Genomic DNA, 50,629 nt, shown 5'->3' with positions numbered 1-50,629 from the left:
CCTCCCCGGAGCACGTAGAAGAGCCCGTTGACGATCTCCCGGAGCGGATGGGTGCGCGGCCGCCCGCCTCGTGATTTCGGCTTCTCGATGAGCGGGCGCAGCAGCTCCCACTGCGAATCGGTCAAGTCTGTCGGATATCTGCGGCTCGTCATGCCAGCCGCATACACCGTCTACTTGTGCATGTTCGTACTTTGTTCGGTTATCTCAACACCCTCTCAGGATGACATGCTTTTGCGCACCAATGACTTAAGGGCGCACCTGGCCTGGTGTGTTCCCCCTCTCCCACGCTGTTTGTGGGAGAGGGTGGACGCGTGTCAGCGCGGACGGGTGAGGGCCCCACGGCAGCCGAGGCCTCGGCCGTCGTGCCCGCTGCCGCGCCCCGACTGAAAGGCATCCGCGGTTAGATCCTTCGGCCCGCGTCGGTTGTGCCACGGGCAGGTTCGGCGCGCCTGGGCCTCAGGATGACAGGGCTCCGTGGCTCTCGATCAATCGCATCCGCACTTCCGCACTTCCGCACTTCCGCACTTCCGCACTTCCGCACTCACGCACTCACGCACTCACGCACTCACGCACTAAAAAACCGGCCGCCGGGGGCATCCCCGGCGGCCGGCTCTCGCATCCATCCCCGAAACGATCAGGGCCCGACCACGGTGGGGGGCTGCATCTCCTGGTCCTGCTGCTGCGGGCGCTGGCGAAGGCGCGGCGTCTGCCCGTAGTTGTAGCTGAACGTCAGGTACGCGGCGCGCCCGCCGAAGCGGCGCTCGCTGAACTGGTCGTACAGCGGCGCGTGGGTGCTCATCGAGAAGCCCATGCGGTTCAACGGGTCCTGCACGCGAAGCGACAGGCTGGCCCGCTCGCCCATCAGCTTCTGGCGCACCGAGAAGCTCGACATCACCATGCTCCCCATCCGCCCCTGCTCCACGTCCATGGGGGCGCGGTAGAAGAGCATCCCCTGCACGTCCAGCCGCGGCGTGACCTGGTAGGTGCCGCTCATGCGGGCCGACCAGCCGATGGCGTCGCTCGAAAGCTCCTCGCCCACGCTGCCCGCGTCCGTCACCGTGCGGAAGGCGCTGAAGCTGGCGAAGCCGTTCACCTTGCCGCGGCGCACCGAGGTGTTCAGGTCCAGCCCGTACGAGTCGTTGGTGTCCAGGTTGCGGAAGCTCACCAGCAGCGTGTCGCCGCGCACCTCGCGGATGCGGCGGATGACGTTCTCCGTACGGCGGAAGAACGGCGTCACCTGCACCGAGCCGGTGCCGAACGAGTGCTGGTAGCCCATCTCCAGCGCGTGCGTGTACTCCGGCTCCAGGTCGGGGTTGCCGGTGGAGCGGTTGCGCGGGTCTTCGCTGAACGAGAACGGGTTCAGCATGCGCGTGTCGGGGCGCTGGATGCGCCGCGAGTAGCTGAGCCGCACCTGCCGCTGGTCGTCCAGGTTCAGCGCCACCAGGCCGCTCGGGAACCAGCTCCAGTAGTCCCTGGGATAGCTTTCGCCCGTGCCCAGGCTGAAGTCGCGGCTGGTGTACTCGCCGCGCAGCCCCGCCTGCGTCTGCAGGCCGCCGAAGCCGCGGCTGAGCACGGCGTAGCCCGCGTTCACGTTCTCGTCGTAGTCGAACGCGCTGCGCCCAACCACCACCTCCCCGTCGGCGGGGCCGATGCCGAGGATCGCCTGCTCGTTGTCGAGCATGCGCAGGGTGCCCTTGTACCCCGTTTCCAGCTTGAAGCCCGCCAGCGGCCGCGTGTAGTCGGCCTGCAGCGTCAGGTTACGGGTGACCGCCTCGTTTTCCTGCCCCGTGAAGACGTCGCCGACCGTCCCGGCCGAGCCACCCAGCAGCCCTTCGGCCGTCCTGCTCGACAGCTCGTTCCGCGAGCGGTTGAAGCGCAGCTCGGCGCTGAGCTCGTTCTGCTGCGGCTGCACCGTGTGCTTGAACGAGAGCGAGCCGTCCGCCGTGAAGTCGCTGTTCTCGTTGTCCGTCAGCCCGCGCGTTTCCTGGACGAGCCCGCCCGCGGCGTCGCGGCGGACGTAGCGGTTGTCGGCCTCGGCGTCGAAGGCGCCGCGGCTCAGGAGCACGCTCGTCGACAGCACGTCGCGGGCGCCCAGGCGCAGGTCGGCGCTGCCGTTGAACAGGTGCGACTGCATGTTGAACTCGCCGCCGTTCCGCTGGTCGGTGACGTAGTCCAGCTGGCGGCTGATGGAGTCGGAGTACGCCGAAATGGTGTTGAAGCCGCGGTTCTGGCGCTCGTCGCGGCGCAGGCCGTAGTTGCCGAACAGCGTCAGCGCGCCGGCCTGGTATCCCACGTTCCCCGAGCCGTTGAACCGGCCGCCGGTGCCCACCCCCGCCTGCAGGCCGTAGCTGAGCCCCAGGTCGGCGTTCTGCTTGAGCACGATGTTCACGATCCCCGCCATCCCCTCGGGCTCGTACTTGGCCGAGGGGTTGGGGATCACCTCCACGTTCTCCACCACGTTCGCGGGAAGCTGCTGGAGGAAGGCCGCGAGCTGGTCGCCGCGCATGGGCGTCGGGCGGCCGTTCACCTGCACGGCCACGTTCTGGTTGCCGCGCAGGCTCACGCGGCCGTCCTGGTCCACCTCGACCGCGGGTATGTTGCGGAGCACGTCCACCGCGCTGCCGCCCGCCGTGGGCAGGTCCGCCGCGCGGTAGGTATTGCGGTCGGCGGCCATCCCCGTGGTCTGCCGCTCGGCCGACACGGTGACGCCTTCCAGCAGCAGCGCGCCCTCGTTCATGCGGATGGTGCCCAGGTTCGCCTCGCGGGCCTGCGGCGTCACGGCCACGACGGCGCTGGTCGCGGTGGCGAAGCCCAGCGAGCTCACCTTCACGAAGTACGATCCCGGCCGCAGCCCGTCGACGCGAAAGGCGCCGTTGCCGCGGGTGACCGCGCCGGTCACCAGCGTGCTGTCCGCCGCGCTCCACACGGCCACCTGCGCCGAGCCCAGGGGCTTGCCGGCGGGGTCGGTGACGGTGCCCAGGAGCACGCCCCCCTGCTGCTGGCCGGGGGCGCCTCCCGGCCGCATGCCTCCGGGAGCGCCGCCGGCGGGGGGCGGGCCGGCGGGCCGGGTCTGCGCGGCCGCGGGCACCGCGGCCGCCAGGGTCAGGGCCAGAAGGGATCTACCAAGCGCGTTCATATGTCCGTCGTCCGATGGCGAAGTTTTCCGGTCGTGCGTGCGTCCTACAGGTGAATAGACCCCCAAGCCGCCCAGATCGTTGGCTCCGCACGATCCGCATCCATCCTTTGTCCAATGCACGCAACCCGTTGCCACACAAGCACAAAGCTCCGGAATCGCGGGATTCCGGAGCATTAGGCTTTGATGAAGCCGCCCGGCTCCCCGCGCCCGCCGCGGGGAAACCGTGCGTCGGGGGATCACGCCGATCGCGTGCGGCGCTCCCAGATGTAGTAGACGGGAATGCCCAGCAGCACCAGGATCAGCCCCGAGAACGAGTACACGGGCTTGGCCACCAGCAGGATGGCCGCCACGGCGAACGCCGAGAACGCGTACAGCGCGGGCACCACCGGGTACCCGAACGCCTTGTAGGGCCGCGGCATGTCGGGCTGCTTCCGCCGCAGCGAGAACAGGGCGAACATCGTCAGCACGTAAAAGAGCAGCGCCGCGAAGATCACGTAGTCCAGCAGCTGCCCGTAGGTGCCGGTCAGCGTCAGCAGCGCCGTCCACACGCCCTGCGCCACCAGCGCCCACGCGGGGACGCCGTTGCGGTTCAGGTCGCCCGCGCGGGCAAAGAACAGCCCGTCGCGCGCCATGGCGAAGTACACGCGCGCCCCGGCCAGGATCAGCCCGTTGATGCAGCCGAAGGTGCTGACCAGGATGGCGCCCGCCATCAGGTACTGCCCCACGGGGCCGAACATGTGCTCCAGCGCCAGGGTGCCCACCCGCTCCTGCGGCGCCGTCTTGATCTCGTTCAGCGACAGCACCGACAGGTACGCCAGGTTGGCCAGCACGTACAGCACCGTCACCAGCCCCGTGCCCAGCGCCAGCGCCAGGGGAAGGTTGCGCTCCGGCTGCCGCACCTCGGCCGCCGCGAAGGTCACGTTGTTCCACGCGTCCGACGAGAAGAGCGACCCCACCATGGCGCTGCCGAACGCCGTCACGATCAGGGGGATGGCGATGCCCATCACCGACACCGGCGTGCCCCCCGGCGACCCCTGCCAGAAGTTGCCGAAGTTGGCGGCGATGGCGTCGGCGTTGCGGCCCAGGGTGATGCCCAGCAGGATCAGCGCGGCCAGGGCGCCGGTCTTGGCGATGGTGAACGAGGTCTGGATCCACTTGGCCTCGCGCAGCCCCCGCAGGTTCACCCAGGTGAGCAGCGCGATGATCACGATGCCCACCAGCCGCTGGTTGCTGAGCCCCAGGTCGATGGCGCCGCCCGGCATCTGGATTCCCCGGATCCCCGCGAACACGTCGGGAGACACCGCGGGGAAGAAGACGCCCAGGAACTTGCTGAAGGCCACCGCCACGGCGGCGATGGTCCCCGTCTGGATGACCATGAACAGCGTCCACCCGTACAGGAAGCCGGGCATGCGCCCCAGCCCCTCGCGCAGGAACACGTACTGCCCCCCCGCGTGGGGCATGGCCGCGGCGAGTTCGCCGTAGCTCAGCGCCGCGGCCAGCGTCATCAGCCCCGACGCCACCCACACCGCGATCAGCCCGCCGGCCGAGCCCATGTTGCGGGCGATGTCGGCCGAGACGATGAAGATGCCCGAGCCGATCATGGAGCCCGCCACCAGCATCACCGCGTCCAGCAGCGAAAGCCCCTGGCGCAGCCCCGCGTCTTCGGGCGCGCCCCTGGCCGGGGGCGCGGTGGATTCCGTCATCGGCATCGTGTGTCGGGTGGAGAGGGGGGAAAGGCGAGCAGCAGCAACTCTGGATTATACGCGCCGAGAGGGCCCAGGACAAAGGCCCGGCCGGGGATCGCTCCCCGGCCGGGCCTTTTTCGCCGACGCCCGACCGTTATCGGGCCAGCGTGACCGGCGTCTCGCCGACGGCCGCCACGGCCGGCGCCTCCACCGGGACGCGCACCTCGGCCTCGCCCTCCAGGCCGGCCGGCGCGCCCACGGCTATGTGCGGCGCGATGACCAGCGAGACGATGGACATCAGCTTGATCAGGATGTTCATCGACGGGCCGGAGGTGTCCTTGAAGGGGTCGCCCACGGTGTCGCCGGTGACGGCGGCCTTGTGCTCGTTGCTCCCCTTGTAGTACACCTTGCCGTCGATGGTGGCGCCCTTTTCGAACGACTTCTTGGCGTTGTCCCAGGCGCCGCCGGCGTTGGACTGGAACATCGCCATCAGCACGCCCGAGACGGTGACGCCCGCCAGCAGGCCGCCCAGCACCTCGGGCCCCATGGTGAAGCCCACGATCACCGGCACGATGAGCGCGATGGCGCCCGGCACGATCATCTCGCGGATGGCCGCCTGGGTGCTGATGGCCACGCAGCGGCCGTACTCCGGCTGGCCGGTGCCTTCCATGATGCCCGGGATCTCGCGGAACTGGCGGCGGACCTCCTGCACCATCGCCATGGCCGCGCGGCCCACCGCGGCGATGGCCAGCGACGAGAAGATGAACGGGATCATGGCGCCCACGAACAGGCCGGCCAGCACCCGGGCGTTGGAGATGTCGATGACGTCGATCCCCGAGATGCCCATGAAGGCGGCGAACAGCGCCAGCGACGTCAGCGCGGCCGAGGCGATGGCGAAGCCCTTGCCCGTGGCCGCCGTGGTGTTGCCCACCGCGTCCAGGATGTCGGTGCGCTCGCGCACCTCCTTGGGAAGCTCGCTCATCTCGGCGATGCCGCCCGCGTTGTCGGCGATGGGGCCGAAGGCGTCGATGGCCAGCTGCATGGCCGTCGTCGCCATCATCCCCGCGGCCGCGATGGCCACGCCGTACAGCCCCGCGAACTCGTAGCTGGCGATGATGCCGCCCGCCAGCACCAGGATGGGCAGGGTCGTCGACTCCATCCCCACCGCCAGCCCGCCGATCACGTTGGTCGCGTGGCCCGTGGACGACTGGTTGACGATGGACTGCACCGGGCGGCGGCCCATGGCCGTGTAGTACTCGGTGATCACGCTCATCAGCGCTCCCACCAGCAGCCCCACCGCCACCGCGCCGAACACGCCCATGGGGGTAAACGCCTCGGAGTTGGCGCGCTCCATCTGCATGCTCGCGGGAAGCATCCACCGGATCACGAAGAACGAGCCCACGCCGGTGAGCGCGATGGACGCCCAGTTGCCCAGGTTCAGCGCGCCCTGCACGCTGCCGTTCTCCTTCACCCGCACCAGCAGGATGCCCGCCAGCGAGAACAGGATGCCCAGCCCGGCGATGACCATCGGCAGCAGGATGGGGCTCATGCCGCCGAACTCGTCGCCCGTGGCGATCACCTCGCGGCCCAGCACCATGGTGGCCAGGATGGTGGCCACGTAGCTGCCGAACAGGTCGGCGCCCATCCCCGCCACGTCGCCCACGTTGTCGCCCACGTTGTCGGCGATGGTGGCCGGGTTGCGCGGGTCGTCCTCGGGAATGCCCGCCTCGACCTTGCCCACCAGGTCGGCGCCCACGTCGGCCGCCTTGGTGTAGATGCCGCCGCCCACCCGGGCGAAGAGCGCGATGCTCTCGGCGCCCAGCGAGAAGCCGGTGAGCACCTCCAGGGCGCGCTCCATCTCGGGCCCGTTGGCCGAAGCGCCGTCCACGAACAGCTTGTAGAACAGGATGAACAGGCCGCCCAGTCCCAGCACCGCCAGGCCGGCCACGCCCATGCCCATCACCGACCCGCCGGCGAACGACACGTCGAGGGCCTTGGAGAGGCTGGTGCGCGCGGCCTGGGCCGTCCGCACGTTGGCCTTGGTGGCGATGGTCATGCCGATCCAGCCGGCCAGCGCCGAGAACAGGGCGCCCACCAGGAAGGCGCCGATGATCAGCGGGTGCGACCGCTCGTCGGTCAGGCCCAGGTAGCCCAGGAACAGCGACGCGAGCACCGCGAAGATCACCAGCACGCGGTACTCCGCGAACAGGAATGCGCGCGCACCGTCGGCGATGTGGCCGGCGATGGTGCTCATGCGCTCGTTGCCCGCATCCTGCCGCGTCACCCAGGCGGAGCGCCAGAAGGTGTACAGCAGGGCCAGCAGCCCGAAGGCGGGGATGGCGTAAGCGATCGGTTGCATGCGAAAGGTGTTGAAAGCAATGACAAAAGGACGCGCCCGCGCCGTCCCGCCACGAGGGCGCCGACGCGAGCACGGGACCTACGGGCGCCGTCGCGCGCGATAGGATCGCGCAAAGCGCCCCGAAACGCAAGCGGCACGGACCGCGAGTTCCTTCCGTGCCACCCGCCATCCGTTCACCGGAGCGGCCCTCCGGCTCAGGCCGGGGCTGGCTCCGGGGGCCCGGCGATGGTGATCACCTCGTCGGCGCTCAGGTCGGGCGGCGGCGCCTCGGGGTGAAAGTCGTTCTCCCAGCGCGCCATCACCACCGTCGCCAGGCAGTTGCCCACCAGGTTCACCGTGGTGCGGGCCATGTCCATCAGCTCGTCGACCCCCAGGATCAGCGCCACCGCCTCCAGCGGCAGCCCGAAGCTGGCCAGCGTTCCCGACAGGATCACCAGCGAGGCGCGGGGAACGGCCGCCACGCCTTTGCTGGTGAGCATCAGGGTGAGCATCATCACCATCTGCTCGCCGAACGTCATGTCGATGCCGGCGGCCTGCGCGGCGAACACCGAGGCCATCGCCAGGTACAGCGTGGTGCCGTCCAGGTTGAACGAGTAGCCCGTGGGCATCACGAAGGCCACGATGCGCCGCGGCACCCCGATGGCTTCCATGGCCTGCATGGCGCGGGGGAGCGCGGCCTCCGACGACGTGGTGCTGAAGGCGATCAGCGCCGGGTCCTTCACCGCCCGCAGGAAGCGCTTGAGGGGCACCTTGGCGATCAGCGCCACGGGGAGCAGCACCACTAGGCCGAATACGACCAGGGCGCCGTACAGCGTAAGGATCAGCTTGCCCAGGTTCCACAAAATGCCCAGGCCGCTGTGCCCCACCGTCACCGCGATGGCCGCGCCGATGCCGATGGGCGCGTACTTCATGACGATGCCGGTGAACTTGAACATCACCTCCGACAGCCCCTCCAGCGTCCACAGCATCATCTCCTTGGGCCGCCCGCGCACCTGCGAGAGCGCCACCGCGAAGAGGATGGACCAGAACACGATCTGCAGCACCTCGTTCTTGGTCATCGCGTCCACGATGGACGTGGGGACCACGTGCTCCAGGAACCCGCCCACCGTGAGCCCCTGCGCCGTCTGCCCCATCTCCTGGGCCTTGCTGGCGTCGGCGCCGGCCAGCACCACGCCCACGCCCGGCTTGGTGAGGTTCACCGCGGCTAGGCCGATGAACAGCGCCAGGGTGGTGACGATCTCGAAGTAGATGAGCGACTTGAGCGCCAGGCGGCCCACGCGCTTCATGTCGTCGCCGTGCCCGGCGATGCCGATGACCAGCGTGGCGAAGATGATGGGCGCGATGATCGACTTGATCATGCGCAAGAAGATGTTCGACAGCGGCTTCAGCTGCTGCGAGGCTTCGGGGAAGGCCCACCCGACCAGCGTGCCGATGACCATCGACAGCAGGATCATCTGGGTGAGGGACGGACGCTTCAGTTTCGCCATCGGGGGTACGGCAGGGGTTGGCTTCGCGGGGGCGCCGCGGACGGATTCAGGAACTCTGGCCGGGCACGAAGGCGCCAAACATGCCGCCTTCGCCCCGTGCCGTCAACCGGCGGAGTTGTGGAAGCTCCGGCCCTGTTCGCTTCTGGGAGGACGACTCAAATGGGATGCGTGCACCTCGGCTCCGCTGGGGCCCTCACCCGGCCGCGCTGACACGCGTGCCACCCTCTCCCGCAAGCGGGAGAGGGTGTACACACCAGCGTCGCGCGCGGGGGGAGCCGAAGCGCACTTCAGGTTTGCCGACGACAGATGTGGCGCGCCACCATCGAGGTGACGCGCCACACTGGCTCCCTTCCCCCGCGCGGTTTGCGGGGGAAGGGCTGGGGATGGGGGCGCCGGTCGGGTGCGCCAGCTCCCGCCCATCCGGACCGAAGTGCTCCCCTCTCCGCACGTAGTTTGTGCGGGGAGGGGCCGGGGGTGGGGCCGCGTCAGTCCACGTCGGCCAGGGGCAGGGTGAGCGTGAAGGTGCTTCCCCGCCCCACCACGCTCTCCGCCGAAAGCTCGCCTCCCATTCCGCGCGCCAGGTCGCGGCTGATGGCCAGCCCCAGCCCCACCCCCTGCTGGCTGGTTTCCGTCCGCTCGCGCTCCACCTGCACGAACGGGTCGAAGATGGAGGCCAGCCGCTCCGCGGGAATCCCCCGCCCCGTGTCACGCACGAAGATGCGTACGCGCCGCCCGTCCGCCGCCGCGCCCACCCTCACCTGCCCGCCCCGCGGGGTGAACTTCACCGCGTTCGTCAGCAGGTTCACCAGCACCTGCTGCACCCGTTCGGGATCGCCGCGCGCCACCAGCCCCGGCGGACACGCCTCGCACGCGTAGTCCAGCGACCGCGCCTGCACCTGCGGCCCCACCAGCGCCTCCAGCCCCTGCAGCATGGGGCCGACGGGGACGGGCTCGTCGCGGTACTCGATGCGCCCCGCCTCGATGCGCGCGAAGTTCAGCACGTCGTTGATCAGGCCCAGCAGCACCTGCTGCGCGCGCTTGATGCGCCCCAGGTCCACCCGCTGCGCGTCGTTCACCTCGCCGCGGATGCCCAGATCCAGCAGGTCGACGTACCCCGCGATGGCGTTCAGCGGGGTGCGCAGCTCGTGGCTCATGGCCGCCAGGAACTCGCTCTTGGCGCGGTTGGCCGCCTCTGCCGCTTCGCGGGCACGGTGCTCGGCCTCGTACAGGCGGGCGCGCTCCAGCGCCTGCCCCGCGAGCTGCGCGATCGAGGTCAGGAGCGTGCGGTCGTCGGCGGGAAAGGCGTGCGGCTGGTAGTACGTCCACAGGAGGGAGCCGAACGGCTCGCCGCCGGCCTCCATCGGCAGGGCGGCCCAGGCCTGGCTGCGGCTGGCGGAGGCGGGCGGCCGGTATCCCCCCGTGTAGCGGTCTGCCCACGCCTGCGGCGAGCCCAGGTAGACGGCTTCGCCCGTGCGGCTGGCCTCGGCGATGGGAATGTTCATCGACGCGGGCCAGCGGCGCCCCGGCCCCATGCAGGCCTCCGGCGGATAGCCGACGGAGGCCAGGATCTCCAGTTCGTCCTCGCCGGGGACCCGCAGGGCCAGCACGCCGGCGTCTGCGCCCAGCGCGGAAACGCCCAGCCGCAGCACGCGCTCGCCCACCTCCCGCGGAGTGGCGGCGCCGGCCAGCGCGGCCGTCAATTCCTGCAGCCGGCGCATCCGCCGCTCGCTCGCCTCCGCCTCGCCCAGCAGCCGCCGTCGTTCGGCTTCCAGCTGCTCGCGCCCGTCCACCACCTCCATGGTGATGATCACCCCCTCCACCTCGCCGGATTCCGTCCGCAGGGGGGCGAGCGACAGGTCCAGGTAGTGGGGCTCGGCCCGGCCGTCGCCGTCCTCGTCCCACGCCGCCACCAGGCCGGCGCCGGAAAAGGGCTCCCCCGTCTGCAGCACCCGCCGCATCAGCGTGCAGAAGCCCTGGGCGTCCATCTGCGGAAAGAGCTCGGGAAGGGAGCGGCCGACGATGTCGCGCCGTCCGGCGATCTGCAGGTACCGCTCGCTCGCCGCGGCAAAGACCAGGTCGTCGCCCAGCACCACCGCCACCGCCGCGGGCGCCTGCGCGAGCACGCGCGCCAGCCACGCCGCGTCCCGTGTGGACGCGGGCGGTGCTTTCAGCGGGGATGCAGGGGCGTTGGCCACGGATGGACCAGGGGTGTCGGGAGGAGGCGGCGCGGAGACCGGCCGCATTCGGAAAGGTGGCGTGAGCCGCGCGCGCAAGCTTCGTGCTTCGAATCCGTCAGTTCCGGCCGGGCGGCGGGTCGGCGTGGCGCGCCACTTCGCGGGCACGCACCACGTCTACTTCGCCGCGGCCGGTGGAGCCGCCCGTGAGCGCCGCCACGGCCATGCCGTCGAAGGTGACCATCGCCACGCAGAGCGCCCCCGCGGCGCGCAACCGGCGCTCGGCCGGGCCGTGATAGGGGGCGACGACGTAGCTGCCGTGCAGGAGGAACACGCCCGAAACGGGAAGGGTGCCCTTGGCCCACGAGATGTCGTCGGCGCGGTCTTCGTAGTGGCTGGGAAACTCGTCCTGGTCCAGCAGGTCGCTTCGCATTCGGTGGATCTCGGGCGCATTTTCCGGTGCGCGCCCGGCTTGCGGCGCGCTCGCGGGTTGGTACGCCGCAGGCGGGCGGGTGTGCCCGGGCGGAGGTAGTGCGTGAGTGCGTGAGTGCGTAAGTGCGGGAGTGCGGGAGTGCGGGAGTGACCTGAGATGCAGGGCTCGCCGTTCCCGAAAGAGAACCCGGTGCACCCCGCCGGGGAGGAGCGACGCCCGCTGCACCGCGTTCCGCATGGTTTCGTGCACGTCGCAAGGGGCTTCTGATTCGGCGTCGCGGCGGCGGCGAGAACGTGGGTGCGGCGAAATTCCCATTTGGGAACGCGTTACGTTCCCGAATGGTAACAAAACCCCTCTCCCGGGGCTTGAAAAAACGCGTTAAGTCTTGTATTATCAAGCACCTGCACAACATGCGACCCTCGGCACGGGCGTTGCCCTTACACGGGCCAGCCAGTCACGAATCGACCGGCCGTGACTCATCGGACGACCAGAACGTCGCGGGACGCACTTTCAAACCTCTCAGGAGCCACAAATGAAGAAGCTCAGCCTGGCCGCGGCCGCTCTCCTTATCGCCGCCGCTCCCTCCATGGCCCATGCCCAGGCCGAAGGCCAGATCAACGCCAGCGCCACCATCGGCCAGGTGCTCGCCTTCGACAACACGACCGCCAAGGCCATCTCCTTCGGCAACCTGTCGCCCGACCAGACCGCCGCCGTGTCGGCCGCGGGATACATTCCGCTGAAGCACAACGTGGCCGTGCAGATCTGGTTCAACGCCCTGCCCAGCCTGAGCGACGGCACCGCCACGCTCACCACCACGTACGCGTGCTCGGTTTCGGCTACGACCACCGCCGGCACCTTCGGCACCTGCCCCACGGCGCAGGCCGACGTCTCGGCGATCTCGTCGCAGTTCTACCAGACCACCCCCGGCGGCGTGGCCACCAACTACGTCCACGTGCGCGCCACGCTGGGCCAGTCGGTGATCAACAACGCGGCGCCCGGCCTGTACTCGGCCACGGTCGAGGTGCGCGCCGCCAAGTCGAGCATCTGAAGCAGATGGCGCGGCGCCCCGGGCTGAGCATGCGTGCGCGGGGGGGCATCGCCCTCCTTGCGCTCGCGCTTGCCGCGGGGCTGCCGGGCACTGGTGCGGCGCAGGCTGCGGCGTCCCCGGAGGTCGTTCTCCTGCGGGGACGCCAGCTCGTTTTCGGATCCCTGATTCCCGGCGTCCCCGAGCGCGTTTCGGTGACGGACGCCGGCCGGCGGGCGGAGCTGGTGATCGAGGGCTCGGGGACGGTGGAGCTGATGCTGCTGCTTCCCCCCGAGCTGCAGTCGCCCGACGGCGGCCGCATTCCCCTGCGGTTCGCGCTGGGCGACGCCGCGGTGCTGGGCCCCGGCTCGGTCGAGGCCTCGCCCTTCGATCCCCACCGCGCCGTCACCATCACCCTGCACCCCGAGCGCGGGCCCACGCGCATCCTTCTCGGCGGCACGGCTGTCGCGGGAGACGGGCACCTGGGCGGCAGCTACTCGGCCACCATTTCGGTGGCCATCGTGCAGACGGTCAGTTGAGCGGGATCCCGGCAAGGTGGTACCCATGACGAACGGACAGGCGATGCGGAGCGGACGGATCGAGGGATGGGTGACGGCGCTGGTGCTTCTGCTGGCGGCGTGCTGGGCCACCCCGGCCGCGGCGGTGTCGGTGAGCCCCATCGCGCTGTACCTGGACCAGACCACCCGCACCGGCACGCTGACCCTGTACAACTCGGGGACGCTGCCGGAAGAGGTGGAGATCGGCTTCGCCTTCGGCTACCCCGTCTCGGACTCGGCGGGCAACGTGAGCGTGCCCCTGTTCGACACCGCCGCGGCCGGCGAGCCCTCGGCCGTGGAGTGGATGCGCGCCTTTCCCCGGCGCCTGCGCCTGGAGGCGGGGCAGCGGCAGGTGGTGCGCGTGATGGCGCAGCCCCCCGCCGGGCTCGCCAACGGCGAGTACTGGGCGCGGGTGCTGGTGCGCTCGCGCGGAGGGCAGCCGCCCATCGAGCAGACGCAGGGGGCGGTTACGCTTCAATTGAACGTGGAAACCGTCGTCGTCGCGGCCGCGGTGTACCGCAACGGACCCGTCACCACCGCCGTCGGCGTGCAGGCCCCCGTGGCCGTGCGCACCCCCGAGGGCGTGCGGCTGCAGCTGGACCTTGCCCGCCAGGGGAGCGCGGCGTACCTGGGACGCATTCGCGCCGAGCTGCTGGGCCCCGGCGGCGACGTCGTCGCCGAGGCGAGCGACGAGATCGCCATCTATCACCAGATGCGCCGCCGCCTGGTCATTCCCTTCACCGGGACGCTGGGCGCCGGATACCGGGTGCGCTACACGGTAGAAACGGAGCGGCCGGACCTGCCGCCTGGCGGCGTGCTGAAGGCGCCGAACGTGTCCGCAACCATCCCCGTGAGCTGACCGAACGAATGCGACTGCGTGCCGCCCTCCTGCTGCTGTGTGCAGCCGCCCTGGCCTTGACGGGGCGGCTATGCGCGCAGTCGACGGGGCAGCTGCAGGCCACCATGTACCTGCTGGAAAAGCCCCTTTCCGCCACGGGCACGCGGGCGCTTCAGTTCGGCGCCGTGGTTCCCGGGGTGGCGGCGGCGGTGCAGCCGCGCACGGCGCAGTCGGGCGAGTGGCGGCTGGCGGGCGTGCAGGGCAAGCGCTTCCTGGACATCAGCTTCGCGCTTCCCACGGCGCTGGTGAGCACCGACGGCGCCACGCTGCCCATCAGCTTCAACGGCGTGTACGCCGGGGCGTGCGAGATCTACAACGGGGCGTGCGACCCCACCACGTACGAAACGTGGAACCCCACGACCACCGTCTTTCCCACCGCGTACCGGCTGCTGGCCGAGCGCTTCCGGCCCGGCCGGGTGCGCTACAACACCGACCAGGTTTCCATCTACATCGGCGGGCGGGTGACGCCTGCCGCCACCCAGCGCCCAGGCGTGTACAGCGCCACGGTCACCGTCTACGCCGTCCCCTCCAAGAACTGAAGGCTCCATGCTCCCCCTGCGGTTCCGGGGCGGATGCCGGGGCCCGGTGCTTTCGCTCGTCCTCGCGTTCTCCCTTCTTCTTTCCGCGCGTGCAGCGGCCCAGGAACTCCCCTCCGGCTACGAGCAGGGGCTTTTCGAGGTGCGCCTGGGCAGCCTGCCGGCCGCCACCCTGACGGTGGTGGTCAACGACCAGGGCCGCCTGCTGCTGCCCCTGCGCCCCGTGCTGGAGCTGGGGGGCACGCCCATGGACCGTGACGCCTCCGGCAACACCATCCGCGTGAGCGCGCTGGCCGACGGGCCGCCCGCCGTGCTGGACGTGGCCGGCGCCCGCGTGCTGGCCGCCGACACGCTGGCGCTGGCGCCGGGCGACCTGGTGCAGGCCGGGGGCGAGGTGTACCTGGCCGTCCCCGCGCTGGCGCTGCTGCTGGGGGCGGAGGCGCAGGTGGACTGGGAGGCGCTGGCGGTTTCCATCACCCGGGGCGTTCCCTTCGCCGCCGAGACCCGTCGCGAGGTGGAAAGCCGCCGCGCCGTCGAGCTGCGCCACCAGGGGGGCGAGGTGGGGCTGTCGGGCGACACCGTGTCGTACCGGGCCGTGAGCGGAGCGGGGGTGGTGGACTGGGCCGTTTCCGGCCGGGTGGGGAGCGAGCCGTCTCCGCCTTCGCTGCGGCTGGGCTCGGGGTTCAGCCTGGTGGGCGGCATGCTCACCCTGCGCGGCACCCTGGCGGCGGACTCGGGCGCGGCGGGGCTGGTGGACCCGGCGGTGGCCTATCACCGCGTGTTTCCCCGGGGCCGCTTCGTCCGCCAGCTTCACCTAGGCGACCACCTGAGCGGGGGGCTGCGCGCGCGGTCGCTGCGGGGGATCACCATCGGCAACGCGCCGTTCCTGCGGCGCACCCGCTTCGACCAGGTGCTGCTTTCGCCCGAGCTTCCGCCCGGGTGGCAGTACGAGGTGTACCAGGGCGGCCGCCTGGTGGGGTTCTCCGACGCCACGGCCGAGCGGCCGGTGAGCGTGCCGCTGGAGTACGGCAGCACCCCCGTGCAGGTGAAGATGTACGGCCCGGCGGGCGAGATCCGCGAGTCGAGCGTGATCTACTCCGTTCCCGTGACGCAGCTGCCGCGCGGCGTCAACGAGTACGCCGCGGGGGTGGGCGCCTGTCCGCGCGGCGAGTGCACGCTGGCGGGATACCTGGACCTGCGCCGCGGGCTGACGCGCACCCTTACCGTGGCCGGCGGCTTCGAGTTCGAGCAGCCCGCGGACTCCGCCGGGCCCGCCCTGAGCCCGTTCGGCGCGGTGAGCGCGCTGCTGCGGCCGGGCACCAGCGCCGAGGTGCAGGCGCTGCTCGGCTCGTTCGTGCGCGGCTCGCTTCAGCACGTGGCGGCGGGCGGCGTGGCGCACGCGACGGCCGGCATCGTCTACCCGGGCTCGGGGCAGTTCTCCTTCGCGCCGCTGGCCAGCCCGCGCTGGCAGGCCGGCGGCGGGTTCAGCCGCTCGAACGTGCGTGCCGGCCCGGTGCGCGCCTTTGCGCTGAACGGCCGCGCGGAGGGAACGCAGGAGGCGGGGCTGGACCGGGTGCGCGTGTCGGCCCTGGCCGCGCTGCGGTCCGCGCGGCTGGAGGCGGGCTACGAGTCCGGGCTCCCGGGCTCGCCAGGCGTCATCTTCCTGGCGCCCAGCGTTTCCCTCCCGCGCTTCGTCCCGCCCTGGCTGCGCGGGTCGGGGCTCAGCGGCAGCCTGGCTTTCACCGGGGGCGAGCTGCGGCAGGCGGGGTTCAACACCTCGCTTCAGACCGGGCCCACCTCGTTCGCCACGCTGGCCGTGCAGTGGCTTCCCGATCCCAGCGGGATGGCGGTGTACCTGACCTTCGCCCGACGGCTGGGGTTCGCCAACGTGCAGACGCAGGCCGCCTCGCTGCGCAGCCAGGTGCAGGGCTCGTGGTCCGCCGAGGGGAGCGTGGCGTACGGCGGGCGCGGCGGCGTGCTCGCCCTCCCCTACCGCGGAACCGGGATGGCGGGGGTGGGCGGGCGGGTGTTCTACGACCTGGACGGCGACGGCGTGTTCAGCGCCGGCGACCGGCCGCTCCCCGGCGCCACGGTGCGGATCGGGTCCGTCAGCGTGAAGTCGGGAGTGGACGGCGCGTACCGCACCTGGTCGGTGCTGCCCTTCGAGGCGGCCCAGGTGGCGCTCGACACCCTTTCGCTGGACGAGGCCGGGTGGGTGCCGGTCGCCCGCAGTGTGGAGCTTCGGCCGGCGCCCCACGTCTTCGCGGCGGTGGACATTCCCCTGGTGCAGACGCGTGAGGTGGCGGGCCAACTGATTCCCGGCCGCGAGGTGCCCACCGTCGCGGGGGTGACGCTGGAAATCGTCAGCCGCGAAACGGGGGACGTGCAGCGCGTGGCCACGTTCAGCGACGGCGAGTTCTACGTGAGCCGCGTGCGGCCGGGCACGTACGAAATCCGCGTCGCCGAATCGTCGCTGCGGGCCCTGAACGCGATCGCCGATCCGAATCCGCTGGTGCTCGTGGTTCCCGCCTCCGGCGACGTGCTGGTGCAGGCGCCGCCCATCACGCTGCGCAAGATCCGCTAAGGACGTCCGCATCCGGTGCCCCGGCCCTGATAACAACAATCACGCAGAGGACGCGGAGGGGAACAGAGAGGACGCAGAGGGGCCGTAGCTTCCCTCTGCGTCCCCTCGGTTTCCTCTGCGTCCTCTGCGTGATGCTTTTTTGTTTCTGCCTTTAGCGGATCGCCCCGACGTTCGCCGCGGCGAGGACCGTCGCGGAGGACGAACTCGACCTCGTCGCCCTCGACGCCGTGCAGCACTGGCTGTACGAGAATCGGACGCTCACAGCCAAGTGGTTGCACGGAGGCCACTTAGGTTACAATCGTCCTCAAACCGCACACCCCGCAGGCCGCACAAACATCCGCTAAATATATCAGGGACAACAGCTTAGGGCAGGTGCCACCTCGGCTCGCGGCTCGCATTGGAGGGAAGGAGCAAAGCGCTTCTTTCTCCGTGGATGCCAGCCGTGAAGACCGCACTCGTCGCCGCCCTGATCTCGATGGCCCTGAGCGCCGCGCCCGCCCTGGCGCAGGGCACGATCCACGCGAGCGCGACCATCCTGCCGCGGCAGGGCGTGGAGATGGGCGCGGGTGTCGCGACGGAGGTTCGGAACGGCGCGCTCGGCGTCTCCGTGGGCATCGCGAACAAGGGAGCGAGCAGCTACGTCGTGCAGGTGGCGAGGGAGGACGATTCCGCCGCGCCGGACGCCAGCGTGGTCGTCCGCGGCGGCGAAAACCGCGAGTTCCGCTTCCGCCGCCCAGCGGCGGAAGCGTCGGGGCGCATCACGTACGTCATCTCCCCCATGATCTGAGAAAAGAGAGTCCCACACGGAGCGTGCCGGGACTCTCGGACGACTGACCGCCTGTTACTGTCCCGAGCTCTCACCCAGGGCCACGAGAAGCTCGTCCAGCTGGTCGAACGTCTCGACCATTGCGTCGGCTGCTCCGGTGCCGGCAGCGTCGAGCGCTTCCTTCGTAGGATAGCTCTCGTGCAGGACCACCAGCGTCTTGCCGCCCGTTTCCTCGAAGGTCACCGTGGTGACAGACCCACCCTCGCCGCCTTCTTCATTGGTCCACGCGAGGCGCGAATACGGCTCCACTTCGACATAGGTGCCGAAGAACGCGGCGGGCTCCGCGCCACCGACGTCGAATTCCAATCGGTACTTGCCTCCGACACGAGCATCCACCTCGCAGGACAGCAGGGTCATTCCCATCGACCTGGGCACCCACCAGCGCCTGAGCAGCTCGGCCTTTGTAAATGCCTCGAACACGATGGGCGCCGGGCCGTCGATGGTGCGCGTGACGACCACCTCGCGGTCCGACTTCCGTTCCACCGTGGTGCGATTCTTCACGGGGCCGGGGCTACTCTCGATTCCTGCGTTCATCGCTCTTCTCCTTTCGTGTGAGTTCCTCGACAACCCTGTCCAGCTCGTCGAAGCGTTCGTCCCAGCGCTGGCGGTAGCTCTCGAGCCACGCCGTCTCTTCCTCCAATCGGCGCGGGCCCAGCTGGCACGTCCGCACGCGCCCGATCTTCTTCGTGGTGACGAGCCCCGCCTGCTCCAGAACGCCGACGTGCTTCTTCATCCCCGTGAGCGTCATGTGGAACTTCTCGGCGAGCTCCGTGATCGAAGCGTCGGCTCGTCCGAGCTGCTCCAGGATGCCGCGCCGCGTGGCGTCCGAGAGCGCGGCGAACGAAGTGTCGAGTCGGGTCGTCATACGGTGAACCACATGGTTCAGTATCGTAGTGCAATCGTTCGCGGCATGCAAGGGGTGGCCGCGAAGAACGATGGGTCCTGCGAGGATGAACGAAAGCGGGCGGAACCCCGAAAGGTCCCGCCCGCTTCGCCGTCCCGAGAGGACGTGCCGGGTTCAGCGATACTCGATGGCGCTGTGCGACGCGTCGGAGTAGATGTGCCGCGACAGCCAGTCGGCCAGCTTCACGAACATCCGCTCGTCCTTGCGGATGAAGTGGCACGCCCCGCTCACCACCTCGTCGGGAACGTTGTTGGGCGTCGCCGCGCTCACGAACACCGTGGGCACCTCGGCGAAGCTGGGGATCGCGCGCACCTCCCGGCAGCTCTGAAAGCCGTCGCGGCCGGGCATGTCGACGTCCAGCAGCAGCCCCTGGACGCCGCTGCCGCCCCCGGCGGCCCAGGACACCAGCTCGTCACCGGAGGCAAAGCGCAGCACGCGGAAGCCCTGGTGCTCCAGCCAGGCGGACATCAGCTCCGCGTGGAGCTCGTCGTCGTCGGCGAGCGCGAGGGTCGGTTGGTCTTGCATCATAGCAGGATACGGCGAGTTCATGGGCCGCATGGAGAGCAAGGATCGTCCCAGACGCGTCACATCTGGGCAAACGCACCTCCGTCAACCACTTAGGCCAACCAAACGTCTGTGTCCGCTCCGTTCGGGCGTTCCCGGTGGGGAACATGCGCGCCCGAATGGGAACGCCCGCTCCGGAACGGAAACCTCATCCGTCACCGCGCGGACACTTCTTCGCGCAGCCGGGCCAGCAGCGCGTCCACCTCGGGACCGCCCCCGCGGGTGCGCACCGCCTCTTCGGCCGCGTCGCCCAGCCGCGACAATTCGGCGAACCCGTACCCCGCCGCGGCCCCGCGCAGCTTGTGGAGCTCGCGGCGCAGGGCCTCCTGGTCCCCCGCCGCGGCGTGGCGCTCGATGGCCGCCAGGCGGTCGTGCAGCCCCGTACGGAACCGGGCGCGCAGGGGAGCCAGGAAATCGTCCTCGTCCGCCGGGGCCTCGGCCGGGGCGGGGGCGCGCGACAGCGCCTCGTCCACGTAGGCCACCAGCACGTCGGCTTCCACCGGCTTCACCACCTTGCCGTCGAACCCCGCGGGGTTGGGGTCGGCCAGGGCGCCCGCGGTGAACGCCAGGACGGGAATCGATTCGAGCGCGGTGAACCCCCGCATCTCCGCCAGGGCCTCGGCACCGCCGCGGCCCACCAGGTGAAGGTCCAGCAGCACCAGGCGTGGATGCGCCTGCGCCAGGCGGGCGCCCACGCCGGGGGAGCCGTCATCCGCCACGGCGCGGTAGCCGGCGCGGCGCAGGACGATGGTGGCGTACGCGCGGATGTCGGCGTCGTCGTCCACCACGGCCACCATCTCGCCGCGGGTGCGCGCGACGGCGGGCGCGGGCACGCCCGCCTCCGCGGCCGCTTCACCCGCGGCGGCGGCGGGGAGCGAGATCCAGAAGGTGCTTCCGTGGCCGGGGATGGAGCTCACCCCCACGCTGCCCCCCATGGCCTCGGTGAGCATGCGCGAAAGCGCCAGCCCCAGCCCGGCGCCGCGCACCCGCAGCCCCGGCGGGTTCACGCGCGAAAACTCCTTGAACAGCCGCAGCTGGTTGGTCCTGGAGATTCCCGGGCCGCGGTCGCTCACCTCCACCCGCACCTCGCCGGCGCCGTCCGTCACCCGGACCGCCACCTCGCCCCCCTCGGGCGAGTACTTCACGGCGTTCTCCAGCAGGTTGAAGAGCACCTGCCGCAGCCGCCCCACGTCGGCCAGGGCCGCGCGCCCGGCGCGATCGTCCATGCGAAAGACGATGCCGCGCGCGAAGGCCTGCGGCTCCAGCGCGGTGATCACCGCCTCGGCCACCTCGGCGGCGCGCACGGGGGCCAGCGTAACCTCCAGCGCCCCCGCCTCGACCTTGCTGATGTTCAGCAGGTCGTCGACCACGTGCAGCAGGTGGCGCGCGTTGCGAAGGACCACCGCCAGGTATTCGGCGCGCACGGCGGGGTCCATCTCCTCGCCCTCGCTTTCCAGCAGCGACGCGAAGCCGATGATGGAGCTGAGGGGGGTGCGGAACTCGTGGCTGACGTGGCGGATGAAGCGGCTCTTGTGCACGCTGGAGCGCTCCGCCTCGTCCAGCCGGGCGCGCAGGGCGGCGGCCTCCGCCTGGCTGGCGGCCAGCTCCTGGCGAAGGCGCGCGGCGCTCTCGGCCGGCGGCTTCCGCGGTGGCGCCACTACTCCCTCCCGGCCAGCAGGCCGTGCTGCTTGCGGCGCTGCCACAGCACCTTGCGCGACACGCCCAGCCGGTCGGCGGCCTCCTGCACGTTGCCGCCCACCTCCCGCAGCGTCTCCTCGATGTACCGCGCCTCCACCTCGTCCAGCGTCAGCCCGCGGGGCATCACCACGCCCTCCACCGGCGCGGCCACGGCCACCGGCGTGTTGGCCAGCTCCACGATGCGCAGCGCGGGGCCCGACGAAAAGATCATCGAGCGCTCGATGATGTTGCGGAGCTCGCGCGCGTTCCCCGGCCAGTCGTAGCGCGTAAGCCGGTCTACCCCGTCGGCGTCGATCTCGGGAACCGGCTTGGCGAAGTACTCGGCCGCGCGCTTGACGAAGTGGTTGGCGATCTCGGGGATGTCGGAGCGGATGGCGCGCAGCGGGGGCAGCATCTGCGACGCCACGTTCAGCCGGTAGTACAGGTCTTCGCGAAAGGTCCCCCGCCCCACCTCGGCGCTCAGGTCGGCGTTAGTGGCGGCGACCACGCGAAGGGTCACCGTCTGCTCGCGGGTGCTGCCGATGCGGCGGAACGAGCGGCTTTCCAGGAACGAGAGCAGCTTGGTCTGCAGCTCGGGCGCCATGGTGCCGATTTCGTCCAGGAACAGCGTCCCCCCGTCCGCCACCTCCACCAGCCCCTTCTTAGCCTGCTTGGCGTCGGTGAACGCGCCCTTCTCGTAGCCGAACAGCTCCGCCTCCAGCAGCCCGGCCGGCAGCGCCGCGCAGTTCACCTCCACGAAGCGGTAGCCGGCCGCCTTGCTGGCCGCGTGGATGCCGCGGGCCACCAGGTTCTTGCCCGTGCCGGACTCGCCCAACAGCAGCGCCGACACCTGCGGCACACCCCCCACGCTGGCGATGAACTCGCGCACCTGCTGCATCAGCGGGTGCCGGCCGATGATGGCGTGCGGGTCGAACTTGGCCTGCGTGAAGCTTTGGAGCAGCTGCTCCTTGGGCGCCTGCTCCATCGCCCGGGCGATGCGCGTTTCCAGCGAGCGCGGGTCGATGGGCTTGGTGGTGAAGTCCGAGGCTCCCGCCTGCAGCGCGCGCTCGGCGTCGCCTTCCGTGCCCCGCGCGGTGGCGATGATCACGGGCAGCCCGCGGTTCAGCTCGCGCACACGGCGGACGAAGGTGATGCCGTCCATCCCGGGCATCACCAGGTCGCACACCACCGCGTCGGGGGGATCGGAGCGGATTTCCTCCAGCGCGCTCTCCGCCCGCGTGAAGCCCTTGGTGACGAAGCGGCGCCCGCGCTCGATCTGCGCCGTGACCAGCGCCACCTGGTCGGGGTCGTCGTCGATGATGAAGACGGTGGGATTCATGGGGGAGTGCGTTAGTGCGTTAGTGCGTTAGTGCGTGAGTGCGGAAGTGCGCTGATCGCGGCATGCTACTCCGCGTCCTTCCGCTCCCAGCGGTCGGCGTCGCGCACCTGGTACTTCGACAGGGTGCGGCGGGCGGCTTCGCTCAGGTCGATGTCCAGCTGGTTGGCCAGGACCACGACCACGAACAGGATGTCGCCCAGCTCCAGCGCGATGTCGCCCTCTGGCTCGTCGTGCTTCTTGGTCTTGGGGCCGAACTGGTGGTTGATCTCCCGCGCCAGCTCGCCCACCTCTTCCGTCAGACGCGCCAGGTTCACCAGTGGCGGAAAGTACCCCTCCTTGAACTGCGAGATGTACGCGTCTACCTGCTGCTGGATTTCGCGGAGATCCATGCGCTTTCGCCATCCGGTGTCGGGAGATGCACCCAACCTAGGCGTGTTCCCAAATGGAAACAAGCCCACCGGCTCCGGCACGGAGTCGAAACGGCGATCCAAGCTCTCCCCTCTCGCGGCGTCGTTTGCCGGGGGAGGGGCCCAGCGGCGCGTTGTATCCGATCGGGACAAGCCGTACATTCCTGTTCATATGGGCCAAACGAGCCGCATAGAACAGTTCTGGACAAGGGCGCGACGGGCATGCAGCCAATCGTTGGGATCATCATGGGAAGCCGCTCGGACCGCGAGACCATGCAGGAGGCCGCGCGCGTCCTGGACGAGCTGGGGATCGCGTACGAGATGCAGGTCGTTTCCGCGCACCGCACCCCCGACCTGATGTTCCGCTACGCCGATCAGGCCGAGGGCCGCGGCATCCAGGTGATCATCGCCGGGGCCGGCGGCGCCGCGCACCTCCCCGGGATGACGGCCGCCAAGACCGTGCTCCCCGTCATCGGCGTCCCCGTGCTCTCGTCCACCCTCAACGGGCTGGACTCGCTGCTTTCCATCGTCCAGATGCCCAAGGGGGTGCCCGTTGCCACGACCGCCATCGGCAAGGCGGGCGCGGCGAACGCGGGGCTGCTGGCGGCGCGCATCCTGGGCAGCCACGACCCGAAGATCCGCGACCGGCTCAGGGCGTACGCGGAGCGGATGGCAGAAGACGCGTTGCGCGATCCGGAGGCGGCGCAGTGACGGCCGACGCCGCGGCCCCATTCCTCCCCGGCGCCACGCTGGGGATGGTGGGCGGGGGCCAGCTCGGCCGGATGTTCGCGCTCGAGGCGCGGCGGATGGGGTATCGCGTCGTGGTTCTGGACCCCGGCGAGGATACGCCCGCGGCCCAGTTCTGCGACCGGCACGTCCGCGCGCCCTTCGAGGACCTGGACGCCTGCCTGGAGCTGGCCCGCCTCTCCGACGTGGTGACGCTGGAGTGGGAGAACGCCGACGTGGCCACGCTGCGCGAGATGGAGCGCATCGTCCCCGTGCGCCCCGGGCCGGGCGTGCTCGAGGTGGCGCAGCACCGCGTCCGGGAAAAGGACGCCGCGCGCCGGCTGGGCGTGCTGACCGCGGACTACCGCGCCGTCGGTACGAGGGAGGAGCTGGACGAGGCGCTGCGTGAGATCGGCGCGCCGGCCATCCTGAAGACGGCGCGGATGGGATACGACGGCAAGGGCCAGGCGGTGATCCGTGGCGCCGGCGACGTGGACAATGCGTGGACCGCCGTGTCGGCGATGGGGAGCGAGTTCATCCTGGAAGCTATGGTGAACTTCCGGATGGAGGTGTCCGTCATCTGCGCCCGCTCCGCCACGGGTGAAACGGCGTGCTTTCCCGTGGCCGAGAACGAGCACCGCGGCGGCATCCTTCACCTCACCCGCTGCCCCGCCCGCGTGTCTGACGAGATGGCATCGGAGGCCATGCGCGTCGCCACGGCCCTGGCCGAGGGGCTGGGCGTCGTGGGCCTGCTGGCGGTGGAGATGTTCGTGGATGCGGACGGGCGGATCCTGGTGAACGAGATCGCTCCGCGCCCCCACAACTCCGGCCACCACACGATCGAGGCGTGCGGGGTGTCGCAGTTCGAGCAGCAGCTGCGCGCCGTCTGCGGGCTGCCGCTGGGGTCCCCCGCCCTGCTGCGCCCCGCGGCCATGGTGAACCTGATGGGCGAGGACGCCGGCACCGGGCTGGGCCGCGCGGGCGTCGCCGACGCGCTGCGGATCCCCGAAACGTCGCTTCACCTGTACGGCAAGGGTGCGGCGCGCACGGGCCGCAAGATGGGACACCTGACGTCCCTGGCCGGCGACGTGGACGAGGCGGCCGGGCGGGTGCTGCGGGCGTGGGAAGCCGCCACCCGCCACGGCTGAACATGCGGCCCTTGCGCCCCGGCCTCAAAGGTCGCAATTGTAGGGAACGGCTCCGTCATCTGGTTACGCGTAACCCACCCTCCACCGCCGGCAGGGTGTTCCCACCCGGGGACACGGTTGCCGAAGCTGTCGCCGGAACGGCACGGTTTGCCGCGCCCGGCACCCTGAAACAAATACGCCGCAGCGGCGTAAAGACATACATCGGAACGGCTTGCTGACGCGAGGCCCATCTGGCCCGCCGCTTGCCCTGTTTCGAGGTGGGAAACGACCTGGGGAGGAGCCCATGATCCTTCACTGCAACTTCGAAGAGCTGCGTGCGCTGTCCTCGGGAGGCGAGGCCATCGTCACGGCGGCCGAGGCCTCCTCCACGAGCCCGGTCTCCGCGCCGGCCGAAGGCGTCGCCCACGTGGAGCTGCTGCTCCCCCGGCTGACGGGCGACTTCAGCATCGACACGCTCGACGAGCAGCGCCGGGTGCGCAGCGCGGTGGGCCTGATCTGCGACGACCTGCGCACGCGCATGGACCAGAAGGTCATCGAGTTCAACCCGGCGCACGAGGAAGCCGTGGCCCTGTACTTCGACTACGCCCACAGCCGCTCCGTGCTCCACCGCGTAGACGTGATCGGCGCCGAAATGACGGGCATCGTCGACCTGATCACCGGCGGGCACCCGGAGCTGGGCGGAAGCATCACCTTCCCCGACTGACGGCTGCCCTCGCACGAAAAGCCCCGCGCCTCGAGAGATGAGGCGCGGGGCTTTCGCTTGTCCACGGCGGTGCGGGAGCGGATCGGCGGTGCACGGCACTGGAGCCTGTCAGGGCACGCCCAGCACCGCCCGTCCGCTGCTCATCTCGTAGATCCCGAAGCCGATGTGCTCCCACGGCCCCGCCTCGCGGGCCAGGAAGTACACGGCGGGGTCCGCGCCCAGGCGAAAGAAGGTCACCGGCTGCACCGCCCGCACCAGCGAGGGATCCACGGGCCCCCACTCGGGATGTCCGAAAAGGCCGCGCACCACCTGCCGCTGCACCGGATCGTAGACGAAGAAGAGCGACGCCCGCCGGTCTCGCCCGGTGCCGTACGCCAGCTGCGCCGGCCACTGCACCACCAGGCTCGACTCGCCCTCGACGCCCAGCACCAGCGGCGTGCCCAACTCCATCGCCTCGGCACGGTCGCCGGGGGCACGCTGCTGCTCCGCGGTCGCGTACAGCCGCAACGCCTCGGCGCGCAGCAGGGCCGTCGCGGCCGAGTCCAGCGAGACGGGCGCGGACGCCAGGGCGTGCAGCGGCGGGCCGGGGCGCCAGAAGAGCACGGGACCGGCGGCCGCGGCGCCGGACGGCACCAGTTCGGCGACGTACGCCGCCTCGTACTGGCCCGCGGCGCGCACCCGCGACAGGCGCACCCGCGCCGGGCGGCCGGCCGAATCCACGCCCGGCAGCTCCTCGCCCGCCGCGAGCGTGTCGGCAAGGCGCGCGCAGTCGCCGGCGACGAAGCCGCGCCCGTCGTGGCAGCCCGCGAACCGCTCGGCGTCGCCTTCAACGAACGAGTCCGGGTCGTACACGCCCAGGACGCCGGCGCGCGCGCCGGGGGCGCACGCGGCCAGCGGCAGCAGGGCCGTCAGGAGCAGGCGGCGGAACTTCATATTGATGGATGCGCGATGAAAGCCGCCGCCCCGGCGCCGGGCCGGGGCGGCGGGGCGTCCTAGAGGATGTACTTGCGCAGGTCCTCGTCCTCGACGATGTCCTTCAGGCGATTGCGAACGCGATCGGCATCCACCACGATGTGCTTTTCGGCCATGTCGGGAAGGTCGAACATCACGTCTTCCAGCAGCGTGGTGAGCACGGTGTGCAGCCGCCGCGCACCGATGTTCTCCATCCGCTCGTTCAGCTGCGCCGCGGTGCGCGCCACCTCGCGCACGCCGTCGTCGGTGAACACCAGCTCCGCCCCGTCGGCCGCGGCCAGCGCGCGGTACTGCGACACCAGCGCGTTCTTGGGCTCCTGCAGGATGCGGACGAAATCGTCCTGCGTGAGGCTGCTCAGCTCCACGCGGATGGGAAAGCGGCCCTGCAGCTCGGGGATCAGGTCCGACGGCTTGCTGACGTGAAAGGCGCCCGCGGCGATGAACAGCACGTGGTCGGTGCGCACCATCCCGTACTTGGTCTGCACCGTGGAGCCCTCGACGATGGGGAGCAGGTCGCGCTGCACCCCTTCGCGCGACACGTCCGGCCCGCCCGCCGCGCCGCGCTCGCCGGCGATCTTGTCGATCTCGTCCAGGAAGATGATCCCCATGTCTTCCACGCGGTCGAGCGACTCGTTCACCACCTCGTCCATGTTCACGAGCTTGTCGAGCTCGTCCTGCAGCAGAATGCGGCGCGCCTCGGCCACGCTCACCCGGCGGCGCTTGGTCTTCTTGGGAAGCCAGTCCTGCAGCATGTCCATCAGGTTGCCGTCCATGCCGCCGCCGTCCATGCCGCCGCCCATGGGAATCATCATGTTCTCCACGGGCATGCTCTGGCTGACCTCCACCTCCACCTCACGCTCCTCCAGCTTGCCGTCGCGCAGCAGCTGGCGGAACTTCTCGCGGGTGCGCTCGCGCCGCTCACGCCCGGCCACGTCCTCCACCGGCTCGGCCTGCCCGGTGGGCGAGGCGAACCACACGCGCTCCTTCTTGTCGCCGTCAGCGGCGGGCGCGCCGGCGGCGGGGGTGGGCTGCGACTCGGCGGGGGGAATCAGCAGGTCCAGAAGGCGGTCCTCCACCCGCTTCTCGGCCTCGTCCTGCACCTCGTCCTCTCGCTCCGTCCGGACCATGTTCACGGCCACGTCCACCAGGTCGCGCACCATCGACTCCACGTCGCGGCCCACGTAGCCCACCTCGGTGAACTTCGATGCCTCGACCTTCACGAAGGGCGCGCCGGCCAGCCGGGCCAGCCGGCGGGCGATCTCGGTCTTTCCCACGCCCGTGGGGCCGATCATGATGATGTTGTTGGGGGCGATCTCCTCGCGCAGGTCCTCGGCCACGCGCTGGCGGCGCCAGCGGTTGCGCAGCGCGATGGCCACCGACTTCTTGGCCGCGTTCTGCCCCACGATGTACTTGTCGAGCTCGGCGACGATCTGGCGGGGCGTCATTTCGTCCAGCCAGAGAGGCTCCTGGGCCTCGCCCTCCGCGGGCTTCACCTCGGTTTCGTTCGTCGACATTCGCTTCAATTCCCACTTCGTGCGTGAGCGCGCCGTCAGTCCAGCTCCAGCACGGTGATGTTGGTGTTGGTATAGATGCAGATTTCGCCCGCGATCTCCAGCGCCCGGCGCACGATCTCCGGTGCGGGGAGCGACGAGTGCTCCTTGAGCGCGCGCGCCGCGGCCAGGGCGTAGCTCCCGCCCGAGCCGATGGCCACGATGTCGTCGTCGGGGGCGATGACGTCGCCGGTGCCGCTGAGCATGTACAGGTTCTCGCGGTCGGCCACGGCGAGCAGCGCCTCGAGCCGGCGCAGGTAGCGGTCGCTGCGCCAGTCCTTGGCCAGCTCCACCGCGGCGCGCGACAGGTTGCCGGGGTAGCGCTCCAGCTTTTCCTCGAACTTCTCGAAGAGCGTGAACGCGTCGGCGACGGAGCCGGCGAAGCCCGCCAGCACCTTGCCGTCCTTGAGCTTGCGCACCTTGGTGGCCGACGACTTGGCGATGACGTCGCCCATGGTCACCTGGCCGTCGCCGCCCAGCGCGATCTTGCCGTCGCGGCGGACGGCCAGGATGGTGGTGGCGTGGAACGTGGGGATTGCCATATCTCCAAAAACCGGTACGAAAGTACGGAGTACGTGCCGTGAACGTCGTTTCGGGGCGGACCGGCTGCGTCCGCCCGCACAAGGTCGCGCGGTTTCAGGGGTTACGCAACCGTTGGGGCCCCTCCCCCGGCAAACTGCGCCGGGAGAGGGGAGAACGTCGGTCGGGGTTCGAATGGCTGTCGCTCATGCCACAGCAGCCCCCTCTCCCGGCCTCTCCCCCGCGAACTGCGCGGGAGAGAGGAGCACTTCGGGCGGGGTTCGACCGGCCGCCGGTGCATGCCTTGGGAGCCCCCTCCCCCCGGCCCCCGTCCCCCGCTGCGCAGGGGAGGGGGAGACCTGAACTGCGCTTCCGCCGGCCTCGTGCACGACACTGGCTCCCTTCCCCCGCGCAGTTTGCGGGGGAAGGGGTGGGGATGGGGGGCGCCCCCCCGAGCACCGGACTGTCCCCAATGCACCCAGGCCCGAAGTGTACCCCCTCTCCCACGCTGTTTGTGGGAGAGGGTGGCACGCGTGTCAGCGCGGCCGGGTGAGGGCACCACGGCAGCTGGGGACTCGGCTACGGTGACCGCTGCCGCGCCCCGGCTTGTACGTGTCCGCGGCTAGATCCTTCGCCCCGCGAGGTCTGGTCTGCGGGCTGGCCCGGCGCGCTTGGGGCTCAGGATGACAGGCTCCGGAGCGCTCCTCCGAACATGGAGTCTCACGCAGGGCCGGGCCTCCGTCACGCTCGCGGGTGCGCCTTCCGGTACACCGCCTTCAGCCGCTCCTTGGACGTGTGCGTGTAGATCTGCGTGGTGCTCAGGCTGGCGTGCCCCAGCAGCTCCTTCACCGCCATCAGGTCCGCCCCCGCGTCCAGCAGGTGCGTGGCGAAGCTGTGCCGCAGCGAGTGCGTGGAAAGGCCCGTCTCGCCCGCGACGCCGCGCAGAAACTCGCCCACGATGTTCTGGATCTGCCGCACCGACAGGCGCTTGCCCGTCTGCCCCACGAACACCGCGCGTACGTCCGGCCGCGTCGCCCCGGCGATCACCACCTCGCGCGCGTCGAAGTACCCGCGAATCGCACGCAGCGCCACGCGTCCTACGGGAACCATGCGCTGCTTACGGCCCTTGCCCATCACGGTCACACGGTCCGTCATCAACTCCAGGTCTAGCATGTTCAGCCCCTGCAGCTCCGACAGGCGCAGCCCCGCCGAGTAGAACAGTTCCACGATCGCCAGGTTGCGCAGCCCGTGGAACCCGCCCGCCTCGGCGCGCATCTGCGCGGTCTCGAAGAGCCCGTCCATCTGCTCGCGCGTCAGGAACCCCGGAAGGTGCCGCTCGCGCTTGGGGGTGCGGACCGCGCGGGCGGGGTTGGCGTCCACCCGCCCCTCCACGTGAAGAAAGCGGTACAGCGAGCGGACCGACGAAACCTTTCGCGCGATGCTGGTGCGCGACAGGCCCCGGCGGGTGGCGCAGTCGCCCATCCACGAGCGGATCGCCAGGCGGTCCACCCCGCCCCACGACCACTCGGGGGCGCCGTAGTAGCGGTCCAGGAACTCGCCGAACTCGCGCAGGTCGTCCGCGTACGCCCGCACCGTCTGCGGCGACAGGCCGCGCTCGTGCGCCACGTAGCGAAGGAACTCGTCGAGCTCGCCCCCGCGGCGGGCCTCGGCATCCGCGCCGTTCGTCATCGCGCCGCCGCTGCCTCTACCCCGCCCGTGATGCCGTTCGTCTCCATCCACGCGGCGAAGTCGGCGCGGGCGCGCTCCACCAGCTTTTCGCGCTTCAGCTCTTTCTTCTTCACCACCACGTCCAGCGGATCCAGCAGGCCGAAGTTGCTGTTCATCGGCGCGAAGTGCTTGGGATCGCTCTCGCGCAGGTAGCGCATCAGCCCGCCCATCATCGTCGTCGGGGGCGGCACCGCCGGCTCCAGCCCGCGCACCACGCGGTCCAGGTTGGCCGCCGCCAGGATGCCGACCGCGGTGGACTCGGTGTAGCCCTCCACCCCGGTGATCTGCCCCGCGAAGATCAGCTCCGGCCGGTCGCGCAGCGAGCCGTGCGGCGACAGGCACGCGGGCGAGTTCAGGTACGTGTTGCGGTGGATGGAGCCCCAGCGCAGGAATTCGGCGTTCTCCAGCCCCGGGATCGTGTGGAAGATGCGCTTCTGCTCCGGGATCTTCAGCCGGGTCTGGAAGCCCACCAGGTTCCACATGTTCCCCGCCCGGTCCTCGCGCCGCAGCTGGATGACGGCGTGCGCCCACTTGCCATCGTTCCAGGGCACCGGCAGACCCACGGGCTTCATGGGCCCGAACCGCAGCGTGTCGACCCCGCGGCCGGCCATCACCTCGATGGGCAGGCAGCCCTCGAAGTAGGGCACGTTCTCCCAGTCGTGCCCGGCGTACGGCTCGCCGGTGTTCAGCGCCTGGATGAACGCCTCGTACTGCTCGCGGTCCATCGGGGCGTTCAGGTAGTCCTCGTCGCCGCCCTTCCCCCAGCGCGAGGCGTAGAAGAGCTTGTTCATGTCCAGCGACTCGGCGCTGACCACCGGGGCGATGGCGTCGAAGAAGGCGAGCCCCTGGTCGCCCAGCGAGCCGCGGATGGACTGCGACAGCGCGTCGGAGGTCAGCGGGCCCGTGGCGACGATGGCGGGACCGTCGGGAAGCGCCTGCATCTCTTCGCGCACCACGCGGATGCGGGGATGCGCGTCGATGGCGGCCGTCATCCGCCCGGCGAACTCCGTGCGGTCCACGGTGAGCGCGGTGCCGCCGGGGATGCGCGATTCGCGGGCGCAGGCCAGCAGCAGCGAGCCGCCGATGCCCAGCGCGTCCATCTCCAGCTTCAGCAGCCCGTGCGCGTTCTGCGGGTCTTCGGACTTGAAGGTGTTGGAGCAGACGATTTCGCCCAGCAGCTCGGTGTTGTGCGCGGGAGTGCCGCGCACCGGGCGCATCTCGTACAGGGTGACGTCGTGCCCGCGCTCGGCCAGTTGGTACGCCGCCTCCGACCCCGAAAGCCCTCCGCCGACTACCGTTACCTCCGCCATCGTATATCCCCTCAACGTTGAAAGAACTGCAGAACCTGACGAGCCAGGCTGTGGCGCATGCCGCGGCGCCCCCCATCCCCAACCGTTCCCCCACAAACTGCGTGGGGGAAGGGAGCCAGTCCGGCGCGCTTCTCCAAGGACTCGCGCATACCTCCGCCCACACACCGCGCCACGGGGCTGTCATCCTGAGGCCCAGGCGCACCGCACTCGCCCGCACACCATTCCACGCGGGCCGAAGGATCTAGCCTGGCGCCACTTCTCAGTCTGGGCGCGACAGCGGCACGGAGCCATGGACCTCGGCTTCCCCGGGGGACCTTGGGGCCCGGCGCATTCCTCGGGCGGGCCCCTCCCCCGGCCCCTCCCCCGGCAAACTGCGCCGGGAGAGGGGGGAACTTTGTGCCGCCCAGGCTGGCTCGCGCTCATGCCGCGGCTGCCCCCTCTCCCGGCCTCTCCCCCGCAAACTGCGCGGGAGAGAGGAGAACGTCGATCGGGGTTCGAATGGCTGCCGGTGCATGCCCGGGAGCCCCCTTCCCCCGAGCCCCGTCCCCCTGCTGCGCAGCGCAGGGGGAGACCTGAACCGCACGGCGGCTGGCCTCGCGCACCCATCTGGCTCCCTTCCCCCGCGCAGTTTGCGGGGGAAGGGTTGGGGATGGGGGGCGCCCGCCCGAGCACCGGGCCTGCCTGCCCACACTCAACCCCGAAGTGTACCCCCTCTCCCACGCTGTTTGTGGGAGAGGGTGGCACGCGTGTCAGCGCGGCCGGGTGAGGGCCCCACGGCAGCCGAGGCCTCGGCTTAGATGACCGCTGCCGGGCCCAAGCTCGTTCGCGTCCTCGGCGAGATCGTTCGGCCCGCGAAGTTCGGCGTACGGGCCAGTCCGGCGCCCCTGGGCCTCAGGATGACAGGGCTGCGTGGCTCTCGCAAAACGCATCCGCCCTCCCCCGCGCGCGGACGCGGGGGAGGGCGGACCGCGCGGCGCCGAAATCCGGCGCGACCGCCTCTACTTCCCGGTCCCGGGCTTCTTCGCCCCCGTGCGCCCGGCCGACTTGGCCGCCGTACGCGCGGTGCTCTTGGCCGCCGCACTGCGCGCCGACTTGGCGGTCTTGGACGCCGCCGTCTTCCGCCCCGTCTCCGCCGCCTTGGCCGACTTCGCCGCCGGCCTGGATGCCGACTTCGCGGCCGTCTTGGTCGCGGTCTTCCCGGCCGTCTTCCGCGCCGGGGCCCCGCGGCGCGCGCCCTTCTTGGCCGGCGGACCGGCCGCGGCGCGCTCCGCCAGCAGGGTGACGGCCTGCTCCACCGTCAGCTCATCCGGTCCTACCCCCTTGGGCAGCGACGCGTTCACGCCGCCGTGCTTCACGTACGGGCCGTAGCGCCCCTCGAAGAGCAGGATCGGCTCGCCGTCCTTGGGGTGCGCACCCACGGTCTTGAGCGGCTCCACCGCCGCTCGCTGCCCGCGCCCGCCCTTGGGCTGGCTCAGCAGCTCCACCGCGCGATGCAGATCGACCGTGTAGACGTCGTCCTGTTTTGCCAGCGAGCGAAAGTCGCCCTCGTGCACCACGAACGGCCCGAAGCGGCCCACGCTGGCCTGGATCTCCTTGCCCGTCTCCGGGTGCAGCCCCAAGGTCCGCGGCAGGGACAGGAGCTTCAGCGCGAAGTCCAGCGACAGGTCCGCGGGATTCAATCCCTTGGGCAGAGACGCGCGCTTGGGCTTGTCCTTGCTCCCCTCCGCCGCCTCGCCCAGCTGCACGTACGGGCCAAAGCGCCCCTGCAGCATCATCACCGGCTTGCCGCTGGCCGGGTCCACGCCCAGCACGTCGGGCCCCTCGGCCTTGGCGCGAACCAGCTGCTCCATCTGCTCGTCGGTCAGGTCCGCCGGGGCGATGCCGTCCGGGAGCGACGCCGTCATCGTGTCGCCCTCCGCGCCCATCTCCACGAACGGGCCGAAGCGGCCGATGCGCACGCGCCCCGGCGCGCCCTCCAGGATCACCGTCGAGGCCTCGCGCGGGTCGATCGCCTCCTGGCCCCGCTTCACCGTCTCGTTCAGCCCCTCTTCGCCCAAAAAGAAGTGCTGAAGATAGGGAAGCCACTCGGCCGAGCCCTCGGCGATCTCGTCGAGCTCCTCTTCCATCCGCGCGGTGAAGCGCGTGTCGACCAGCGAGGGGAAATTCCGCTCCAGCAGCCCCGTCACCGCGAACGCCGTGAAGGTGGGCACCAGCTGGTTGGTCACCCGGTCCACGTAGCCCCGGTCGATGATGGTGCCGATGATGCTGGCGTAGGTGCTGGGCCGGCCGATGCCCTCGGCCTCCAGCTGCTTCACCAGCGACGCCTCCGTGTAGCGCGCCGGCGGCTGCGTCGCGTGGCTCAGCGACTCCAGGGTGCGCAGCCCCAGCGCGTCGCCGCGCGCCAGCGGCGGCAGGGGCTCGTCGCGGTCTTCCAGCGCCGCGTCGGGATCGTCGGACCCCTCCACGTAGGCGCGGAAGAAGCCGGGAAAGTCGATGCGCTTCCCCGATGCGCGGAAGGTGGCGCCGTCGGCCTCGATCTGCGCCGTCAGGTAGGTCAGCCGCGCGTCGGCCATCTGGCTGGCGACGGTGCGCTTCCAGATCAGCTCGTACAGCGCGCCCTCCACCCCGCTCAGCCGCAGCTCCTCGACCGTCTTCATCTCCGTGCCGGCCGGGCGAATGGCCTCGTGGGCCTCCTGCGCGCCCTTGCTCTTGGTCGTGAACTGGCGCGGCTGCGGGCTCAGGTAGTTGTCGCCGTACAATTGGGCGATGCGGCTGCGCGAGGCCTTCATCGCCTGGTCGGACAGGTGCACCGAGTCCGTCCGCATGTACGTGATGTAGCCTTCCTCGTACAGCCGCTGCGCGATCCGCATGGTGTCGCGCGCGGAAAGGCGCAGCTTGCGGTTGGCCTCCTGCTGCAGCGTCGAGGTGGTGAACGGCGGATAGGGCCGGCGGATGGACGGCTTCTCGTCCGTTTCCGCCACCCGCCAGTCCGACGTCCGCAGCCGCTCCTGCAGCGCGCGCGCCTCGTCCCCGCCCAGCAGCACGACGTCGGCGGTCTTCAGCCGGCCGGTGTTCTCGTCGAAGTCGCGCCCCGACGCCACCCGCTTGCCGCCCACCGCCGCCAGGACGGCGGTGAACGGGGTGATGCCGCGCAGCAGCGTGGCCTTCAGGTCCCAGTACGTCGCCGACCGGAAGGCGCGCCGCTCGCGCTCGCGCTGCACGAGAAGACGCACGGCCACGGACTGCACGCGCCCGGCGCTGAGCCCGCTGGAGATCTTCTTCCACAGCAGCGGGCTGACGGTGTAGCCCACCAGACGGTCCAGGATGCGCCGCGTTTCCTGCGCGCGCACCAGGTGCTCGTCGATCTGCCGGGGCTTGCGGATGGCTTCGCGGATGGCCTCGGGGGTGATCTCGTGGAAGACGATCCGCGAGACGGGCACCTTGGGGTCCAGCACCTGCACCAGGTGCCAGCCGATGCTCTCGCCCTCGCGGTCTTCGTCGGTCGCGACGATCAGCTCGCCCGCGTCCTTCAGCAGCGCCTTGAGCTCCGCGACGATCTTCCGCTTCCCGGCGGGGACCACGTACAGCGGCTCGAAGCCGTCGTCGACGTTCACCCCCAGGCGCGCCCACTCCTGGCCCTTGAACCTGGCGGGGATCTCCGCGGCCGACTCGGGAAGGTCGCGGACGTGGCCCATCGACGCCGCCACCACGTACCCCGAGGGGAGGAAGTTGCGGATCGTCTTCGCCTTGGTGGGCGACTCGACCACCACCAGCCGTTTGTCTTTCTTGACCGCCATGATCTAACGAGAAGGAGGTCCGCTCGCCTGGAGGGAGCGGATGTGCCGTTCGATGTCGTCCACGATGGAGCCGACGCCGCGCGCGTCGGTGTCGAGATGCAGGTCTGCCCGGGCGTAGAGCGCTTCCCGCGCGGCCAGGAGCCGCCGTACGGCCCCCAGCGGGTCCATCCCGGCGAGCAAGGGGCGTTCCCCCGGCGCCCCGGCCGCGCGCCGCACCGCCTCTTCGGGCGAGACGCGAAGCCAGACGCAAAGCGTCCCGGGGCCCAGCGCGTCCAGCAGCGCGGGCTGGGTGACCCACCCGCCGCCGGGGGAGAGGACGATGGAGTCGCGCCCGGCGACCCGCCCCGTCGCCTGGGCCTCCATCGCCCGGAACGCCGCCTCGCCTTCGGACGCGAAGATGCCGGGGATGCGCCTGCCGGCAAACGCCTCGATCTCGCGGTCCAGGTCCACGTGCGCCCAGCCCAGCCGCCGCGCCAGCTCCGCCCCCACCGCCGACTTGCCCGACGCCATCATCCCCACCAGGACGACGCGCCGGACGGGACCGTCAGCCAAACGCGCCCCGCGCGGCGATGCGCTGCACGTACCCGTCGAAATTTCGCCGCAGGTCGGCCATGGTGTCGCCCCCGAACTGCTCCAGCACGGCGCCCGCCAGGACGATGCAGACCATCGCCTCGGCCACCACGCCCGCGGCGGGGACGGCGACGACGTCCGAGCGCTCGCGCACCGCCTCGGCGATCTCGCCGGTGCGCAGGTTCACCGTGGCCAGCGGCTGCATGAGCGTGGAGATGGGCTTCATCGCCGCACGGACGACGAGGGGCTGGCCCGTGGTGATGCCGCCCTCCAACCCCCCCGCGTTGTTGCTCGCGCGTCCGAATCCCCCGCCCCGCGGGTTGCCGGGATCGGCCACGATGGCGTCGTGCACGCGCGACCCCGGCCGCATCGACCCCTCGAATCCCAGGCCGATCTCCACGCCCTTGATGGCCTGGATGGACATCAGCGCGTGCGCCAGCCGCCCGTCGAGCTTGCGGTCCCACGACACGTGCGATCCCAGCCCCGCCGGCACCCCCCGCGCGACCACCTCGACGACCCCGCCCAGCGTGTCGCCCGCGCGCTTGGCGGCGTCGATGGCGTCGATCATGGCGCCTTCCGCCTCCGGGTCCAGGCAGCGGACGGGGGAGGGATCGGACGCGGCGTTCAGGTCGTCCGGCAGCTCCAGCGGCACCGCGGCGACGATGCCGCCCAGCGAGGCCACGTGGCTGCCGACGGCGATGCCCAGCTCGGCCAGCATCCGCCGGGCGACGGTTCCCGCGGCCACGCGCGCCGCCGTCTCGCGGGCGCTGGCCCGCTCCAGGATGTCGCGGGCGTCGGTGCGGTCGTACTTCAGCGCGCCCACCAGGTCCGCGTGGCCGGGGCGCGGAAAGAAGACGCGCCGCATGGCCTCGTCGTCTCCCTCGGCATCGGAAGGGGCCGGCGACATGGCGTCCGTCCAGTTGGCCCAGTCGCGGTTCCTCACCAGCAGCGTGATGGGAGAGCCCAGCGTCTGCCCGTGGCGCACCCCGGAGAGGATCTCGGCGCGGTCGGACTCGATGCGCATGCGCCCGCCGCGGCCGTACCCGCCCTGGCGGCGGCGAAGCTCGCGGTCGAGGTCGTCGGCGGAAAGGGCGAGGCCGGCGGGCGCGCCCTCGACCACCGCCGTGAGCGAGGGGCCGTGCGACTCGCCGGCCGTAACGAAGCGAAAGGTCGGCATGCGCTAAATAAAGCGCCGGGGCCGGGCGGGCGCCAGTGGGAACGACGGTGCACGAGCGCGTGAGTGCCGGAACGACGAAGGGCCCGGCACGTGGCCGGGCCCTCCATTCATCCCGCCCCGCCGCCCGTCAGGGCTGGGGCTGTCCCAGGTCGGCGTAGGTGAGCGTCAGCCCCAGCACGCCGCCCGAGGTAAGGGCGTACAGGCGCAGGCTGACCTCGGCCGGGTCGCCGGCCGCCCGGGGCGCCACCACCAGGGCACCCACCACCGGGTCGCGCGTGTATACCCGCTTGACCAGGCGGAAGTGGTACGCGTCGATCACGTCCACGTAGGGCCGGCCCGCCCCGTCCAGGCCAGAGACGAAGCTCAGGGCACTCCTGGCGTTCACGTAGTCGGCACTTTGCGGGTGCATGGCTACGCCGCCGGTCGGAGATCCGCTGGCCACCGCGCCCTGCCTGCGCAGGTCGGGGGTGAAGTAGTACGCCTCGTCGCCACGCGCCACGCCCAGCGAACCGTCACGGTTCAGCCCCAGCCCGATCACCCGCTCGGCCGAGTTGGCGATCAGGTCGCGGACGTCACCCCGCAGCAGCAGCGAGTCGCCCGAGGCCTCGAACATGGGGATCCGCGCGTTCTCGCGCGCGCCCTCGCCCACCGCCACGTAGCGGCGGTCGGTGCTGGCCGCCACGAAGGTGGTGTCGGCGAAGCCCACGTCGGCCACGTTCGCGCCGATGTCCAGCCGCGTGTCGTACCGGTCCCCGGATGCGTTCGGGGGCTCCGAACGCTGGGCCGTCAACGCGGCCGACACGGCGCTGAGCCGCCCGCCGATGCACGGCGGGTCCGTGGTGTCGCCCACGCGGCGCCGCGGGCAGACGATGATCTCGTCGGGCGGCGAGTAGAACGCCGAGTCGGCGTTCACCACCAGGGCCTTGCCGCTCGTGTGCCGGTCTACGTACCCGGTGAACACGTCGGACCTGCCGGTACGCGGCTGATAGATGCGGACCGTGCCGTCCCGCGCGGCCGCGGTGGGCTTGGTGCTGTACACCAGCAGCCCGTTGGACGCCTGGGCCAGGAACTGCGGCCGGTCGCTGTAGTCGTGGATGGCGACCTGGGTCACGTCCCCGGTCTGCACCGAGAAGTCCACTCCGAACAGGCGCTCGTTGCGGGTGAGGATGCGCCGGTCCTCGAACGGCGACCCGTCCAGCCCCACCACCGAGATGTTGGTGCCACCGCTGTTCGCCACGAAGAGCGAGTCGCCGGTGCGCCCCAGGGCCACGCCCCACGGCTGCGAGCCGACGTTCACCGACGAGGTGTACGCCGTGCCTCCCAGGGGCAGCAGGTCCACGCGGTTGCGCGTGTAGTTGGCCAGGTACACGAAGTTGGCGTCGGCCACCAGGTCGGGAACGACGTCCGTTCCGTTGGGCCGGCGGATGGTGGCGCCGCGGGCGATGAAGACCGGCACCAGCCGCCCGCTGATCGTGGTGAGCACCACCCCACCCGGCCCCGGCACGCAGTCCAGCTGCTGCGGCGTGTTGGGCGTGACCGCCGCGCCGCAGTTGCCGCTGGAGTCCTTGGACCAGGCGGTCACCTCCAGGTCCACGCTGGCCGTGTCGAGCGGGCTCAGCCCCAGGTCGGAGATCTGGAAGCGGAAGGTGCCCGTGGAAACCGGTCCGGCGCCGCGGTACACCCGCAGCGTGTCGGGACTCCCCCCGCTGCGCCGGATGGCCAGCACGGTGACGCCCACCGAATCGATCCGCGTTTCGTCCACACCCGTCACCGTCACCTCGAACGAGTCGCGCTGCTCGACGGTGGGGCGGACGTTGGTCTGAAAGCTGGTCCGCGGACGGATGCGGTCTACCTCGGCCGCGCGCACCTGCACCTGCACGGGAACGGCGGTCCCCGGCTGCAGCGCCCCCGAAACGGTGCTGGCGTCGATCTGCAGCGTGCCGTCCGCGGCCAGCAGCGGGATGTCGATCACCAGGAGGGTGTCGACGGTGGGCCGGGGCGTGGGGAGCGAGAACGTGGTGTCGAAGGCGAAGGCGCCGGACCCGCGCACCCGCACCGAGGTGATCAGGTCGCGGGAATCCTCGGCCAGCACCCGGATGCGCAGCTCGGCCCCGCCGCGCGGGTCCTGCCCGGCGGGGATGGACACCTGCACCCGCGGCCCGCCGATGGAAACGAGCGTGGTGTCGGAGGTGGAAAGCCCCATCGAGTCCACCGCCGTGACCACGATGAACACGCCGCTTTCCCGCGCCGTGTCGGCCGTGGCCACCAGGAAGCGGTCGAGCACGGTGTCGGTGACCACCCGCGACCCCCCGGCCAGCTCCACCGTCTTGCTGGCGTACCGCTCCACCGTGGTGTCGGTGCCCAGCGCCACGCTGCCCCGTACGGAAAAGCCCTCGAACACCACCCGCGCCAGGCGGCGGTCGTCACGGACGCGCGCCCGTACGAACACCGAGTCGCCCACGGCGATGGTGCCGGTGCGCGAGTCCGGGAGAACGATCTCTACCGACGGCGCCGCGGACGGGCCGGCGATGTTGATCCGCACCGTGTCGGAACGGGAGTAGCCCGTGCTGTCCACGGCGGTCACCACCACGTACACGCCGGACTCGCGCGCCGTGTCGGAGGTGGCCACCAGCACCCGCTCGACGGTGGTGTCGGTCACCGCCCGCCCCGTGGCCGAAAGGTCCGCCTCGCGCGAAACGTAGCGCGGCACCACCGTCGCCGTGCCCTGCGCCGCGTTCCCCCGGATGGAGAAGGCCGAGAAGGTCACCCGTGCCAGCCGCCGGTCGTCGCGCACGCGGGCGCGCACCACGAGCGAGTCGTGAAGGAGAACCGTTGCCCCCGGGGCCGGCGAAAGCACGTCGACCAGAGGCGCGGCCCCGTTGCCGGCGATGGTGAACCTCACCGTGTCGGTACTCGCGTAGCCGGAGGTGTCCACCGCCGTAACCACCACCAGCACCCCCGATTCGCGGGCGGTGTCGGGGGTGGCGGGCAGCAGCCGCTCGACGGTGGTGTCGGTCACCACGCGGCCGCCCTCGAGCAGGTCGGCCTCGCGCGACTCGTACCGGGGAACGACCGTGGCCGTGCCCTGGGCCGCGTTGCCGCGCAGCGAGAACGCCTGGAAGCTCACCCGCGCCAGGCGCCGTTCGTCGCGCACGCGGGCGCGCACCAGCAGCGGCTCGCCCAGGTTCACCGTTCCGTTCTCCGCCGGGGCCAGCACGGTGACCAGGGGTGCCGCCCCCTGCCCGCCGATGGAAATGCGAACCGTATCGGCGGTGGTGTAGCCCGACGAGTCGGCGGCGGTCACCACCACGTACACGCCCGTTTCACGCGCGGTGTCGGGAGTGGCGCGCAGGTAGCGGCTCAGGGTGGTGTCGCGAACGGCCGGGCCGGTGCCCGGCATGCTCACCTCCGTCGCCAGGTACCGGGGCACCACCACCGCCGTGCCCAGCGCCGGGTCGCCCCGCACCGAGAAGGCGGAGAAGGTCACCCGCGCCAGCCGCCGGTCGTCACCCACCCGGGCCGTGACCAGGAGCGAGTCGCCCAGGTTCACGGTGGCCGAGGCAGCCGTCGGCGACAGGATGTCCACCGTGGGCGCCACCACCTGACGGGTGATGTTGATCCGCGTGGTGTCGGCCGACTTGTTGCCCGCCGAGTCCGTGGCGGTCACCACCACGAAGACCCCGTTCTCCCGGGCGGTGTCGGAGGTGGCCAGGAGGAAGCGGTCGATGGTGGTGTCGGTCACCGCCCCGGCCGTCTTGCCAAAGTCCACGTCCTTGCTGACGAACCGCGCCACGGCGGTGTCGGTGCCCAGCTCGGGGCGCCCCCGCACGGCGTACGCTTCGAAGGTCACCTTCACCACGGACCGGTCGTCGCGCACGCGCGCCCGCACGAACAGCGAGTCGCCCGCGTTCACCGCCGGCGTCTGCGCGTCGGGCAGGAGCACGTCCACGGTGGGCGCGGCCTTGTCCTGGGTCGTCTGTCCGGGGCCGGGGCCGGTGCCGCCGTTCCAGGGGTTGTCGCCCGTGCACGCCGAAAGCAGCGCGGCCAGGGCCAGGGCCGCCGCGACGGCGGCCCTGCTGCGGAGGAATTTCATGGTAGGTACTGCGTTGTTGGAAACGAAAAACCCGTCCGTCAGCGATCCTGGCGAACGATGTGCGGGGTGACGAGGATCAGCAGGTCCTGCTTGCGCTCGGACCGGTTGGTGACGCGGAACAGCCCGCCCACCACGGGGAGGTCCATCAGGAACGGAATGCCGCGGCGGGTGTCGGTGACGCGCGTCACCGTCAGCCCGCCGATGACGACGGTTTCGCCGTCGCCCACCAGCACCTCGTTCTCGGCCTGCTGCCGCGACACGTTCAGCAGGTTGTTGGAGGTCTCGGTCGGGTTGGAGTTCTCGGCCCGCAGCGACATCCGCACCCGGCCGTCGGCCGTGATGTGCGGCGTCACCTCGAGCTCGATCCCCGCCTCTACCTGCACCGGCTGCAGGGTGATGCCCCCGCCCCCGGCGCCCGCCCCCGCCGACGCGGTGAGGAAGGTGATCTCCTCGCCCACGAAGATGCGGGCGGTGCGGTTGTTCAGCGTGGTGATCTGCGGCATGGCCTCGACGTCGGCGATGCGCGTTTCCTGCAGCGCGCTCACCAGCGCCACCAGCGAGAAGCGGTTGGCCAGCAGCAGCGAGATCGCCACGTCCAGGGTGGCGTCCTCCACCTCCGAGGCCGCGTTGCCCACGGCGCCGATGGACGGCCCCCCCAGGACGAAGCGGTCGTTGGGGGTGCTTTCACCCGTCGGCTGGCCGGTCACGGGGTCGTACAGCGGGCTCTCGATGATGCCGCCGAAGCTGTTGCCCTGGAAGTCCTTGAGGTCGTAGCGGATTCCCAGCGCCTCCAGCTGCGTGCGGTCGACGAAGATGATCTTGGCCTCGATGGCCACCTGGGCCACCGGCACGTCGAGCGTGGCGAGCAGCGCCTCGATGTCGGCCACCACCCGCGCGACGTCCGTGACGATCAGCGTGTTGGTGGCCGTGTCGGCCGAAAGGCTGCCGCGGTCCGTCTGCAGGTTCTCGAACGTTCCCGCCAGGTCGCCCGCGTTCACGTAGTTCACGCGGAAGGGGCGGGTGACCAGGGGCTCCTGCCCCGCGCGCGCCGCCAGGTTCGCCACCTGGTCCACGCGGATGATGCCGCCCGACAGGTCCTCGGCCGCCAGCCCGTAGGCCTGCAGCAGCGTGCGAAGCGCGACGTCCCACGGCTGGCTGTTGAACGACACGCCGTCTACCACGATTCCCGACACGTCGGTGCCCGCGATGATGGAGCGCCCCGAGAACTCGGCGAAGTAGGCCAGCACGTCGCGCATCTCGGCGTTCTGGAAGCTCACCGTGATCCGGCGTGCCTGCACGGGCTGCTGCGGGGCGGGGCGCGGCGCCGTCGCCGTCGCCGTGCGCGGTGCCGCCGGGCGCGAGGCCGCGGGCGCGCCGCTGCTCCACGGCTGGAAGGCCGCGGCGCCGGACTGCAGCGACACGCGCAGCCCGCCGGCCACCTGCTCTACCGTGTACCGGGTTTCGCGGTCCAGGTCCAGCACCAGCCGCACCACGTCTTCCGCGTGCTGGCTGGTGCGCACACCCCGCACGCCGCCCCGGTCCAGCCCCTCGTAGCGGTTGGAGGGAAGCCCCAGCCGCGCGTTCTGGATGTCGACCACCACCCGGGGGGGCCCCGAGAGGGCGAAGTCGGTCCACGTGACCGTGCCGCCCGCGATGTCCACGGTCAGCTCGGTGCGCCCCTCGCGCCCTTCCAGGCGCAGGGCCGCCACGCTGCCGTCCGCGGCCGGGGGCGCGGGAAGGGGGGCAAGGGCCAGCAGCGCCGGCACCAGCAGCAGCGCCATCCACGCTTTGCGCACGATCATTGGTCGCCTCATGGTCGGATTCTCCTTTTACCTCGGCCGGCGTGCGGCCGGGGCGGGCGCCGGGGGCGCGGGTGCCGCCTGCTGCGGGGGAGCCGGCTGGGCCGCCGGCGCCTGCTGAACCGCGGGCGGCGGCGCCGGCCGGCCGGCGCGCGGTACCTGCAGCGAGAAGACGCGGCTCACGCCCATTTCGTCCTCACGCAGATCCACCCGGCGCGGATGGATCGCCACCACGGTCACCGCGCCCAGCCGCTGCCCCACGCGCAGGCGCACCCGCTGCGTGGTGTCGGGAAGGGCGAAGGTCGCCACCGACTGCCCCGCGTTGGAGCTGTACAGGATTCCCAGCAGGCGCAGGTCCTGGGCGCGGACGCCCATCTCGTCGCCGCTCAGCAGCGGCAGGAACGGGTCGGGGCGTCCCGCCCCCGCGTAGCGGAACACCTCGCGGCGGTACACCTCGGCCTCGGGAAGCGACACCATGGCCGTGCTGTCGCCGGGCGCCACCGCCGCCTGCTGGGCGGCGACGCCCGCGGCGGCGAGCACCAGGGCGGCCAGCGCCGCGCGGAAGGCTCGTTCAGGCGCTCGCGTCATCGTCGGCCGCGGCAGTGGGGATCACGTAGGTCTCGATGGAAAAACGGGCTTCCAGCTGCGCCGCGCGTCCCGCCGGCACCGCGCCGGCCGCGTCGCCGGCCTCGGCCACCGGGGCCACCGTCAGGTTGGTGGGCGTCACGATGCGCGGAAGCGAGGCCACCCGCGTCAGGAACTCGCCGATCTGGTGGTAGCCGCCGGTCACCGCCATGTCGTACACCCGGCGGGTGAAGAAATTTTCCTCGGTGGCGCTCACCGGCTGGATCAGGTGAATGCGCACCCCCGCCCGCTGCGCCTCGGCCGAGATGGCGTCGAGCAGGTTGGGCACCTCTTCGGCGGAGGGGATCAGCCCCTCGGCCAGCTCCAGCTGCTGCCGGTACAGCACGAGCTGCTGGTCGATCTGCCCCTCGGCGCCGCGCGTGAGGGCGCGGCTGCGCGAGTTGACCGTTTCCAGCGCCTCGAGCCGGGCCTCCATCTGGCCGATGCGGGCGCTGCGCGGCGTGTACAGCCGGTCGTAGAACCCGAAGGCGACCAGGGCCAGCAACACCCCGCCATAGATCAGGTTCTTCTTCTGCTGGGGGTCCAGCGGGGGAAGCGCCATGCGCGTCACCGGGCGTTGAGAAGGGGTACCGTCTCGATCAGCGACGGGTCGGGCTGCTCCCAGCGGGCCTCGAGCGAAAACTTGAGCACGCTGCGCCCCTGGAAGTCGATCTGCTCGCTGGTGATCAGCGCCACGTCGCGGATCATGGGCGACGCCTCGAGGTTGCGCATGAACCGCGTGAGCGCCTGGGTGGAGCCGGCGTTCCCCTCGACGTTGAACGAGGGCCCCGCGGCCACCGCCGCCTGCGCCGCCTCCCTGGCCAGCGAGTCCGCGCGCGCCTTGGCGGTGTCGGCCGGGGCCGCGGCCGCCCCGGCTGCCGGCGCCGGCGCGGGCGCGGCGTCGGCGCCCTCGTCCTCCAGCACGGCCATCTTGGTCAGCCACATGAAGGGCGGCGTGGCGCGGCTCACCTCGTCCATCAGGTGCGGCCACACGTAGCGGCGCACGTCGACCTCGCGGATCACCTCGATCTTCTGGTCGATGGTGTCCTTGCGGGTGTCGAGCGTCTTCATCAGGGCGATCGAGCGCTCCAGCCGCACCGAGTCCTGCACCTCGCGGTTCACCTGGGCCTCGAGCGAGGCGATCTTCTGCCCCGAGGTCCAGAACCAGAAGGTGGAAAGGGCCAGCAGCAGGACGGCCGCGCCGCCCAGCCCCGCGATCCGCGGGTCGCCCCCCAGCCGGGGCAGCGCCACGCCGGCACCCGGGCGGCGGGCCGCCGCCGGGCGCTTCTGCGCGCCGCCGGGGAGAAGGTTGATCTCGATCACGTGCGCGTCTCGGGCAAAAGGGCCGTCATGGCGCGGGCCTCAGGCGGCGGCGCGCAGGGCGAGCCCCACGGACAGCATCAGCATGGGCGCAAGCTCGTCGACCGGAAAGAACGAGGTGACCCCCGGGCGCACCTTCAGGCGCTGCAGCGGCGTGGCCACCTCGGTGCGCGCGCGCAGCCGCGACGCCAGCACGTCGACCAGCCCGGGGATGCGGGCGCCGCCGCCGCACACGTACACGCGCCCGGGGCCCGCCGCCTCGCCCCCCAAAAAGGCCAGGGCGCGCTCCACCCCCACGGCCAGGTCTTCGGCGCCCTGCTTCAGCAGCTCCTGGAACTCGCCGGCGCGGGGCGAGCGGCCCTGCAGCACCGCGTCGGCCTCGTCCACCGTCAGCCCGTGCATGCGGCGCATGTCCTCGCGCAGCCGCCGCGAGCCGAAGGGAACGTCGCGGGTGAGCACCAGGGCGCCTTCCTGCAGCACGTTCACCGTGGCGATCTCGTGCCCCACGTTCACCAGCGCCGCCACCCCCTCCATGGCCTCGGGGTAGTTGTACTCGAAGGCGTTGTGAAGGGCGAACGAGTCCACGTCCACCACCTGGGGGAGCAGCCCCGCGTCGCGAAGCAGCCCCACCCGCTGGTCCACCACCTCGCGCTTGGCGGCCACGAGCAGCACGCTCATCTGCAGCCCGTCGTCGAGCGGGTCCAGGATCTGGAAGTCCAGCTGCACGTTTGCCATGTCGAAGGGCACGTACTGCTCGGCCTCCCAGCGGATCACCTCGCGCGCGTCGGTTTCCTTCATCCGGTCCATCTGGATCTTCTTGACCATCACGTCGCGCCCGCCCACCGACGACACCAGGCGCCGGGGCTTCACCGCCGCCGACTCCATGAGCGACCGGACCGTTTCCACCACGATCTGCGGGTCCATGACCTCGCCCTCCACGATCGCGTCGGCGATCAGGGGGGTGTGCGACACGTGGGTGAGCTCGGGCTCGGCGCCGGAATGGTCGACCACCGCCACCTTGATGAAGCCGCTGCCGATGTCGAGCCCGACCGTGCTCTTGTTGCGGCGCAGGAACGAAACCATGTACCCGTGTCTTTCGTGCGGGAACACCGGCGCCGCGAGGCGCGGCTTCAGTGCGGTTGCGGGAATGTGGTCAAGGAAGGCCGTGCATACGTTAGTGCGGGCATGCGCCGCCGTCAAGACAGACGACACATGCCCGCGCTACCCCGTGCCGCTGCGGCGTTTACCGTATCAGTTCGTACCAGGAGTTACTCCCGTTACGCTTCTGCGCCGCGTTGTCGAGCGCCGACCGGTTCAGGGCCGATTCGGCGTCGTTGATCGCGCAGATGTTGTACTTGATGGTCGCCGTGCCGCTGATGTTGTCTTCGACCGTGCTCGACGCGCCGAACGAGATCACACCGCCCTCGATCTTTGACTCGTTGCCCGGGGTGCCGCCGCGGATGGACAGGTCGCGTTCCACCAGGATGATTCCCTTGTAGGTGAAGTTGCCCTGGATCTCCAGGCTGCCGTTGATGACGATCAGCATCCCCTGGCCGTAGCGCCCGTTGAGGCGGACGGTGCCGCCGTTGGCGTCGATGGCCACCACCACGTGCCGCTCGGCCGACGCCGGGCTGGGGCACGTGACCCCCAGCGAAGCCGGGCACCCCCAGTTGTACCGGGAATCGGTATCGGTGTCGGCGTTGATGGGCTGGGTCGAGAATTCGTCCTCGCCGTACGTCCGGCCGAACTGGATCTCGGCGGCCTCGGCCAGCTGGCGAACCGTCATCCCCGTGCCCAGCACGTTGTGCTCGAGAAAGGCCTTGGTGAAGCTGGCCGTGTCGGCCGCGCCCTCGAGGTTGCGGGTGGCGTTGTTGCCCAGCGTGATCTCGGCGCCGGCCGTCACCTGCACCGCGTAGTCGCTCCGGTTGTTGGCCGCGCCGCAGTAGTTGGTGCCGCTCCGCCCGTCGCTGATGGTGGCGTTGCCCGACACCCTCAGGTCGCCGCCCGAGGTGGCGCCCGCGTTGATGTTGGTGTTGAGGCGGTTGGCCGTGCGGAGGGTGCGGATGAAGGCGCCCACCCCCCGCCCGCGGCCGTTCGCGGGCTGCACCAGCAGCGAAAAGACCTCGTCCCGCCTCATGGGAACGCTGAGCGTGTCGCGCGTATCCGACAGCTTGTCGACCTGCACCGTGTAGTTCTGGCCGTCGGGGCCCGCCACCGCGTCGGCGTCGGCTTGGATCAGCCACCCCTTCTCGTTGGTGGCCACCCGCTGGGCCACGTACTGCTCCAGAGCGCCGTCGGCATTGAAGAGCGACGACGCCGCGAACCGGTGGGCCCGGCTGATCGCGTACTCGGTCGACGAGGTGAACAGCGCCGCCGTCACGAGGAGGGTGATGGCCACCAGCCCCATCAGCGCCACCGGCAGGGCGGCGCCCCGGCGGTCGCGCGCGCGCCCGGGAACGAGCCGTGAAGTCATGGAAGCCATCCTCAGTTTCGGATCTGGACGGTGACGGAGCCGGTCTCGCTGAGCGAGGTGGTGCCCACCTGCTGCCGGCTGAGCGTGCGCACGTTGAAGCGGATCATGGTGACGCCGGCCGTGGAGGCGTTGGCCCCCGGCACGCCGATGGCGAGGGGCGGGGTGCCCCGCAGATACTCGAAGCTCACCCGCTCGGGGTCCACCGGCCCGGCCAGGGGCTGCATGTTCGCCTCGGCCGTTCCCGCCCCGCTGCTGCGCCGCACCCACCAGCGTCCGCTGGACTGGCCCAGGTCGTAGCGGACGTCCTGGTACACGGCCACGACGGCCCCCGGGTTCAGCGGCGTGTGGCCGGCTCCCGTGAAGGTGAACGCCTCGATGGTGCCAACGGGCGCGACGCCGACGCAGGCGGCCAGGTTCGCGGCCGCCACGCCGGTGACGGTGGCCCGGGCGGGAAGCGCGGGGGCGATCACGCCGTTCGCGTCCACGCTCGCCAGTCCCGTCACCTGGCCGGCCAGCGCGGTGACCGCGTCGCCCGGGAGCACGGGAAAGACCACGGTGGTGTTGGTGTCGCCGGCGCGGGCGCAGACCACCCCCCAGCGCCGGGGCAGGATGAACTGGATTTCGCGCTCGCCGCCCAGCACCAGGCCGCGCGACAGCGTTCCGCGGAGGTCGCTGGCCACCACCTCCACCGCGCCGCGCGCGTTCTGCTGCACCTCTTCGCGGGCCGTCTGCGCCGACGCGATCCTGGTTTGGCCCGTGACGAACTGCAGCACGATGCTCACCAGCACGATGCCGAGCACCAGCCCCACCATCAGCTCCACCAGGGTGAAGCCGGCGCGCGAGTGCAGCCGCTTATTCGAATGCACGGCCGATTACCGTTACGGGTTGAACGTTGGTGACGGTGGACGGCGGCGTCACCGTGACGGTGATGGTCCACCGCGTCCCCGGGTCGTACCCCGCCACCGCCGCCGACGCCGGCACCACCTGCACGCGCGCGCCGTTTACCCGGGTGTCGCTGGCCTGCGGGCTTTGGGTGGTGGTGCGCAGCCGCTGGAGCTCGGTTTCCAGCCGTTCCGTCGCCAGCAGCGTGTACTCGGTGGTCGAGTTGGCGCTCGCGATCTGCCGGGCGGCGCCGATGGCCATGGCCTCGATGCCCAGAAGCCCCACCGCCAGGATGACCATGGCGATCAGCACCTCGATCAGCGTGAAGCCGGCGTCCGCGCGCCGGGCGGCCGCACCCGTGTCAGTTGCCACGATACACTCTTCCTACCCCGGTGACGTTGATGCTGTCGACCCCGCCGTCCGTGCGGCCGACGACGATGGTCTGGACGTTGTTCCTGCGCATTCCCCGCGAATCGAACGTGACGCGGGTGCCCACCGTCGCGAGCGCCACCCCTCGCTGCGATCCGTCGATGGCGACCGTTTTCACCACGCTCGCCACCGTCCCGGCGTTGTCGGCGTCGATGGTGACCTGGTACTGCGCCGCCGTCAGGATGCGGAGCGAGGCGCTCCGCCCTTCGCGGACGGCGGTCGTGCGTGCGAGCGCCAGGTCGGCCACCACCTGCGACGCCGCGCTCCGCGAGGTCAGGTAGCGGGTGAACGAGGCCATCCTGGGGACGGCCAGCAGCATGATGAGCGTCGCGATGACCAGGACGATCAGCAGCTCTATCAGGGAGAACCCTGACCGGCCGGTTCGGCGAATGGGGGGGGCGCAAGTCATACCGGCTGGCATCGTAACTTCCGTGCCCGCCCCAAACCCCTGTGTTCACGCGGAGTTGCGCCGCTTCAGCCGGCCAAGGAAACCGCAAAATGGTGCGCCGCCGGAAAAGTTTTCCGCTACCCGCCGGGGCGCCCGCGGCGCACGCGCCCCGCCACGGACAGGTAGAGCGTGTCGGCGAACCGCCGGTCGTGGATCCAGATGGTGCGGTTGGTGAAGCCGTGCGGCAGGCCGCGGGAGTTCATGGAGAGCGTGTCGGAGCCGTTCATCTCCATGCACACGCGCCCGGCCACGTGGCGCAGGTTCACCACCCGCGGCGGCGCCCCGGGCTGCACCCGCGCCTGGATGCGGTAGCGGAAGCCCGCCGCCCTGCCCCCGAACCGCGCGGAACACTCGGCCGAGGGCTCGATGACCAGCACGGCGGTGCGCCCGCCGCGCATGGCGAGCATCTTCACGAAGGCCAGGTCCGCGGCCACCAGGCTCGACCCGGCCCGCACCCGCATGCGGGCCAGCTGCCCATCGAGCCGGGGAGCGCCCAGCGCGCACACCAGTCCCACGATGCACAGCACCGCCAGCACTTCGGCCAGCGTGTACCCTTCAATCTTCTCCCCCATGGGCCCCTCCCTCGCATTCCGGGGCGCCCCGTCCGGCGCCGTCCAGAATGTATAGGATGGGAGACCGCCAATCTCCAAGCCGCCACCCGCCACAAGTGCGACGCGTTTTTCGGGCCAAAATCGGAAGAGGCCCTCGGAGTCGGTGCCGGAGCCGCCGCGTCGAGGCCGTTCCCGCGTGCAGCATTCTGCACGAACGCCTGCACTCTGCCGCGCCAGACGCGCCCCCCGTACCGTGTACATCCAACGCAAACCCAGCGCCCGCAACGGTTTGCGTAGAATCGCGCAGATGGCCCGCGCGTTGCCTTACCTTGTCGCAGCCAGCACGAGGGCGTGCTGATCTTCCCCGGCTCTCGAGCCAAACACACCGGAGCAACACACCATGAAGAACCTTCGCAGCAACAAGGGCTTCACCCTGATCGAACTGATGATCGTCGTGGTCATCATCGGCATCCTGGCCGCCATCGCCATCCCGAAGTTCAACAGCGTGTCGAAGAACGCCAAGCAGGCCGAGGCCGGCCCGGTGCTCAAGCAGATCTGCACCCTGCAGGGCACGTTCTTCCAGGAGAACGGCTCGTACGCCGCGAACATCGGCGCCCTGACCGGCTTCGACAGCCCGAACGCCAGGTACTTCGACTTCACGGTGACCGGAACCGCCGCCGCTTCGGTGGCCACCGCGGCCCCGAACGCGCTCGGCACGTCGAGCGGCCTCGTCACCGCGACCCGCGACTGCGTCACCGGCGCCGTCACGCCGTAATCGCTGCCTCACGGCACATGAACCGGGGGTCGGGTGAAGGCCCGGCCCCTGGTTCGTTTTTCATCCCTGTCCGCACCCCGCGGTGCTGATCCAATCCCGCGAAAGCCTTGGCCATGAACTCCAGACGCGGTTTCACCCTGATCGAACTGATGATCGTCGTGGTCATCATCGGGATCCTGGCCGCCATCGCCATTCCCAAGTTCACCGCGGTGTCCCAGCGCAGCAAGGAAGCGGAGGCCACGCCAATCCTGAGGCAGGTGTACACGCTTCAGCTGCGGCACTTCCAGGCCAACGGGCAGTACGCGGCCACCATCGACGAGGTGGAGGGCGGCGGCGCCAACATCGCCGACGGCAAGTACTACAGCTTTGGCGTCAACGGCGGCGCTGCCTCGTTCACCGCCTGCGCCATTCCCCTGAACGCCAGCCATGGGCTGCGCTCGTTCCG

Annotated in this window: 43 protein-coding genes; 11 read left to right on the top strand and 32 right to left on the bottom strand. The window is 70.9% G+C overall.

The window, feature by feature from the left end:
- The 7 genes from VGB24_RS19155 to VGB24_RS19125 all read right to left on the bottom strand — a co-directional run.
- On the bottom strand, positions 1-152 hold a 152-nt coding region (locus VGB24_RS19155; RefSeq protein WP_331074555.1), incomplete at its 3' end, for a transposase.
- Between the two features lie 482 nt (positions 153-634).
- On the bottom strand, positions 635-3,136 hold the full coding sequence (locus VGB24_RS19150) for a TonB-dependent receptor domain-containing protein (RefSeq protein WP_331074554.1): 2,502 nt from the start codon (positions 3,134-3,136) through the stop codon (positions 635-637).
- A gap of 236 nt (positions 3,137-3,372) precedes the next feature.
- Entirely contained in the window at positions 3,373-4,839 is a 1,467-nt protein-coding gene (locus VGB24_RS19145; RefSeq protein ID WP_331074553.1) for an APC family permease, read from the bottom strand.
- Positions 4,840-4,975: 136 nt separating this feature from the next.
- A complete protein-coding gene (locus tag VGB24_RS19140) occupies positions 4,976-7,180 on the bottom strand; it encodes a sodium-translocating pyrophosphatase (RefSeq protein ID WP_331074552.1) in 2,205 nt (734 codons plus the stop codon).
- A 194-nt stretch (positions 7,181-7,374) separates the two neighbouring features.
- Entirely contained in the window at positions 7,375-8,667 is a 1,293-nt protein-coding gene (locus tag VGB24_RS19135; RefSeq protein ID WP_331074551.1) for a dicarboxylate/amino acid:cation symporter, read from the bottom strand.
- A 485-nt stretch (positions 8,668-9,152) separates the two neighbouring features.
- On the bottom strand, positions 9,153-10,862 hold the full coding sequence (locus VGB24_RS19130) for a GAF domain-containing sensor histidine kinase (protein WP_331074550.1): 1,710 nt from the start codon (positions 10,860-10,862) through the stop codon (positions 9,153-9,155).
- A gap of 97 nt (positions 10,863-10,959) precedes the next feature.
- A complete protein-coding gene (locus VGB24_RS19125; RefSeq protein ID WP_331074549.1) occupies positions 10,960-11,274 on the bottom strand; it encodes a hypothetical protein in 315 nt (104 codons plus the stop codon).
- A 532-nt stretch (positions 11,275-11,806) separates the two neighbouring features.
- On the opposite strand from VGB24_RS19125, the gene VGB24_RS19120 reads away from it, so the two are divergent.
- The 6 genes from VGB24_RS19120 to VGB24_RS19095 all read left to right on the top strand — a co-directional run bounded on the left by VGB24_RS19120 (position 11,807) and on the right by VGB24_RS19095 (position 17,660).
- Complete coding sequence (locus VGB24_RS19120) at positions 11,807-12,322, top strand: hypothetical protein (protein ID WP_331074548.1); 516 nt, start codon at positions 11,807-11,809, stop codon at positions 12,320-12,322.
- Positions 12,323-12,327: 5 nt separating this feature from the next.
- Positions 12,328-12,837 carry a hypothetical protein gene (locus VGB24_RS19115; RefSeq protein WP_331074547.1) on the top strand — a complete coding sequence of 170 codons (510 nt, stop codon included), beginning with the start codon at positions 12,328-12,330 and terminating at the stop codon, positions 12,835-12,837.
- Between the two features lie 25 nt (positions 12,838-12,862).
- Positions 12,863-13,714, top strand: coding sequence for a hypothetical protein (locus tag VGB24_RS19110; RefSeq protein ID WP_331074546.1), 852 nt, complete (start codon positions 12,863-12,865; stop codon positions 13,712-13,714).
- Between the two features lie 8 nt (positions 13,715-13,722).
- Positions 13,723-14,292, top strand: coding sequence for a hypothetical protein (locus VGB24_RS19105; protein ID WP_331074545.1), 570 nt, complete (start codon positions 13,723-13,725; stop codon positions 14,290-14,292).
- A gap of 7 nt (positions 14,293-14,299) precedes the next feature.
- Complete coding sequence (locus tag VGB24_RS19100; protein ID WP_331074544.1) at positions 14,300-16,873, top strand: hypothetical protein; 2,574 nt, start codon at positions 14,300-14,302, stop codon at positions 16,871-16,873.
- 442 nt (positions 16,874-17,315) lie between these two features.
- Entirely contained in the window at positions 17,316-17,660 is a 345-nt protein-coding gene (locus tag VGB24_RS19095) for a hypothetical protein (protein WP_331074543.1), read from the top strand.
- Positions 17,661-17,714: 54 nt separating this feature from the next.
- On the opposite strand, the gene VGB24_RS19090 is transcribed toward VGB24_RS19095, so the two are convergent.
- From VGB24_RS19090 to VGB24_RS19065, 6 genes are all read right to left on the bottom strand, one after another.
- Positions 17,715-18,233, bottom strand: coding sequence for an SRPBCC domain-containing protein (locus VGB24_RS19090; protein WP_349263940.1), 519 nt, complete (start codon positions 18,231-18,233; stop codon positions 17,715-17,717).
- Entirely contained in the window at positions 18,211-18,564 is a 354-nt protein-coding gene (locus VGB24_RS19085; RefSeq protein ID WP_331074541.1) for a metalloregulator ArsR/SmtB family transcription factor, read from the bottom strand. The genes VGB24_RS19090 and VGB24_RS19085 overlap by 23 nt, the downstream gene beginning before the upstream one ends.
- Before the next feature lie 153 nt (positions 18,565-18,717).
- Complete coding sequence (locus VGB24_RS19080; protein ID WP_331074540.1) at positions 18,718-19,131, bottom strand: response regulator; 414 nt, start codon at positions 19,129-19,131, stop codon at positions 18,718-18,720.
- Positions 19,132-19,322: 191 nt separating this feature from the next.
- The gene (locus tag VGB24_RS19075) at positions 19,323-20,825 is read right to left on the bottom strand and encodes an ATP-binding protein (protein ID WP_331074539.1); all 1,503 of its coding nucleotides are present in this window, start codon (positions 20,823-20,825) and stop codon (positions 19,323-19,325) included.
- Positions 20,825-22,183, bottom strand: a complete 1,359-nt coding sequence (locus tag VGB24_RS19070) for a sigma-54 dependent transcriptional regulator (RefSeq protein ID WP_331074538.1) — start codon at positions 22,181-22,183, stop codon at positions 20,825-20,827. Before VGB24_RS19070 ends, VGB24_RS19075 begins: the two co-directional genes overlap by 1 nt.
- A gap of 65 nt (positions 22,184-22,248) precedes the next feature.
- Positions 22,249-22,572, bottom strand: coding sequence for a nucleotide pyrophosphohydrolase (locus VGB24_RS19065; RefSeq protein WP_331074537.1), 324 nt, complete (start codon positions 22,570-22,572; stop codon positions 22,249-22,251).
- Positions 22,573-22,812: 240 nt separating this feature from the next.
- On the opposite strand from VGB24_RS19065, the gene purE reads away from it, so the two are divergent.
- The 3 genes from purE (at position 22,813) to VGB24_RS19050 (ending at position 25,167) form a co-directional block, all read left to right on the top strand.
- The gene (gene purE / locus VGB24_RS19060; RefSeq protein ID WP_331074536.1) at positions 22,813-23,301 is read left to right on the top strand and encodes a 5-(carboxyamino)imidazole ribonucleotide mutase; all 489 of its coding nucleotides are present in this window, start codon (positions 22,813-22,815) and stop codon (positions 23,299-23,301) included.
- On the top strand, positions 23,298-24,464 hold the full coding sequence (locus VGB24_RS19055; RefSeq protein ID WP_331074535.1) for a 5-(carboxyamino)imidazole ribonucleotide synthase: 1,167 nt from the start codon (positions 23,298-23,300) through the stop codon (positions 24,462-24,464). The genes purE and VGB24_RS19055 overlap by 4 nt, the downstream gene beginning before the upstream one ends.
- Positions 24,465-24,747: 283 nt before the next feature.
- Positions 24,748-25,167 carry a hypothetical protein gene (locus tag VGB24_RS19050; RefSeq protein WP_331074534.1) on the top strand — a complete coding sequence of 140 codons (420 nt, stop codon included), beginning with the start codon at positions 24,748-24,750 and terminating at the stop codon, positions 25,165-25,167.
- Positions 25,168-25,275: 108 nt separating this feature from the next.
- Here the strand turns inward: VGB24_RS19050 and VGB24_RS19045 are convergent, their stop codons facing one another.
- The 19 genes from VGB24_RS19045 to VGB24_RS18955 all read right to left on the bottom strand — a co-directional run bounded on the left by VGB24_RS19045 (position 25,276) and on the right by VGB24_RS18955 (position 49,430).
- Positions 25,276-26,100 carry a hypothetical protein gene (locus tag VGB24_RS19045; protein WP_331074533.1) on the bottom strand — a complete coding sequence of 275 codons (825 nt, stop codon included), beginning with the start codon at positions 26,098-26,100 and terminating at the stop codon, positions 25,276-25,278.
- A gap of 59 nt (positions 26,101-26,159) precedes the next feature.
- Positions 26,160-27,584: an ATP-dependent protease ATPase subunit HslU gene (gene hslU / locus VGB24_RS19040; RefSeq protein ID WP_349263941.1), complete on the bottom strand. Its 1,425-nt coding sequence runs from the start codon at positions 27,582-27,584 to the stop codon at positions 26,160-26,162.
- A gap of 104 nt (positions 27,585-27,688) precedes the next feature.
- On the bottom strand, positions 27,689-28,231 hold the full coding sequence (gene hslV / locus VGB24_RS19035; protein ID WP_331074531.1) for an ATP-dependent protease subunit HslV: 543 nt from the start codon (positions 28,229-28,231) through the stop codon (positions 27,689-27,691).
- Positions 28,232-28,949: 718 nt separating this feature from the next.
- Positions 28,950-29,897, bottom strand: coding sequence for a tyrosine recombinase XerC (locus VGB24_RS19030; protein WP_331074530.1), 948 nt, complete (start codon positions 29,895-29,897; stop codon positions 28,950-28,952).
- Positions 29,894-31,246 carry a methylenetetrahydrofolate--tRNA-(uracil(54)-C(5))-methyltransferase (FADH(2)-oxidizing) TrmFO gene (gene trmFO, locus VGB24_RS19025; protein WP_331074529.1) on the bottom strand — a complete coding sequence of 451 codons (1,353 nt, stop codon included), beginning with the start codon at positions 31,244-31,246 and terminating at the stop codon, positions 29,894-29,896. Before trmFO ends, VGB24_RS19030 begins: the two co-directional genes overlap by 4 nt.
- Before the next feature lie 998 nt (positions 31,247-32,244).
- On the bottom strand, positions 32,245-35,043 hold the full coding sequence (topA, locus tag VGB24_RS19020) for a type I DNA topoisomerase (protein ID WP_331074528.1): 2,799 nt from the start codon (positions 35,041-35,043) through the stop codon (positions 32,245-32,247).
- A 3-nt stretch (positions 35,044-35,046) separates the two neighbouring features.
- The gene (locus VGB24_RS19015; protein ID WP_331074527.1) at positions 35,047-35,595 is read right to left on the bottom strand and encodes a shikimate kinase; all 549 of its coding nucleotides are present in this window, start codon (positions 35,593-35,595) and stop codon (positions 35,047-35,049) included.
- The gene (gene aroC / locus VGB24_RS19010; RefSeq protein WP_331074526.1) at positions 35,588-36,790 is read right to left on the bottom strand and encodes a chorismate synthase; all 1,203 of its coding nucleotides are present in this window, start codon (positions 36,788-36,790) and stop codon (positions 35,588-35,590) included. Before aroC ends, VGB24_RS19015 begins: the two co-directional genes overlap by 8 nt.
- Before the next feature lie 127 nt (positions 36,791-36,917).
- The gene (locus VGB24_RS19005) at positions 36,918-40,883 is read right to left on the bottom strand and encodes a hypothetical protein (protein ID WP_331074525.1); all 3,966 of its coding nucleotides are present in this window, start codon (positions 40,881-40,883) and stop codon (positions 36,918-36,920) included.
- 38 nt (positions 40,884-40,921) lie between these two features.
- A complete protein-coding gene (locus tag VGB24_RS19000) occupies positions 40,922-42,685 on the bottom strand; it encodes an AMIN domain-containing protein (RefSeq protein ID WP_331074524.1) in 1,764 nt (587 codons plus the stop codon).
- A gap of 27 nt (positions 42,686-42,712) precedes the next feature.
- Entirely contained in the window at positions 42,713-43,270 is a 558-nt protein-coding gene (locus VGB24_RS18995; RefSeq protein ID WP_331074523.1) for a hypothetical protein, read from the bottom strand.
- Positions 43,254-43,868, bottom strand: coding sequence for a type 4a pilus biogenesis protein PilO (locus tag VGB24_RS18990; protein WP_331074522.1), 615 nt, complete (start codon positions 43,866-43,868; stop codon positions 43,254-43,256). The genes VGB24_RS18995 and VGB24_RS18990 overlap by 17 nt, the downstream gene beginning before the upstream one ends.
- Before the next feature lie 5 nt (positions 43,869-43,873).
- Positions 43,874-44,629 (bottom strand): PilN domain-containing protein, encoded by a 756-nt coding sequence (locus VGB24_RS18985; RefSeq protein ID WP_331074521.1) that lies wholly within the window; start codon positions 44,627-44,629, stop codon positions 43,874-43,876.
- Positions 44,630-44,668: 39 nt separating this feature from the next.
- The gene (pilM, locus tag VGB24_RS18980) at positions 44,669-45,709 is read right to left on the bottom strand and encodes a type IV pilus assembly protein PilM (RefSeq protein ID WP_331074520.1); all 1,041 of its coding nucleotides are present in this window, start codon (positions 45,707-45,709) and stop codon (positions 44,669-44,671) included.
- A 160-nt stretch (positions 45,710-45,869) separates the two neighbouring features.
- Positions 45,870-47,099 carry a pilus assembly PilX N-terminal domain-containing protein gene (locus VGB24_RS18975; RefSeq protein ID WP_331074519.1) on the bottom strand — a complete coding sequence of 410 codons (1,230 nt, stop codon included), beginning with the start codon at positions 47,097-47,099 and terminating at the stop codon, positions 45,870-45,872.
- A gap of 11 nt (positions 47,100-47,110) precedes the next feature.
- A complete protein-coding gene (locus tag VGB24_RS18970; RefSeq protein WP_331074518.1) occupies positions 47,111-47,965 on the bottom strand; it encodes a PilW family protein in 855 nt (284 codons plus the stop codon).
- The gene (locus VGB24_RS18965; protein ID WP_331074517.1) at positions 47,952-48,353 is read right to left on the bottom strand and encodes a type IV pilus modification PilV family protein; all 402 of its coding nucleotides are present in this window, start codon (positions 48,351-48,353) and stop codon (positions 47,952-47,954) included. The genes VGB24_RS18970 and VGB24_RS18965 overlap by 14 nt, the downstream gene beginning before the upstream one ends.
- Complete coding sequence (locus VGB24_RS18960) at positions 48,343-48,819, bottom strand: GspH/FimT family pseudopilin (protein ID WP_331074516.1); 477 nt, start codon at positions 48,817-48,819, stop codon at positions 48,343-48,345. The genes VGB24_RS18965 and VGB24_RS18960 overlap by 11 nt, the downstream gene beginning before the upstream one ends.
- A 116-nt stretch (positions 48,820-48,935) precedes the next feature.
- Positions 48,936-49,430, bottom strand: coding sequence for a hypothetical protein (locus VGB24_RS18955; protein ID WP_331074515.1), 495 nt, complete (start codon positions 49,428-49,430; stop codon positions 48,936-48,938).
- Positions 49,431-49,809: 379 nt separating this feature from the next.
- Here VGB24_RS18955 and VGB24_RS18950 point away from each other — a divergent pair, with 379 nt between their 5' ends.
- A complete protein-coding gene (locus tag VGB24_RS18950) occupies positions 49,810-50,184 on the top strand; it encodes a type IV pilin protein (RefSeq protein ID WP_331074514.1) in 375 nt (124 codons plus the stop codon).
- Positions 50,185-50,297: 113 nt separating this feature from the next.
- Positions 50,298-50,629: type IV pilin protein (locus VGB24_RS18945; protein ID WP_331074513.1), on the top strand; the 332-nt coding region annotated here is incomplete at its 3' end.

It is taken from the genome of Longimicrobium sp., assembly GCF_036399935.1.
Lineage (GTDB): Bacteria > Gemmatimonadota > Gemmatimonadetes > Longimicrobiales > Longimicrobiaceae > Longimicrobium.
The sequence above is the reverse complement of the archived record's forward strand: the minus strand, read 5'-3'. Positions and strand labels throughout refer to the sequence as shown.

What these genes read in the sequence shown, in the direction of transcription:
- VGB24_RS18975 (WP_331074519.1), bottom strand. Translation starts at nt 47,099, where the DNA reads ATGACTTCACGGCTCGTTCCCGGGCGCGCGCGCGACCGCCGGGGCGCC.
- VGB24_RS19065 (WP_331074537.1), bottom strand. Translation starts at nt 22,572, where the DNA reads ATGGATCTCCGCGAAATCCAGCAGCAGGTAGACGCGTACATCTCGCAG.
- VGB24_RS19070 (WP_331074538.1), bottom strand. Translation starts at nt 22,183, where the DNA reads ATGAATCCCACCGTCTTCATCATCGACGACGACCCCGACCAGGTGGCG.
- VGB24_RS19140 (WP_331074552.1), bottom strand. Translation starts at nt 7,180, where the DNA reads ATGCAACCGATCGCTTACGCCATCCCCGCCTTCGGGCTGCTGGCCCTG.
- trmFO (WP_331074529.1), bottom strand. Translation starts at nt 31,246, where the DNA reads ATGGCGGAGGTAACGGTAGTCGGCGGAGGGCTTTCGGGGTCGGAGGCG.
- VGB24_RS19120 (WP_331074548.1), top strand. Translation starts at nt 11,807, where the DNA reads ATGAAGAAGCTCAGCCTGGCCGCGGCCGCTCTCCTTATCGCCGCCGCT.
- hslU (WP_349263941.1), bottom strand. Translation starts at nt 27,584, where the DNA reads ATGACGCCCCGCCAGATCGTCGCCGAGCTCGACAAGTACATCGTGGGG.
- pilM (WP_331074520.1), bottom strand. Translation starts at nt 45,709, where the DNA reads ATGGTTTCGTTCCTGCGCCGCAACAAGAGCACGGTCGGGCTCGACATC.
- VGB24_RS19135 (WP_331074551.1), bottom strand. Translation starts at nt 8,667, where the DNA reads ATGGCGAAACTGAAGCGTCCGTCCCTCACCCAGATGATCCTGCTGTCG.
- VGB24_RS18955 (WP_331074515.1), bottom strand. Translation starts at nt 49,430, where the DNA reads ATGGGGGAGAAGATTGAAGGGTACACGCTGGCCGAAGTGCTGGCGGTG.
- VGB24_RS18995 (WP_331074523.1), bottom strand. Translation starts at nt 43,270, where the DNA reads ATGACGCGAGCGCCTGAACGAGCCTTCCGCGCGGCGCTGGCCGCCCTG.
- VGB24_RS18960 (WP_331074516.1), bottom strand. Translation starts at nt 48,819, where the DNA reads ATGACTTGCGCCCCCCCCATTCGCCGAACCGGCCGGTCAGGGTTCTCC.
- VGB24_RS19050 (WP_331074534.1), top strand. Translation starts at nt 24,748, where the DNA reads ATGATCCTTCACTGCAACTTCGAAGAGCTGCGTGCGCTGTCCTCGGGA.
- VGB24_RS19105 (WP_331074545.1), top strand. Translation starts at nt 13,723, where the DNA reads ATGCGACTGCGTGCCGCCCTCCTGCTGCTGTGTGCAGCCGCCCTGGCC.
- VGB24_RS18990 (WP_331074522.1), bottom strand. Translation starts at nt 43,868, where the DNA reads ATGGCGCTTCCCCCGCTGGACCCCCAGCAGAAGAAGAACCTGATCTAT.
- VGB24_RS19085 (WP_331074541.1), bottom strand. Translation starts at nt 18,564, where the DNA reads ATGACGACCCGACTCGACACTTCGTTCGCCGCGCTCTCGGACGCCACG.
- VGB24_RS19100 (WP_331074544.1), top strand. Translation starts at nt 14,300, where the DNA reads ATGCTCCCCCTGCGGTTCCGGGGCGGATGCCGGGGCCCGGTGCTTTCG.
- VGB24_RS19090 (WP_349263940.1), bottom strand. Translation starts at nt 18,233, where the DNA reads ATGAACGCAGGAATCGAGAGTAGCCCCGGCCCCGTGAAGAATCGCACC.
- VGB24_RS19125 (WP_331074549.1), bottom strand. Translation starts at nt 11,274, where the DNA reads ATGCGAAGCGACCTGCTGGACCAGGACGAGTTTCCCAGCCACTACGAA.
- VGB24_RS19150 (WP_331074554.1), bottom strand. Translation starts at nt 3,136, where the DNA reads ATGAACGCGCTTGGTAGATCCCTTCTGGCCCTGACCCTGGCGGCCGCG.
- VGB24_RS19030 (WP_331074530.1), bottom strand. Translation starts at nt 29,897, where the DNA reads ATGACGAACGGCGCGGATGCCGAGGCCCGCCGCGGGGGCGAGCTCGAC.
- VGB24_RS18950 (WP_331074514.1), top strand. Translation starts at nt 49,810, where the DNA reads ATGAAGAACCTTCGCAGCAACAAGGGCTTCACCCTGATCGAACTGATG.
- VGB24_RS19045 (WP_331074533.1), bottom strand. Translation starts at nt 26,100, where the DNA reads ATGAAGTTCCGCCGCCTGCTCCTGACGGCCCTGCTGCCGCTGGCCGCG.
- VGB24_RS19005 (WP_331074525.1), bottom strand. Translation starts at nt 40,883, where the DNA reads ATGAAATTCCTCCGCAGCAGGGCCGCCGTCGCGGCGGCCCTGGCCCTG.
- VGB24_RS19080 (WP_331074540.1), bottom strand. Translation starts at nt 19,131, where the DNA reads ATGATGCAAGACCAACCGACCCTCGCGCTCGCCGACGACGACGAGCTC.
- VGB24_RS19145 (WP_331074553.1), bottom strand. Translation starts at nt 4,839, where the DNA reads ATGACGGAATCCACCGCGCCCCCGGCCAGGGGCGCGCCCGAAGACGCG.
- aroC (WP_331074526.1), bottom strand. Translation starts at nt 36,790, where the DNA reads ATGCCGACCTTTCGCTTCGTTACGGCCGGCGAGTCGCACGGCCCCTCG.
- topA (WP_331074528.1), bottom strand. Translation starts at nt 35,043, where the DNA reads ATGGCGGTCAAGAAAGACAAACGGCTGGTGGTGGTCGAGTCGCCCACC.
- hslV (WP_331074531.1), bottom strand. Translation starts at nt 28,231, where the DNA reads ATGGCAATCCCCACGTTCCACGCCACCACCATCCTGGCCGTCCGCCGC.
- purE (WP_331074536.1), top strand. Translation starts at nt 22,813, where the DNA reads ATGCAGCCAATCGTTGGGATCATCATGGGAAGCCGCTCGGACCGCGAG.
- VGB24_RS19115 (WP_331074547.1), top strand. Translation starts at nt 12,328, where the DNA reads ATGGCGCGGCGCCCCGGGCTGAGCATGCGTGCGCGGGGGGGCATCGCC.
- VGB24_RS19110 (WP_331074546.1), top strand. Translation starts at nt 12,863, where the DNA reads ATGACGAACGGACAGGCGATGCGGAGCGGACGGATCGAGGGATGGGTG.
- VGB24_RS19000 (WP_331074524.1), bottom strand. Translation starts at nt 42,685, where the DNA reads ATGATCGTGCGCAAAGCGTGGATGGCGCTGCTGCTGGTGCCGGCGCTG.